At 49.8% G+C, this 57,671-nt stretch carries 51 protein-coding genes, 1 tRNA gene and 2 pseudogenes (1 of these 54 only partly in view); 29 read left to right on the forward strand and 25 right to left on the reverse strand.

Annotation, left to right across the window (positions count from 1 at the left end; all coding sequences use genetic code 11):
- From AC3QL0_RS03005 to AC3QL0_RS03050, 10 genes are all read left to right on the forward strand, one after another.
- On the forward strand, positions 1-1,311 hold the 3' portion of the coding sequence (locus AC3QL0_RS03005) for an FAD-dependent oxidoreductase (RefSeq protein WP_493010018.1). It extends 402 nt beyond the left edge of the window; the window shows 1,311 of its 1,713 coding nt (coding positions 403-1,713); its start codon lies off the left edge, out of view; the stop codon is at positions 1,309-1,311.
- Between the two features lie 15 nt (positions 1,312-1,326).
- Positions 1,327-2,106, forward strand: a complete 780-nt coding sequence (locus AC3QL0_RS03010) for an SDR family NAD(P)-dependent oxidoreductase (RefSeq protein WP_493010019.1) — start codon at positions 1,327-1,329, stop codon at positions 2,104-2,106.
- 45 nt (positions 2,107-2,151) lie between these two features.
- Positions 2,152-3,345 carry an ABC transporter substrate-binding protein gene (locus tag AC3QL0_RS03015; RefSeq protein ID WP_493010020.1) on the forward strand — a complete coding sequence of 398 codons (1,194 nt, stop codon included), beginning with the start codon at positions 2,152-2,154 and terminating at the stop codon, positions 3,343-3,345.
- Positions 3,346-3,421: 76 nt separating this feature from the next.
- Positions 3,422-4,345: a branched-chain amino acid ABC transporter permease gene (locus AC3QL0_RS03020; RefSeq protein ID WP_493010021.1), complete on the forward strand. Its 924-nt coding sequence runs from the start codon at positions 3,422-3,424 to the stop codon at positions 4,343-4,345.
- On the forward strand, positions 4,345-6,135 hold the full coding sequence (locus AC3QL0_RS03025; protein ID WP_493010022.1) for a branched-chain amino acid ABC transporter ATP-binding protein/permease: 1,791 nt from the start codon (positions 4,345-4,347) through the stop codon (positions 6,133-6,135). The genes AC3QL0_RS03020 and AC3QL0_RS03025 overlap by 1 nt, the downstream gene beginning before the upstream one ends.
- Positions 6,136-6,149: 14 nt before the next feature.
- Entirely contained in the window at positions 6,150-6,860 is a 711-nt protein-coding gene (locus AC3QL0_RS03030) for an ABC transporter ATP-binding protein (RefSeq protein ID WP_493010023.1), read from the forward strand.
- Between the two features lie 30 nt (positions 6,861-6,890).
- Positions 6,891-7,859, forward strand: a complete 969-nt coding sequence (locus AC3QL0_RS03035) for an MBL fold metallo-hydrolase (RefSeq protein WP_493010024.1) — start codon at positions 6,891-6,893, stop codon at positions 7,857-7,859.
- Between the two features lie 34 nt (positions 7,860-7,893).
- Positions 7,894-9,096: an MFS transporter gene (locus AC3QL0_RS03040; RefSeq protein WP_493010025.1), complete on the forward strand. Its 1,203-nt coding sequence runs from the start codon at positions 7,894-7,896 to the stop codon at positions 9,094-9,096.
- Positions 9,097-9,170: 74 nt separating this feature from the next.
- Positions 9,171-10,331 (forward strand): NADH:flavin oxidoreductase/NADH oxidase, encoded by a 1,161-nt coding sequence (locus AC3QL0_RS03045; RefSeq protein ID WP_493010026.1) that lies wholly within the window; start codon positions 9,171-9,173, stop codon positions 10,329-10,331.
- Between the two features lie 22 nt (positions 10,332-10,353).
- Positions 10,354-11,037, forward strand: coding sequence for an EthD family reductase (locus AC3QL0_RS03050; RefSeq protein WP_493010027.1), 684 nt, complete (start codon positions 10,354-10,356; stop codon positions 11,035-11,037).
- An 81-nt stretch (positions 11,038-11,118) separates the two neighbouring features.
- Here the strand turns inward: AC3QL0_RS03050 and mgtE are convergent, their stop codons facing one another.
- The 4 genes from mgtE to AC3QL0_RS03070 form a co-directional block, all read right to left on the reverse strand.
- Complete coding sequence (mgtE, locus tag AC3QL0_RS03055; RefSeq protein ID WP_493010028.1) at positions 11,119-12,588, reverse strand: magnesium transporter; 1,470 nt, start codon at positions 12,586-12,588, stop codon at positions 11,119-11,121.
- Positions 12,589-12,599: 11 nt separating this feature from the next.
- Positions 12,600-12,941, reverse strand: a complete 342-nt coding sequence (locus tag AC3QL0_RS03060; RefSeq protein WP_242683718.1) for an acyl-CoA thioesterase — start codon at positions 12,939-12,941, stop codon at positions 12,600-12,602.
- Positions 12,942-13,090: 149 nt separating this feature from the next.
- Positions 13,091-14,284, reverse strand: coding sequence for a M20 aminoacylase family protein (locus AC3QL0_RS03065; RefSeq protein WP_493010029.1), 1,194 nt, complete (start codon positions 14,282-14,284; stop codon positions 13,091-13,093).
- A gap of 68 nt (positions 14,285-14,352) precedes the next feature.
- Positions 14,353-15,213, reverse strand: coding sequence for an inositol monophosphatase family protein (locus tag AC3QL0_RS03070; RefSeq protein ID WP_493010030.1), 861 nt, complete (start codon positions 15,211-15,213; stop codon positions 14,353-14,355).
- A 58-nt stretch (positions 15,214-15,271) separates the two neighbouring features.
- Between AC3QL0_RS03070 and mnmC the strand changes: the two genes are divergently transcribed.
- The 9 genes from mnmC to glnQ all read left to right on the forward strand — a co-directional run bounded on the left by mnmC (position 15,272) and on the right by glnQ (position 25,770).
- Positions 15,272-17,119, forward strand: a complete 1,848-nt coding sequence (gene mnmC, locus AC3QL0_RS03075; RefSeq protein WP_493010031.1) for a bifunctional tRNA (5-methylaminomethyl-2-thiouridine)(34)-methyltransferase MnmC2/FAD-dependent 5-carboxymethylaminomethyl-2-thiouridine(34) oxidoreductase MnmC1 — start codon at positions 15,272-15,274, stop codon at positions 17,117-17,119.
- Between the two features lie 115 nt (positions 17,120-17,234).
- Positions 17,235-19,448, forward strand: coding sequence for a glycoside hydrolase family 31 protein (locus tag AC3QL0_RS03080; RefSeq protein WP_493010032.1), 2,214 nt, complete (start codon positions 17,235-17,237; stop codon positions 19,446-19,448).
- Positions 19,449-19,966: 518 nt separating this feature from the next.
- Positions 19,967-20,042, forward strand: a tRNA-Lys gene (locus AC3QL0_RS03085).
- A gap of 704 nt (positions 20,043-20,746) precedes the next feature.
- The gene (locus AC3QL0_RS03090; RefSeq protein WP_493010033.1) at positions 20,747-21,757 is read left to right on the forward strand and encodes a methionine ABC transporter ATP-binding protein; all 1,011 of its coding nucleotides are present in this window, start codon (positions 20,747-20,749) and stop codon (positions 21,755-21,757) included.
- Complete coding sequence (locus AC3QL0_RS03095; protein ID WP_135865161.1) at positions 21,754-22,419, forward strand: methionine ABC transporter permease; 666 nt, start codon at positions 21,754-21,756, stop codon at positions 22,417-22,419. Before AC3QL0_RS03090 ends, AC3QL0_RS03095 begins: the two co-directional genes overlap by 4 nt.
- Before the next feature lie 29 nt (positions 22,420-22,448).
- On the forward strand, positions 22,449-23,237 hold the full coding sequence (locus AC3QL0_RS03100) for a MetQ/NlpA family ABC transporter substrate-binding protein (RefSeq protein WP_493010034.1): 789 nt from the start codon (positions 22,449-22,451) through the stop codon (positions 23,235-23,237).
- A gap of 239 nt (positions 23,238-23,476) precedes the next feature.
- On the forward strand, positions 23,477-24,223 hold the full coding sequence (gene glnH / locus AC3QL0_RS03105) for a glutamine ABC transporter substrate-binding protein GlnH (protein ID WP_493010035.1): 747 nt from the start codon (positions 23,477-23,479) through the stop codon (positions 24,221-24,223).
- Positions 24,224-24,335: 112 nt separating this feature from the next.
- Entirely contained in the window at positions 24,336-25,022 is a 687-nt protein-coding gene (gene glnP, locus AC3QL0_RS03110; protein ID WP_493010036.1) for a glutamine ABC transporter permease GlnP, read from the forward strand.
- 19 nt (positions 25,023-25,041) lie between these two features.
- Positions 25,042-25,770, forward strand: a complete 729-nt coding sequence (gene glnQ / locus AC3QL0_RS03115; RefSeq protein WP_493010037.1) for a glutamine ABC transporter ATP-binding protein GlnQ — start codon at positions 25,042-25,044, stop codon at positions 25,768-25,770.
- A 111-nt stretch (positions 25,771-25,881) separates the two neighbouring features.
- On the opposite strand, the gene AC3QL0_RS03120 is transcribed toward glnQ, so the two are convergent.
- The 3 genes from AC3QL0_RS03120 to AC3QL0_RS03130 all read right to left on the reverse strand — a co-directional run bounded on the left by AC3QL0_RS03120 (position 25,882) and on the right by AC3QL0_RS03130 (position 28,405).
- A complete protein-coding gene (locus tag AC3QL0_RS03120) occupies positions 25,882-26,580 on the reverse strand; it encodes a hypothetical protein (protein WP_493010038.1) in 699 nt (232 codons plus the stop codon).
- 74 nt (positions 26,581-26,654) lie between these two features.
- Positions 26,655-27,359 (reverse strand): N-acetylmuramate alpha-1-phosphate uridylyltransferase MurU, encoded by a 705-nt coding sequence (gene murU / locus AC3QL0_RS03125; protein ID WP_493010039.1) that lies wholly within the window; start codon positions 27,357-27,359, stop codon positions 26,655-26,657.
- Positions 27,359-28,405: an aminoglycoside phosphotransferase family protein gene (locus AC3QL0_RS03130; RefSeq protein ID WP_493010040.1), complete on the reverse strand. Its 1,047-nt coding sequence runs from the start codon at positions 28,403-28,405 to the stop codon at positions 27,359-27,361. The genes murU and AC3QL0_RS03130 overlap by 1 nt, the downstream gene beginning before the upstream one ends.
- 202 nt (positions 28,406-28,607) lie before the next feature.
- Between AC3QL0_RS03130 and AC3QL0_RS03135 the strand changes: the two genes are divergently transcribed.
- Genes AC3QL0_RS03135 through rsmA form a run of 3 tightly spaced genes read left to right on the forward strand, consistent with a single transcriptional unit; the run spans position 28,608 to position 33,174 of the window.
- Positions 28,608-30,938 carry an LPS-assembly protein LptD gene (locus tag AC3QL0_RS03135; RefSeq protein ID WP_493010041.1) on the forward strand — a complete coding sequence of 777 codons (2,331 nt, stop codon included), beginning with the start codon at positions 28,608-28,610 and terminating at the stop codon, positions 30,936-30,938.
- A 2-nt stretch (positions 30,939-30,940) separates the two neighbouring features.
- Positions 30,941-32,383 carry a peptidylprolyl isomerase gene (locus AC3QL0_RS03140; protein WP_493010042.1) on the forward strand — a complete coding sequence of 481 codons (1,443 nt, stop codon included), beginning with the start codon at positions 30,941-30,943 and terminating at the stop codon, positions 32,381-32,383.
- 5 nt (positions 32,384-32,388) lie between these two features.
- On the forward strand, positions 32,389-33,174 hold the full coding sequence (gene rsmA / locus AC3QL0_RS03145; RefSeq protein WP_493010043.1) for a 16S rRNA (adenine(1518)-N(6)/adenine(1519)-N(6))-dimethyltransferase RsmA: 786 nt from the start codon (positions 32,389-32,391) through the stop codon (positions 33,172-33,174).
- A gap of 27 nt (positions 33,175-33,201) precedes the next feature.
- Here rsmA and AC3QL0_RS03150 read toward each other — a convergent pair whose 3' ends face one another.
- Genes AC3QL0_RS03150 through glyQ form a run of 7 tightly spaced genes read right to left on the reverse strand, consistent with a single transcriptional unit; the run spans position 33,202 to position 40,088 of the window.
- Positions 33,202-34,431 carry a nucleoside recognition domain-containing protein gene (locus AC3QL0_RS03150; RefSeq protein ID WP_493010044.1) on the reverse strand — a complete coding sequence of 410 codons (1,230 nt, stop codon included), beginning with the start codon at positions 34,429-34,431 and terminating at the stop codon, positions 33,202-33,204.
- Positions 34,432-34,487: 56 nt separating this feature from the next.
- Positions 34,488-34,883 (reverse strand): lactoylglutathione lyase, encoded by a 396-nt coding sequence (gloA, locus tag AC3QL0_RS03155; protein WP_493010045.1) that lies wholly within the window; start codon positions 34,881-34,883, stop codon positions 34,488-34,490.
- Positions 34,884-34,902: 19 nt separating this feature from the next.
- Positions 34,903-35,766, reverse strand: coding sequence for a M48 family metallopeptidase (locus tag AC3QL0_RS03160; protein ID WP_493010046.1), 864 nt, complete (start codon positions 35,764-35,766; stop codon positions 34,903-34,905).
- A 4-nt stretch (positions 35,767-35,770) separates the two neighbouring features.
- Positions 35,771-36,493, reverse strand: coding sequence for a lysophospholipid acyltransferase family protein (locus AC3QL0_RS03165; protein WP_493010047.1), 723 nt, complete (start codon positions 36,491-36,493; stop codon positions 35,771-35,773).
- Complete coding sequence (gmhB, locus tag AC3QL0_RS03170; RefSeq protein WP_493010048.1) at positions 36,487-37,032, reverse strand: D-glycero-beta-D-manno-heptose 1,7-bisphosphate 7-phosphatase; 546 nt, start codon at positions 37,030-37,032, stop codon at positions 36,487-36,489. Before gmhB ends, AC3QL0_RS03165 begins: the two co-directional genes overlap by 7 nt.
- Positions 37,032-39,176, reverse strand: coding sequence for a glycine--tRNA ligase subunit beta (gene glyS, locus AC3QL0_RS03175; RefSeq protein ID WP_493010933.1), 2,145 nt, complete (start codon positions 39,174-39,176; stop codon positions 37,032-37,034). The genes gmhB and glyS overlap by 1 nt, the downstream gene beginning before the upstream one ends.
- A gap of 6 nt (positions 39,177-39,182) precedes the next feature.
- Positions 39,183-40,088, reverse strand: coding sequence for a glycine--tRNA ligase subunit alpha (glyQ, locus tag AC3QL0_RS03180; protein ID WP_135861650.1), 906 nt, complete (start codon positions 40,086-40,088; stop codon positions 39,183-39,185).
- A gap of 165 nt (positions 40,089-40,253) precedes the next feature.
- Here glyQ and AC3QL0_RS03185 point away from each other — a divergent pair, with 165 nt between their 5' ends.
- A complete protein-coding gene (locus AC3QL0_RS03185) occupies positions 40,254-41,777 on the forward strand; it encodes a fumarate hydratase (RefSeq protein ID WP_493010049.1) in 1,524 nt (507 codons plus the stop codon).
- A gap of 282 nt (positions 41,778-42,059) precedes the next feature.
- Here the strand turns inward: AC3QL0_RS03185 and folK are convergent, their stop codons facing one another.
- From folK to hda, 4 genes are read right to left on the reverse strand one after another with little or no spacing between them, the layout of a single operon-like run.
- Entirely contained in the window at positions 42,060-42,566 is a 507-nt protein-coding gene (gene folK, locus AC3QL0_RS03190; protein ID WP_493010050.1) for a 2-amino-4-hydroxy-6-hydroxymethyldihydropteridine diphosphokinase, read from the reverse strand.
- Positions 42,559-43,926, reverse strand: coding sequence for a polynucleotide adenylyltransferase PcnB (gene pcnB / locus AC3QL0_RS03195; RefSeq protein WP_493010051.1), 1,368 nt, complete (start codon positions 43,924-43,926; stop codon positions 42,559-42,561). Before pcnB ends, folK begins: the two co-directional genes overlap by 8 nt.
- A 9-nt stretch (positions 43,927-43,935) precedes the next feature.
- Positions 43,936-44,637: an HAD family hydrolase gene (locus AC3QL0_RS03200; protein ID WP_493010052.1), complete on the reverse strand. Its 702-nt coding sequence runs from the start codon at positions 44,635-44,637 to the stop codon at positions 43,936-43,938.
- A gap of 2 nt (positions 44,638-44,639) precedes the next feature.
- Positions 44,640-45,335, reverse strand: coding sequence for a DnaA regulatory inactivator Hda (hda, locus tag AC3QL0_RS03205; RefSeq protein WP_493010053.1), 696 nt, complete (start codon positions 45,333-45,335; stop codon positions 44,640-44,642).
- Positions 45,336-45,389: 54 nt separating this feature from the next.
- Between hda and purM the strand changes: the two genes are divergently transcribed.
- Entirely contained in the window at positions 45,390-46,439 is a 1,050-nt protein-coding gene (purM, locus tag AC3QL0_RS03210) for a phosphoribosylformylglycinamidine cyclo-ligase (RefSeq protein ID WP_493010054.1), read from the forward strand.
- Between the two features lie 3 nt (positions 46,440-46,442).
- Here the strand turns inward: purM and miaA are convergent, their stop codons facing one another.
- Both miaA and mutL read right to left on the reverse strand, forming a co-directional pair.
- Positions 46,443-47,393, reverse strand: coding sequence for a tRNA (adenosine(37)-N6)-dimethylallyltransferase MiaA (miaA, locus tag AC3QL0_RS03215; RefSeq protein WP_493010055.1), 951 nt, complete (start codon positions 47,391-47,393; stop codon positions 46,443-46,445).
- Positions 47,394-47,396: 3 nt separating this feature from the next.
- Positions 47,397-49,271 carry a DNA mismatch repair endonuclease MutL gene (mutL, locus tag AC3QL0_RS03220; protein WP_493010056.1) on the reverse strand — a complete coding sequence of 625 codons (1,875 nt, stop codon included), beginning with the start codon at positions 49,269-49,271 and terminating at the stop codon, positions 47,397-47,399.
- Between the two features lie 92 nt (positions 49,272-49,363).
- On the opposite strand from mutL, the gene AC3QL0_RS03225 reads away from it, so the two are divergent.
- Positions 49,364-50,011 (forward strand): VTT domain-containing protein, encoded by a 648-nt coding sequence (locus tag AC3QL0_RS03225; RefSeq protein ID WP_493010057.1) that lies wholly within the window; start codon positions 49,364-49,366, stop codon positions 50,009-50,011.
- Between the two features lie 105 nt (positions 50,012-50,116).
- Here the strand turns inward: AC3QL0_RS03225 and AC3QL0_RS03230 are convergent, their stop codons facing one another.
- The 5 genes from AC3QL0_RS03230 to AC3QL0_RS03250 form a co-directional block, all read right to left on the reverse strand.
- Positions 50,117-50,701: an HdeD family acid-resistance protein gene (locus AC3QL0_RS03230; protein ID WP_493010058.1), complete on the reverse strand. Its 585-nt coding sequence runs from the start codon at positions 50,699-50,701 to the stop codon at positions 50,117-50,119.
- A gap of 27 nt (positions 50,702-50,728) precedes the next feature.
- Positions 50,729-52,090: an N-acetylmuramoyl-L-alanine amidase gene (locus AC3QL0_RS03235; protein WP_493010059.1), complete on the reverse strand. Its 1,362-nt coding sequence runs from the start codon at positions 52,088-52,090 to the stop codon at positions 50,729-50,731.
- On the reverse strand, positions 52,039-52,560 hold the full coding sequence (gene tsaE, locus AC3QL0_RS03240) for a tRNA (adenosine(37)-N6)-threonylcarbamoyltransferase complex ATPase subunit type 1 TsaE (RefSeq protein WP_493010060.1): 522 nt from the start codon (positions 52,558-52,560) through the stop codon (positions 52,039-52,041). The genes AC3QL0_RS03235 and tsaE overlap by 52 nt, the downstream gene beginning before the upstream one ends.
- A 153-nt stretch (positions 52,561-52,713) precedes the next feature.
- Entirely contained in the window at positions 52,714-53,646 is a 933-nt protein-coding gene (locus tag AC3QL0_RS03245; protein ID WP_493010061.1) for a bile acid:sodium symporter family protein, read from the reverse strand.
- A 183-nt stretch (positions 53,647-53,829) separates the two neighbouring features.
- Positions 53,830-54,729 carry an AEC family transporter gene (locus tag AC3QL0_RS03250; RefSeq protein WP_493010062.1) on the reverse strand — a complete coding sequence of 300 codons (900 nt, stop codon included), beginning with the start codon at positions 54,727-54,729 and terminating at the stop codon, positions 53,830-53,832.
- A gap of 1,071 nt (positions 54,730-55,800) precedes the next feature.
- Here AC3QL0_RS03250 and AC3QL0_RS03255 point away from each other — a divergent pair.
- From AC3QL0_RS03255 to AC3QL0_RS03270, 4 genes and pseudogenes are all read left to right on the forward strand, one after another.
- Positions 55,801-56,304, forward strand: coding sequence for a hypothetical protein (locus tag AC3QL0_RS03255; protein ID WP_493010063.1), 504 nt, complete (start codon positions 55,801-55,803; stop codon positions 56,302-56,304).
- A 61-nt stretch (positions 56,305-56,365) separates the two neighbouring features.
- Complete coding sequence (locus tag AC3QL0_RS03260; protein WP_493010064.1) at positions 56,366-56,740, forward strand: HNH endonuclease; 375 nt, start codon at positions 56,366-56,368, stop codon at positions 56,738-56,740.
- A gap of 114 nt (positions 56,741-56,854) precedes the next feature.
- Positions 56,855-57,325: pseudogene (locus AC3QL0_RS03265) on the forward strand (P27 family phage terminase small subunit); the annotation flags it as partial.
- A pseudogene (locus tag AC3QL0_RS03270) lies at positions 57,253-57,429 on the forward strand (DUF2514 family protein); the annotation flags it as partial. The pseudogenes AC3QL0_RS03265 and AC3QL0_RS03270, both read left to right, overlap by 73 nt.
- Positions 57,430-57,671: the final 242 nt, after the last annotated feature.

A 57,671-nucleotide genomic window follows, 5' to 3' on the forward strand; every position in this document is an offset into this window, starting at 1 on the left:
ATGGTGACCCGTCCGTTTGATGGTAGAGAGCTAGGGCCTCGTGTCAAAAAACTGGCACCAGCGCTGCCGGAACTTACGGTGTTTGGCATGATGCTGGGTTCTGGAGCCGAGATTAAGCACTTTATGCGTGCATTCAAATCACCCACTTCATTTTGCTATGTGACAAAACGCTTGAGTCGGCACTTTTTGGATGTAGTGCGTTATGGCCGTGGCATGACACTCACTAATGGTAATGCGTTAGCAGGGCGTCTAGCGAAAGCAGCACAAGACTTAAAAATACCCGTGTGGTTAGAGGCGAAAGTGACCGCGTTGCTGCATGAGCAGGGGCGTGTGGCCGGTGTACGTGTACAGCATGAGGGTAAAGAACAAGAGATTGCTGCGCGTTTAGGCGTGGTGTTAGCGTGTGGCGGTTTTCCGTATGACATCCAGCGTCGTAAGGCATTATTTCAACATGCCCCTACTGGGCAAGAGCATTTCTCTCCATCGCCTTCCAGCAATACCGGTGATGGTTTGCGTTTGGCTGAAGAGGTGGGGGGATATGTAGATCCTACGATTCCACATGCAGCAGCATGGGTGCCTACATCGGTCACGACTCGCACAGATGGTTCCAAAGGGGTGATGCCTCACTTTATTGATAGAGCGAAGCCCGGCGTGATTGCCGTGAATAAAAAAGGCAAGCGCTTTGCTAATGAAGGCAACTCTTACCATGACTTTGTGCAAAGTATGGTGGCAACGTGTGCAGATGATTCTGAGGTAAGTGTCTGGTTGCTGTGTGATCACAAAGCCTTGCGTAATTATGGTTTGGGCTGTGTTGCACCTTTCCCTATGCCTATAGGCAGACACCTACGTAGTGGGTATTTGAAAAAAGGGAACACTATTGCTGAGTTGGCGACGCAAATAGGCGTGGATGCCGCAACGTTGGAGCAGACCGTTCAGGAGTTCAATCAGCATGCTCGTCAAGGCCAGGATCCACTCTTTGATAAGGGTGGGCAGGCCTATAACCGCTATCAAGGCGATGCCAACGTGAGCCCAAACCCGTGTTTGGCTCCATTGGAAAATGGTCCTTATTACGCTATCAAGTTAGTGGTGGGTGATATAGGTACTTTCGCCGGGCTGGTGACTGATGCACAAACCCATGTGTTGGATAGCAGTGGCCAACGTATTAAGGGGTTGTTTGCTGTGGGGAATGATGCTGCCAGCATTATGGGGGGCAATTATCCAGGTGCTGGTATTACGTTAGGCCCGGCTTTGACGTTTGGTTATGTGGCGGGGATGGAGCTAGCTGCAGAACAACAGCAAGTAGATGCCTAGGCGAAGGGGACGCTAATGACTACAACAAACTCAACCACCGTACCGTTGTTATTGGAAGGTCGCTTAGCCTTTATTACTGGGGCGGGGCAAGGTAATGGTCGAGCTCTAGCTATAGGTTTAGCGCAGGCGGGTGCCCGTGTGATTGCGACGGATGTGCAACTGGCTGCAGCAGAGCAAACTGCCGCATTGATTACAGCGCAAGGAGGTCAGGCATGGGCCTACAGCTTAGATGTTTGTGATGCGCAAGCTTGTGATGCTGTAGCAGAGCGAGTAGCTGCTGAGGTAGGGCAGATCAGTGTACTGATTAATAACGCAGGCATCATTATCCGCTCAGGTATGACAGCGCCACACGCGGCAGAGAACTGGCGAACCACTATGGATGTGAATGTGCAAGGTACGTTCAATGTAACGCATGCATTTTTACCGGCGATACGAGCCACCAAAGGAAGTGTGTTGAATATTGCCTCTATTGCAGCGTATGCCGGGCAAGGCGGCAGTGTGGGCTATTCCCCCTCTAAGGGGGCGATAAAAATGTTTACCCAATCGTTGGCAGCCGAGCTTGCACCAGAGGGGGTGCGCGTTAATGCATTGGCGCCAGGGGTGATTAATACACCGATGACGGCTGCAACTCAAGCGCAGCCAGAACGATTGGCGAGCTTTATGACGCGTATTCCTATGGGACGGTTAGGTGAGCCAGATGAATTGGTCGGCCCTACCGTGTTTCTGGTTTCTGATATGGCCGCGTATGTGACTGGCGTCACGTTGGCGGTGGATGGAGGCTTTCTAGCAGTCTGATGTAGTGACATTAATAATTTTATAGGCAGTACAAAGGAGACATGGATGAGTATTAGAAAATTAGGCATGTCCCTGCTAGCAGGGGCGGTATTGGCAGCAGGTAGTGTCAATGCACAGGAAATTCGGTTTGGTTACAACGGTGATTTATCTGCGTCGCCATCTGCTCAAAGTGGACAGGCGGCAGTGTTAGGCATGCAGGCTGCTATAGAAGATTTGAATGCGGCAGGTGGTGTGCTGGGGCAGACCGTGACGTTGGTAACTCGTGATGATGGCTCTGCGCCACCACGCTCCATACAGAACATGACTGATCTTATCGACAATGAGAAAGTGCAGGCAATTTTTGGGCCGACTAACTCAGGTAATGCAATGGCCTGGAAACACATAGCCAATCAGAAAAAAGTGCCAGTAATGGGCAACGTGGCTTCGGGTACAGACATTACTAAGCCTATGCGAGCGAATGCAGACAACTACATGTTCAGGGTTTCGATGGTAGACCGAGAGCAAGTGGCTGCGTTGATGGCCTATGTCAAAGCCAATTCTGCCGATTCCAAAGTGGTAGGTCTGATGGCAGAAACCACTGGCTATGGTCAGGGGGGGCTGAAAGACATGGAAGAAATTGCCAAGTTGCAAGGTATAGATATTGCGCAGATAGAGCACTTTGGTGTGAACGATACTGATATGACATCGCAGTTAAATAAGATGCGTGCGGCCGGTGTGGACACCATTGTGGTGTGGGCGCAAGGTACACCTATCGCGCAGATTATTCGCAGCATGGAAAAGATTGATTATTTTCCACTCACGTTAACGTCATGGTCGTCAGACAACATTACTTTTTACGATGCGGCAGGCAGGACCTTGTCTGAGAAACCTTTGTTCATGCGCACTGTGAGCGAGGAGCGCACACCAGAACAAGAACAGCTTTTTGCACGCATAGGCAGCAAGTTGCGAGCCCCTAGTTCCTTTTCTTTTGCATTGCATGGTTACGACTCGGTGTTGCTAATGGCTGCAGCGATGGAACAAGCGGGATCCACAGACGGCACAGCAGTGCGTCAAGCGTTAGAGTCCTTGCAAAAACCAGTGCAGGGTTTGCTGAAAGTATATGAAACCCCTTTTAGTGAAACGGATCATGAGGCCTTAAAGGCAGAGGATTTGGTATGGATTCGTTGGAAAGATGGCAGCCTTTTGCCACATACCAATCCCATTATTGAGTCATTAAATAGCCAAAGTTTTATTCAGTAAGCAGTAGTCATTATTACTAAAAAAATAGCATCGGTGTTCGGTCCGCGGAGGGCCGAACACAGTAGGAGACAGATTCATGATTGATGCTCTTTTACAGGCGCTGATTAGCGGCTTGGCAGTGGGTAGTGCGTACGCGCTAGTTGCACTGGGATTCAGTATTACGTTTACCACTACAAAAACCTTGAACTTTGCCCATGGGGATTTTGTGTCTGCGGGTGCCTTTATAGGCATGAGCGCACTATTTTTAATTTTGGGGATGCCTATTAGCTCTACCTCATTTGGCACGGTAGTGCCGGCGGGGGAAACACAGTTCTTAGGTCTGTTTATCGTGCTATTGGTGATGGGGGCATTGGGCTGGTTGCTGTATGTCTTGGGGGTACGGCCTTTTGCGGGACGTCCAGGTTTGGCATGGGTTATGAGTACCTTGGGTTTTGGCGTCATCTTACAAAGTGTGGGGATGGCGATTTGGGGGCCTAGACCAGTGGTTGTGCCTTCTCCAGTAGGCGATTCTGTTATCCGTTTTTTGGGCATAGGCATACGCCCTCAAGAACTATTGATGCTAGGGGTGTCAGTGGTGGTCATGGTGGTGTTTGAACGCATCATGAATCACACCCTGATTGGTAAAGCGTTAAGAGCAGTGGCGGCAAATGGCGCTGTAGCTAGTTTAATGGGCATTAATACGCAGGCTATGATGGTGGCGGCCTTTGTGATTAGTTCTATGCTGGCTGGTTTGTCAGGATTTTTGTTAGCCCCTATTACACAAGCTTCTTTGTTTATGGGATTGGCTATAGGTCTAAAAGGTTTTTCTAGCGCCATGATCGGAGGGCTGAATAATCCGCGTGGGTGTGTGATAGGAGGCTTTGTACTGGGTGTGTTTGAGTCAGGCGTGAATTTATGGGAAGCACAGTGGCGTGAGGTGGCTGTATTCGTGCTTGTCATTCTTGTGCTGTCTTTCCGTCCTACGGGGTTGTTTGGTCGTAATTTGGCGGAGAAAATCTAATGAAATCATTTTCTTCTCTGCATGTGGTAGTGGTCGCGGCTGTATTGATCGCCTTAACTAGTCTGGTTGGCAATGATTATTACCTGCGTATTTTGTTCATGATCTGCGTGTATTACATGTGTGGCATAGGCATGAACGTACTCGTGGGGTTTGCAGGGCAAAAATCACTGGGTCAGGCGGGTTTGTTTGCTGCTGGTGCGTATTCAGCTGCTTTACTGACAGCCAACTGGGAAGTCAACCCATGGTTAGCATTTGCTGCTGCTGCGGTGATCTCGGGGATTTGTGGGGTATTGATTGCAGTGCCCTCGCTGCGTGTGCGAGGCCCATATCTTGCCATGGTGACTTTGGCGTTCGGTATTGTGGTAGAGCGCTTGGTGAGCGAGTGGACGGCGGTATTTGGCGGAGCGCAGGGTATTTATGGTATTGCGCCGTTAACGTGGAATGATGAGCCTTTAAGCACCACTCAGTGGGTGTGGTTTGGTATTGCTCTTTGTGCTGTGACACACATTGTGTTGAGCAATTTGCTGCGGGGGCGGTTTGGGCGCGCCATGCTCTCTATTCAGGCCGATGAAATTGCTTCTTCTTCGGTTGGGGTAAGGGTGCATCGAGCCAAAGTGATTGCTTTTGTGATTGCCGCGATTACTTGCGGTATGGCAGGGGCAATGGTGGCTCAGCAGAATCAATACATTAACTCTGACTTTATCACCTTCCACCTTTCTATTTTTATCTTGCTGTTGGTTCTGTTTGGTGGACCAGGCAAGATGTCTGGCCCATTAGTGGGGGCCATTATTCTGACTATTATCGAGGCTATGTTAGCGCGCTGGCCCTATGTGCAGAATTTTTTGTATGGCTGCTTACTGTTGTTTGCACTGTATTTCATGCCTGGTGGTGTGGTGGGGTTATTTGCCCCATGGTTTGGTAAACGTAAGGCTCCTTCCACGGATGTAGAGCCTCTACCACTGGAAACGTTAGGAAAACAAACTCAAGGTGAATTGCTGAAAGTCTCTAACCTAGATAAAGCCTACGGTGGGGTTAGACCAGCATGCAATATTTCGTTTGAGTTACAGCGAGGCCACATTCATGCCTTGATAGGGCCTAATGGTGCAGGTAAGAGTACGTTGATCAACATGCTAACGGGAGCAGTGGTTCCGGACAAAGGGTCTATTCGTTTCCTTGGGAATGAGATTGCAGGCTTTCCTATGCACAAAATCTGCCAACTAGGGATGGGGCGTACGTTTCAGAACTTACGGTTGTTTGCAGAGCTATCTGTGGTGGACAACGTGATGTTGGGCCAACACAGCCGGATGAGCAATGGTATTTTTCGCTCCCTACTGAATTTGCCTGGTGTTCGAGTTCAAGAAAACATTACTCGTAGAAAAGCACAGCAGTTACTGCAATTGGTGGATTTAGCGGCTTTGGCGGATCAGCCAGCCGGTAGTTTGCCCTACGGTTTGCAGCGGCGGGTAGAGTTAGCGCGAGCGTTGGCAACAGAACCACAGCTACTGCTCCTGGATGAGCCAGCAGCCGGGTTAAACCCTCAAGAAACAGCTGAGCTGGGTGAGTTGTTAAAACGTATATGTCGCTGTGGGGTCACTATTTTCATGGTGGAACATCACATGGATTTGGTGATGTCTGTATCGGATCACGTCATTGTTTTGGATTATGGCGTCAAGATTGCAGAGGGTAGACCGGCGGAGGTGCAGGCCGATCCTAAGGTGATAGCTGCTTATTTAGGAGTGGATGATGAAGAGGATATTGCCATGTCGTTCGCACCAGCTACAGCCATCTAAAGCGAGGAAATACGATGCTTAAATTGGAATCAGTACGTGTTTCTTACGGCGCTATAGAAGCAGTTAAAGGGGTAGACCTACACGTAGGTAAGGGGGAGGTCGTGACTATTATTGGCGCGAATGGCGCGGGTAAAAGCACATTGCTTAAGGCGATTTGTGGACTAGAGCCGCTGTCAGGTGGGCGAGTGCTTTTAGATGGTCAAGATTGCTCCAATTTACCTGCGCATAAACGGGTGCGCCTAGGTTTGGCCATGTCCCCAGAAGGGCGTGGTGTGTTTGCGGACCAAACGGTATTAGAGAATCTATGGCTGGGGGCGTATATGCGCCGAGCAGATAGATCTGGGGTTGAAGCCGATATTGAGCGTGAGTTTGAGCGTTTCCCCCGCTTACGAGAACGTCAACACCAATTGGCGGGTACGTTATCCGGTGGTGAGCAACAGATGTTGGCTATTTCACGAGCCTTAATGAGCGAGCCCAGCATTTTGTTATTAGACGAGCCTTCGCTGGGATTGGCGCCTCTGGTAATACGCGACATTTTTACAGCCATCCGACAGCTACGCAGCAGTGGCCTCACCATCGTGTTAGTGGAACAAATGGCGAAACAAGCATTAGGCGTAGCAGACCGTGCGTATGTATTGGAAATAGGACGTGTGACTATGGAAGGGTCAGGGTTGGAACTGTTGAATGACGACAAAGTTAGAGCCGCCTATTTGGGCACACATTGAGAGTAATTTTTGTACTAAGGAAATCTATCTATGACACAGACTAAGACTTTTGCCAGCCACGCAGACACTGAAGATAAAAAAGTAAGCTTCACGCAGCTATCGGCAAATGCCTGGGCATATACCGCTGAGGGTGATCCCAATACTGGGGTGATCGTGGGCGATGATGCGGTGATGATTATTGATACGCAGGCAACACCAGCGATGGCTCAGGATGTGATCCGCCATATACGCCAGATTACGGATAAACCCATTAAATACGTGGTGCTGTCTCACTACCATGCTGTGCGTGTGTTAGGTGCAGCGGCGTATTTCGAAGAAGGTGCCCAAGAAATTATTGCTAGCCAAGATACCTATGACTTGATTGTAGAGCGTGGTGAGCAAGATAAAGCCAGCGAGATAGGCCGTTTTCCTCGATTGTTCCGTAATGTAGAAACAGTCCCGGAAGGTTTGACATGGCCTACACAAACGTTTGTAGGGGAAATGCGTATTTGGATGGGATCGGTAGAGGTGAAGTTAAGCCAAATCGGTCGCGGTCATACCAAAGGTGACATTATCGTAGAGCTAGAAAGTCAGAATGTATGTTTTGCAGGTGACTTGGTGGAATACCAAAGTGCAGCGTACTCAGGTGATGCGTATTTTCGTGATTGGCCTAGCACTTTGGATCGATTGGCAGAACGTAACTTTGATGCCTTGGTCCCAGGTCGTGGTGCCGCGCTGCAAGGTGCTGCAGAAGTACGTCAAGGTTTAGCTTCTACGCGCGCCTTTGTTAGTGATGTGTATACCAATGTGTTAAATGGTGTATCTGAGGGCAAAGCGCTGAATGCAATCTACCGAGAAACTGTAGAGAAATTGCGTCCGGTGTATGGCCATTGGTTTATTTTTGATCACTGCATGCCGTTTAATGTGAGCCGCGCCTACGATGAGGCCAGAGGCATTGCAGACCCTCGTATTTGGACAGCTGAGCGTGACATAGAAATGTGGAAGGCCCTAGAAGGGTAAGCTTAAGCTTTCTTTATCCTCAGGAGCAGTCAGTATGCAGGCGCCATCACAGTCAGAGGTAATTAGCTCTGACTACGTACAAAAACGTTTGGCTTTATGCGGCTTTACCGCCATGTTTGCAATGCGTATTTGTGATGCGTTATTACCCGCCCTAGCCAGTGAGTTCAGGGTGGATAGTGTAGCGGTGGCGCCGGTGATTTCTGCTTTTGCCGTAGGCTACGGCATTATGCAAATCCTATATGGTCCGTTTGCAGAACGATTTGGCAAATTACCCCTAGTGTTTTTTGCTGCCTTAGGTGGGGCGGGCACATGTTTATGGGCAGCGTTAGCCAGTGGCTTAGAGGTATTGATCTGGGCTCGGTTGTTTTGCGGCGGGTTAGTAGCAGGCATTGTGCCTATGTCTATGGCGTGGATAGGAGATAACAGTAGTGAGCAGCAGCGTCACGTGATGTTGGCACGCTTACTGAGCGCTACTGTGTTGGGCATGATAGTAGGGCAGTTTTTTGGCGGCATAGTGGCGGTCACAATAGGGTGGCGCTGGGGGTTTGCCTTGTTGTGCATGTTGTTTGCTGGGGCAGCGTTCTGGTTGTTGCCTTTGTTACGCACCGCCCAGTACAAAGAGAAAGCCAAAGTGCTGAGCTTTTGGCGCAATTGGTGCAATGTACTGAAACGGCCCATGGCTCGTATGGTATTGCTGCTGGTGGGTATTGAGGGTGCGCTGGTGTATGGCGTTTTAGGTTTTGTCCCTTTGTATTTGCACACACAGGCGCATCTATCATTACCTGTGGCTGGGGCCATTGTGACAAGCTTTGGTATAGGCGGGCTGTGCTATACCCGTACCGTCAAATACTTGTTGCAACGCTGGGGGCGTAATGGACTGATTTTCTACGGTGGTTGTGGCGTGATGGTGGGGTACTTGCTCTTAGCCGTTTGGCCAGTGCCAATGATCGCTACCTTAGGGTGTTTGTTTGCGGGTTTTGGTTTTTACGCTTTACACAATAGTTTCCAATTTTTAGCCAGTCAGATGGCTCCTGCCATGCGGGGTACAGCCATAGGTTTATTTGCTTGCTCATTATTTTTGGGGCAATCCGTAGGGGTGTCAGTGGTGGCCTGGTCTATAAATAGATTGCAGTCCGCGCAATTGGCGCTTGGGGTTAGTGCGATTTGTGTAGTGTTGTTAGGCAGTTGGCTAGTGTATTGGCTGAAATGCTTGGCACCTGTGCGCGTGCGTACTTGATGCGGTAAATAGGCAGCGTATTTCCCTGTGGGTAGAAGTAGTCTGGCGGTGGTTTGAGTATTTGATGAGGTGTTATGTCTGGCTACACAGATCCCTATTTGTTTAGACCCTTGCGTATACGTGAGCTCACACTGCGTAATCGTATTGTGATTTCTCCTATGTGCCAACATGCTGCAGAACAAGGCAATGCTACGCCGTGGCATTGGGTGCATTTGGGTAAGTTTGCCTTGGGTGGTGCGGGGTTAATACTCAGTGAAAGCACGGCAGTAGACCCTCGGGGGCGCATTGGTAGTGCTGATTTGGGTCTCTGGAATGATGAACAGGCTCTGACACTACAACCGCTAGTGCAGTGGTTGCAAGAGCAAGGCTGTGCCTTTGGTTTGCAGCTAGCACATGCCGGCCGTAAAGCGGGTAGCCAGCCTTTATGGGAAGGCGGGCGGGCGATAGACCCCGCGTACATGGCACAGGATATAGATGCGTGGCAGCGCGTTGGACCTAGTGCATTACCGGCAGGGCCAGGTTGGTCTGTGCCTATGGCGTTGGATGAGCAAGGTATTCAAGCCGTTATAGAGGCGTTTGTAGCGGCAGCAGTACGTGCGGATCGTATTGGCGTGGATGTGATTGAGTTGCATTTTGGGCATGGTTACTTGGTTGCTAGCTTTCTGTCTCCGTATGCCAATCAACGTCAAGATCAGTGGGGAGGCAGCAGAGAGGGGCGTATGCGTTTGGCGGTAGAGATCGCGCGTAGAGTGCGGCAGGTATGGCCAGAGTCTAAGCCCTTGTTTGCCAGATTGTCAGTGGTAGATGGCAGCATAGGTGGTTGGAGTGGGGAGGACTCTATCGTTTTGGCGCAAGCCCTAAAAGCCTGTGGCGTGGATGTGATGGATTGCTCATCGGGAGGTTTAACCGAGGAGACGCGAGCATTACCAGTACCACGAGGTTTGGGTTTTCAGGTGCCATTTTCAGAGCAATTACGACAGGGTGCTGATGTGATGACACAGGCAGTAGGCATGATTGTGGATGCCAAGCAGGCAGAAGCCATTCTGGCGCAAGGTAAAGCCGATCTGATTGCTATAGGTAGAGAGGCGTTATATGACCCTTATTGGCCTCATCATGCAGCTCAAACGTTAGGAGCAGATGTGAATTTTGAACAGTGGCCAGTACGGCATGGTATTTGGTTACGTAATAGAGCGCCTGTATTACATCGAGCCAGAATAGAGCAAGCAGAGGCCTAAGAGTCTAGTCAAAGGAGGTGTTATGGCGATACGTATGGGGTTGTTATACAAGAAATCAGAGTGGACAACGCAGCAGTTTCAACAGTATTGGCTACAGGAGCACGGGGCATTAGCGGGCTTGCTTACTGGCATACGCCATTACTGGCAAAACCACATCGTAGAGCATCACCAGCGGGGTATACAGTTTGCTCGCGGCACATGGGAAATAGATGGATTTTCAATCTTAGATGTAGATACAGAAAATGCATTTGTTGCGGGAGAGCTAGCGCAGGCGTTGCAGCAAGATGAGCAATATTTTTTGTCTAGGCTGCATATATTGGAACTGCAACGGCATGAGGTGATTGCTGTGTCTGATGTGGCGCAACGTAGTCAACTGATGAAACGCATGTCGATCCTACGTCGTCGTGATGACATAAGTGAAGAGGCCTTTAGAAAAGAGTGGCGGGTGCATGCAGACTTGGTGCAGAAAATGCCAGGTGTCAAAGGCTATAGACAGAATGTTGTGCTACGCAGAGAAAAAGTGAAAGGGCAGGTTTGTGCTTATGAGCAGCTCCCTATTGATGGCGTGGTAGAGCTATGGTTTGAGGACGCTGCTAGCATAGAGCAGGCTTTTGGCAGTGAGCAAGGGCAGGAAACCATGGCGCATGCGCAAAGTTTCTTGCAAGAAATCACTGTATTTGGCGTGAAGGAATACCAAGTACGGTAATTCGCAGCATACAAAAACGCCTTTCAATCTAAGGTGAGCACTCACCAAAAATTGAAAGGCGTTTGTTGTAGGTCTAGGCGCTTACAGCAGGAACAGCGTTGCCAACCCTAGGAATAGGAAAAAGCCTAGTGAGTCTGTACCAAAAGTCAGCAATACAGAAGAACCCACAGCAGGGTCTTTGCCAAAACGGCTACGCAGGGTAGGGATCAATACGCCTAGAGCGGCACCAATCAGCATGTTGCCGATCATGGCGGCCATCATCACAGCAGCAATGGCGACAGAACCTGAGATAAACCACGCGAATACGGCAGTGACCAAACTACCGCAGGCCCCTACCATGAAGGTCACCATCAGCTCGCGTTTGACCAGTGGCCAGATGTTAGAACCCGTGATACGGCCTGTGGCCATGGCACGAATAATCATGGTCATGGTCTGGTTGCCGGAGTTACCGCCAATACCCGCGACGATAGACATCAGGAACGCCAAAATCACGATATGACTAACGGTATCCTCGAAGCGAGAGGCCACGAACGATGCTGTAGCTGCCGTACACAGGTTGATCAGCAACCAAGGGGCACGGTTACGTAGCGCACTGAGAGCAGGAGCAAAAATATCTTCTTCTTGCAAACCGGCACGTGATAACTCTTGTTCTTGAGAGTCTTCTTGCAGAACGTCAACTACCTCGTCAATGGTCACGCGCCCAATCAGGCGGCCGTAATCGTCTACTACCGGAGCAGACACCAAGTCATAACGTTCAAACGCGTTAGCGGCATCAGCATCAGAGTCTAGCGGGTGCAGACTAAGGTAATCAGCAGCCATAACATCAGACACTAGCGTTTCTGGGTCGGACACCAGCATACGTGTTAGAGACAATGTACCTAACAGACGGTCGTCGCGATTCACCACGAAAATCTGGTCAGTATGGTCAGGCAGCTCTTGCAGACGACGCAAATAGCGCAATACTACTTCTAAGCTCACGTCTTCACGCACGCGCACCATGTCGAAGTCCATGATCGCACCCACGCTGTCTTCGGGGTAGCCCATGGCTTCTAGCAATTGTGCACGCTCAGATTCGGTCAGGCCTTTCTGCACCTCAGCAATAACTTCGGGGGGCAGGTCAGGGGCCAGATCCGCGATCTCGTCGGCATCCATGTTAGCGGCAGCTGCAATCAGGTCAGCTGGCTCCATGGTTTTGATCAGAGATTCACGCGCCCAGTCTTCAATTTCCAGCAGCACGTCAGCGTCGTACTCGTCGCTAACTTGTTGCCACACGACTTGACGCTCGTTTTCTGGCAAGGATTCCAGAATGAACGCAATATCGGCAGGGTGCAGATTATTGATGATGCTGCGTATTTCTTGCTCGTGCCTGCGATGTGTCAGGTTAGCAAGTAGGTCTTCACGGTCTGAGCCTTCGTGTTGACGCTGCGCCAAAGTTTCTACAACTTCTTGGCGTTTTAATACGGATTGTAGTTTTTGTAGAGCAAGTTGCGCGTCCTCCGGCTCAAGTCGGCGGACGGCAGGACTGGTGCGCTCATGAACAGATCCAGTCATAGGCAATACCTTCAGTCTAGAGGGGGAAGTTCGCGGCTGCGGCGGTTTGTATCAGTAGCAACATAAGTCAATGTAGCTTCCGTTACTTTGACGACTTCATGTTGTAGGCGTTGGCGTTCTGCGTACACCTCTACCGACACAGTAATGGAGGTACGGCCAGTTTTGATAATGTCTACGTAAAAGCTAAGTAGGTCGCCCACAAATACCGGTTGTGTAAAGGTAAATGCGTTGACCGCAACGGTCGCCACGCGACCATTGGCGCGTCGAGCAGCCAAGATAGAACCAGCGATATCCACTTGCGACATAATCCAACCACCAAAAACGTCGCCATACATGTTGGCGTCGGATGGCATGGGCACCACACGCAAGATGGCATGCTTGTCATCTGGGGGCAAGCTACAGGGTTGGGAGGCTTTGGGCACGATGATTCTCTCCTGCATACGTAGAGCCTGTATTGTAACGGCTGGGCAATTTATTGCCGTGAAACATTTGTTAATGGGGGTTAGGGTTTAAGGTAATGTTCGGCTAAACGAACCCAGTAGCTAGCACCGACGCTGAGGATTTCATCGTTGAAATCGTAGCTGTCGTTGTGCAGCATACAGGGGCCTAAACCGTGACCAGAAATTCGGTGATCGCCTTGACCATTACCAATCCAGATATAGCTACCAGGACGCTCTTGCAGCATGAATGCAAAGTCTTCTGCACCCATGGATGGGGGAAGATCTTGGTGCAGCGCATTGTCGCCAGCCATCTTACGAATCACGTCGGCAGAAATAGCGCTTTCTTTGGCGTGATTGATGGTGGGGGGATAGCGTCTATCGAACTCAAACGTGCTTTGGCAGCCCATGGCCGCGCAGCTCTGCTCGATGATTTCGCGCATGCGTGTTTCGATGGTATCCAGCGCTTCATTGCTGAGGGTGCGTACCGTACCGCGCAATACAGCTGAGGTAGGGATGACGTTGTCAGCAGAACCTGCATGAATTTGTGTGACGCTGAGTACAGCGGGGTCCAGCGGGTCTATGATGCGGCTGACAATGGTTTGCAGGCTCATCACTAATTGAGCGGCTGCTGTAATAGGGTCTACGCCCAAGTGTGGCATGCCACCGTGAGCGCCTTTACCGTCAATCTGAATACTGAAGGAGTTGCTCGATGCCATCACAGCACCTGGGTGTACAGCAAACTCGCCAGCGGGTAGGCCGGGCCAGTTGTGCATGCCAAATACCGCATCCATAGGGAAACGGGTGAATAAGCCTTCTTCTATCATTTTTCGTGCGCCTGCAAAGCCTTCTTCTGCAGGTTGGAAAATTACATAGACGGTACCGGTGAATTCACGATGCGAGGCTAAGTAGCGTGCAGCGGAGAGCAGCATGGCAGTGTGGCCATCATGACCGCAAGCATGCATTTTGCCGTCATGGCGGCTGGCGTGGGCAAAGTCGTTCTGCTCGAGCACAGGTAGCGCATCCATATCGGCGCGCAGACCAATGCTAGGACCGGGGCCTAGGGTTCCTTTGATGATACCTACTACCCCAGTGCCTGCTAGGCCTCTGTGTATGTCTATTCCCCATTCTGTTAGCCAGTGCGCTACGGTGTCTGCCGTGCGGTGTTCTTCGTAGGCCAGCTCAGGATGAGCATGCAAGTCGCGCCGAATGGCTGTGATGTCGTCTTGCCAGGCAACAATGGGGTCAAGCAGATTCATGACAAAGCCTTTTAAGAGTAAATCTGTGAACCCCATAGGGTAGCATGCCTAGTGGCTTTTCGCCCTGTTTAACGCTGTGGTGTGTACCCTAAACACGGTTGAATCATTTCTTGCAAAGCGTTGTGTAGCGGGGCGTTGCTGGCAACGACATGCCCAGTAGAGGGCCAAGGTTGCTGCTGGAAAATGTCTTGGCAAATGCCACCAGCTTCACGCACGATTAAGGTGCCTGCGGCGACGTCCCAAGGCGCTAAGCCCATTTCCCAGTACCCATCAAAACGACCGCATGCTACCCATGCTAAATCCAGTGCGGCGGCACCGTTGCGGCGAATGCCACGTGTGCGGCGAATGCCAGTTTCTAGCGTAGGTAGATAATGATCGGCAAAGCTGAAATCGCGGAATGGAAAACCGGTAGCCAGCAGCGCGTTATCCAGATTGTCAGTGTCTGTGCAGCGTAGGCGTTGTTGGTTTAACCAGGCGCCTGTGCCGTACATGGCAGTAAAGAGTTCTTCACGGTTGGGGTCGTACACTACAGCGATCACAGGTGTGTCGCAAGTAACTGGGGTGTCGCCAGCAACGATACAACCGGGGTGTGCAATCAACGCGATAGACACCGCATAGTGAGGAATGCCGTGTAAGAAGTTAGTGGTGCCATCTAGTGGGTCTATGTACCATGTGGCAAGCCCTTTGCTGTCACCGCCGCTTTCTTCTGCCACAATGCCAAACTCTGGCGTTTGCTCACGTAGAATTTCCAATGCGGCCATTTCCGCATCTCTATCGGCTTGGGATACCAAGTCGTTCTTGGCTTTGGTATCAATAACCAAACGATCACGGTGTGCAGCGTGGGCCTGTAAAATGCTGGCTGCTGCATGTGCGGCGCTGACCGCTGTAGCAAGCGCGTCGCTGAGGGGAAGGCGTGTAGAAGAGAGCATAGCTAGACGTTAACCTATGTTTGTTTCATGTATTTATTGTGTATTAAAACGTATTAACATGACGGGCGGATTTCAAAAACTACAGCCGGCTACACCTTCTTTCAATCAGAAGGGGATAGCACAGAGCTTGCAATATGGTGATGTGTACCATTCTACGGCAGGCGCACTGGCGCAAACACAGCATGTGTTTTTAGCAGGCAATGGGCTGCCTGAGCGTTGGCAAGGTCGACCACACTTTAGTATTTGTGAGACTGGCTTTGGGCTGGGTAACAACTTTTTAGTGACATGGTTGAGTTGGTTGCAGGATGCTGATCGTAGCCAGCGTTTGCACTTTGTCTCATTTGAGGCGCACCCGTTCCAGCATGATGATTTAGCACGCATGCATGAACACACCAGCCCCGAACTACAGCCACTGGTGCGGCAGCTTTTGGCGCAGTGGCCAGATTTATTACCGGGCATACATAGACTGTATTTTGAAAACGAGCGTGTAACACTGACACTGGTGTTTGGCGATATAGAACAAAAAGCCAAGTTGGTGGATGCGCAAATTGACGCGTTTTTTTTGGACGGCTTTGCACCACGTTTAAATCCCCAGATGTGGTCGCGACGGCTATTTGGTCAACTAGTGCGTTTGTCGGCCAAAGGGGCGACTATGGCGAGTTGGTGTAGTGCAGGTCAGGTACGCCGGGATCTGCAAGATGCTGGTTTCCTGATAGAAAAAGTACCGGGGTTTGCACATAAGCGCGAAATGATACGCGGCGTGTTGCGCGAGAAATTAGGGCGACAGCCTAGTGCTACGCCTAAGCATGTAGTGGTTATAGGGGCAGGGATAGCGGGTGCAGCAACAGCCGCTGCATTGGCGCGCCGAGACATACGCGTCACCGTAGTGGACCCTGTACTGAAAGGTGGCACTGGAGCATCACACTTGGGGCATAAGGCCATCGCTATGACGCCATTGCTTAGTGTGGATGATGCGCCGCGTATGCGATTAAGCCGTGCCGGTATGTTGGTGGCTGAGCGACAGTGGCAACGTGCTGAGGCAACAGATTGTTTGCCCTTAGGAACAGTGCGAGTAGCAGTGGATGCTGAGGAAGATAAGGCAGGCTGCAAAGCGGTAGAGGCGTTGGGCTTTCCAGATACTTGGGTGCAGTATTTAGGTGTGGCGGCTATGTCTCAACGCTTAGGGGGCGACGTCGCGCATGGAGGGCTGTACTTCCCTAGAGCGATGCGAGTGCAGCCTGATAAGTTGATTGAGCGACTGTTTACACACACCAACATTAGTTTGCTACCTACCAAAGTCCTGAGAATAGAGGCATTAGAGACTGCTTGGCGTGCCATATTAGACACAGAGCATGCCGAGACAGAAACTCTTCATGCAGATGCTATTGTGTTGTGTGTGGCGGGCGCTGTATCTGCGTTATTGCCAGAAAGTGTGCGAGCCAATAAAGCCTATCCTTATATAGAAGAGATGGAGCAGTTGCCGGGGCAGGTCAGTTACTTTGTGGCCTCAGAAATGGCTAAGACGCCTACATATATAGTGGCAGGGGAAGGCTATTTATTACCTGAGGTAGAGGGTGTGTGCACGGCAGGTAGTACCTATGGCGCAAATGGCGAGCCAGCACAGGTAACGGAACAAGGTCATCAAGAAATACGAGAAACCTTGCAGCGCTGGGAATCGTGGTTGGCATCCGCTTCTATACAGGGTGGCTGGGCTGGTTATAGGGCGGCGCTCAAAGATCATTTGCCTTTATATGCGGGCAGCGATCAGAATCTCGCGATTATTTCTGGTTTGGGCTCAAACGGCTTTGCATGGAGCGCTATTTTGGCGGAAGATTTGGCCGCAGCGTGGAATAATGAGCCGCGATTGCTAGAGAGGGATTTATCCCGAGCGCTGGGTCTGCGATAATAGAAACTTTATGAACGAAATTTAGGTGTTTTTGCTTTTAGATTTGGTTTTGTAGCAAAAATACGTCAAAATAGACACTTTATTCCCTTGTTGGGCAGTGCCCGAGGATCGTGCTGTGTCGTCCAACACTCACCTTGCTGACGTGACGCAATTGTTTAATCTTCAAAGTAACCTTGCCAATAAACCGTCTGTAGCGGATTTTCAGGCTGAACAGACAGATCAAATCCTGCGTGTGGAAGCGCATTCCCCCGGCGTATTTAGGCTGCGTTTTGGTGGCCTCAAACATATACAGCCAGAAAAGGTCAGCCTGCGTGCGCAGCAGCAGGCCGAAATGCTATTAGTGCGGGAAGATGCCGTAGGTGAATTTTCCCAAGAAACTGTAGCGCAAGAAGGTGGCTGGCGTTTAGAGCAGGGCGAGTACGCGCTGGTGCTGAAGCCTAATCCATTTTCTTTTGCGCTCTACAAGGGCGACGAGCTGTTGCTGCAACTGGCTGCATCGGGTGTGTGGCAAGACGAAAAAGACGAGCAGCAAGGCTGGAATGCCGCATTTGCATTGCAGGCTGATGATGTGTTGTATGGTTTGGGCGATAGCCAAGAAAGCTTGAGCCGTGACGGCCAGCAACTGTTGTCCGATTTGCCAGAGCATCGTGTATTGCCATTGCTGTGGAGCACCAAAGGCTGGGGCGTCTATGTGAACACATTAGAGCGCGTCGAGCATGACGTGGCTGTAGAGCAAGATGGTCGCTATAACGTGCGTGCATCGGCTCCCGTGTTAGATATCTTCTTGTTTGCCGGTGTTCCTACAGAAATTTTGAACCAATATACTGCGCTAACCGGACGTGCTGGTCAGCCCGGTGTATGGCCTATGGGCGTGTGGTTGCAGCAAGCGGCAGGACAGTCCATTGAAGACACTCTGAACTTAGCGACTACGCTGGGCGACACCGGTGTGGGCCTAGATGGTGTGATGGCTGCTGCGCCTGCGCTATATGGTTTTATGCCTGACCGTCCCCTGTTTGTATGGGATGAAACACGCGTACAAGATGGTCGTGATTTAAGCGCGAAGATAGAAAAATCTGGCGTGCAATTGGCAGCGCATACTTTCCCAGGTGTGATTGCCGATACACCGTTGTTTGAAGAGTGGGAAGATCGCGGCTGGTTGTTGATTGATGACGATACAGGTGCGGCGTACCAGTTTGAAGGTGATGAAAACAGTGCAGGCAAACCCTTTGGTTTACTGGACCTGACCCATAAAGATGTATTCAAAATGTGGGTGGAGCGCCAGCGTCAAAACTACGATGAAGGATTGGGGGCGCCGGTATGCACAGTGAGCTACAACATTCCCGATAGCATTACTGCACGTGGTGGTGAGTCAGGTGCTTTGCTGCGTACGGTATATCCGATTCTGGTACGTCAGGCATTGTTTGAGGCTTTTGCTGGCCATAAAACACCACAAGAAGGTGTGATTTGGAGCACTAATCTGTTCCCCGGTGTGCAGCGTTACAGCATGCAGTTGGGCCCAGATGTGAGTAATGATTGGGAAGGTATGGAGCGCTCTTTGCGTTCCGCATTGGCATTGGGTAACAGTGGTGTGACCGCTCAATTGCATAAGTTGGGTAATGCAGAGCAGCCTACCGACTCCATGAGCGCAGAACTGTATGTGCGCTGGTTGGCGATGGGCGTGTTTTCTGCCAACTTCTGTTTCCAAGCAATTCCTGCATTACTGCCTTCAGCATTCGATGAGAAAACCCAAGAGTTGGTTCAGCACTGGCTGCGCTGGCGCTATCGCTTAGTGCCTTATGTATTAGGTATTATCGAAGAATCTGTACGGTGTGGTTTGCCTGTACAGCGCTCTATGGCATTGGAGTTTCCTGACGATCCTATTGCGCAGCAATGGGACACGCAATATATGTTGGGCTCTGCTTTGCTGGTGGCCCCATTCTTGCAACCTGGCGAAGAACTCGAAGTGTATTTGCCTGCTGGCAGCGCATGGTGGGATTTGAGTACTGGTTGGCGTTACGAAGGTGGTACCACCTGGACGGTCACTGCGGGCTTAGATAGATTGCCGGTGTTTGGTCGTGAAGGTCATATGCTGTGCTTAGGGCCTGAGGTAAAAAACACCAGTGAGTTCAACTCGGCTAGATTGCTGGAAGAGGTATGGATGTTTGGTATGCCTGAACACAGCCCTGAAGTGATGCGTAACAAGATTCGTGTCATGCAGATGCAGGGTTCTAGCTATATCAAAGGGCTGGAAGGTTTGAAGATTCTGCCGGCAGAAGGTCTAGAGGTGAAACGTCGTGGTGCAGAAGTACGTATTTCGCGTGCACGATAACTACCTACAATAGATCTCTATAGCACTATAGAAAAAATGCCCCACTGGTTGGTTATCCAATCAGTGGGGCATTTTTTATGGTGTGTGATGAGATAGGGCGGGGGACAGGTTACCTAGTTATTCATCGGTTGTTGTTTCGGCCTGAGCGCCCACTATGGATATTTGCATGCATAAGGCTTGCCTAGGTGACGACAAAAGAGCTGCAAATGCTCCGTCGCATGTGCAACATCCTAAACATTTAGAAGCTAAACGTAAGTTAGGTGACAGCTTACATTGTGGTTACAGTCGGAATATGGTGTCAGATAGTGTTCACGTGAGGTTCGATTTCTAGATTTAGCATGCTTGTGAGTGACGACTGTTTTTTTTCGCGATAACGTGATTATTATATTTTGCTGTATATGCAAACAGTAAAAATGGACTTTTTTCAGTGTTTCGTAAAAAAAAGCATATTTTTAAGAAATATTCGTAGAAAGTGCTTGACGCACTAGTACAGCTGGGGCATAATTTAATTCTTCGGCGGGTCGTTAGCTCAGTTGGTAGAGCAGCGGACTTTTAATCCGTTGGTCGCGCGTTCGAGTCGCGCACGACCCACCAGTCGAATTCATGAAGTAAACCAAATTTGATTTACTTCGCTACGAAAGTAGCTGAAAATAAGCCCCTGAAAAGGGGCTTTTTTTTTGCCTGTTTTTTGAGTTTTGAGAAAAACCTCTAAGTTTGGCTTGTAACAAACAAATAGATGAATCTTTATAGTTATATGTGCTTTAGGGGTTTAGTCTGAATCCTTCGCAGCCCCCCCACTGATTCTTACGGTGAAGCCAGATGGTTTGACATACAGAACAATGGAAAGGGCCCTCCCACTTTGCATTGTGTCGTTCCACATAGCTTTCTCCGTTTTTCATGAAGGCATGGGGATGAGTGCCAGGAACAGCTACCGGCAAATCTAGACAATGGTCGCAAAGTGCGCGTGTAACTATAGCTTGCATATTAATCTCACATAACGGGTTAATGGGCGGTATTACAAGCAAAACGCTAAGCTATCTTAACCTAATTATGCAAAATTGAAATGATTTGCATACTAAGTTGAGATTTGTTTGTATTTTGAAACTAGTGTCAATAATTTCAGTTTAAGTAATTTAACTGTTTATTTACGTCATTTTGGTGCTTATTTACTAGTTTTTTTAGTTATAAGTAAAATGATTTTGAATACAAACACTATGGTAGATTAATACAACACACTGAATGGAATTGCCAAAAGGCTATCTGCATTCAATGTGTTTTTATTTGGTGGCTAGCACGTTGTGATTAGGTTAGAGAAAATAGAGAAACGCTATACCAGCGCCAATAAAGAAGTGATCGCATTGCATGACATTAATCTGCATATTCGACGCGGCGAGGTGTTTGGTATTATCGGACGTAGTGGTGCAGGCAAAAGCACCCTAATTCGTCTATTGAATATGTTAGAGCGCCCTACAAATGGCTCAGTGAGCTTTCAAGGGCAATGTATTTCTTCATTAACTGAGCAACAACTGCGACCCATTCGCCAAAAAATAGGCATGGTGTTTCAGCATTTCAACTTGTTGCAATCACGTTCTATCTTAGAGAATGTGTGCTTCCCATTGAAATTGGCGGGATTAAATAAAGCGCAACAGCATGCCAGAGCAAAGGAAGTGTTGCAGCTGGTTGGGTTGGAGCAGCATGCTCATAAATATCCTAGACAGTTGTCAGGTGGCCAGCAACAGCGAGTAGGGATTGCACGAGCGTTAGCTAATCAACCTGAACTGTTGTTGTGTGATGAGGCGACATCGGCATTGGACCCAGAAACGACGCAATCTATTTTGCGTTTGTTATTAGAAATTAATCAGTCTTTGGGTTTAACTATTGTATTGATTACGCACAGCATGGATGTGATACGGCAGGTGTGCGATAGGGTGGCGGTTATTGAAGCTGGAGAGGTGGTAGAAAGCGGTGATGTGCTGGATGTATTCTTGCACCCACAACATGCCGCTACCCAAAGTCTCTTGGCGGAAAGCGGTAATGATACGGATGGCTGGCGCTCTATGGGCCAAGGTGTAAGCGGTAGAGTTATGCGTTTGAGCTTTAAAGGCGATGCTACCGTGCAGCCTCTTATTAGTAGAGTTAGCCGCGACCTGAGTTTGGATATCAGTATTTTGCAGGGGGCAGTGAGCCGTATTAAAGGCGTGCCGTACGGGCAGTTGGTGGTGGCGGTAGAAGGGCAGGCCGCACAGCAACAGCAATTAGGAAGCATGTTGGATAGTTTGGGTGTGCAATACGAGGAGCTGCGAGCATGAACTGGTCTAATTTAGATTGGCCGTTGCTGGCAGAGGCAACGCTGGATACGCTGTTAATGACAGGGGCATCGTTGGTGTTCACCGTTATTATTGGTTTGCCGCTGGGGGTGCTGCTGTTTCTAACCAGTCCTAAGCAAATGATGCAAAACAATGGGGTGTATCAGGGCTTGTCGTTGGTGGTGAATATTCTGCGCTCAGTGCCATTTTTGATTCTGCTGATTGTGATGATTCCGCTCACGCGGGTGTTGGCAGGTACATCATTAGGGGTAGCGGGCTCTATTCCTCCGCTGGTTGCTAGTGCAGCACCGTTTTTCGCACGACTGGTAGAAAACGTGTTGAAAGAGCTAGACCCTGGTGTGTTGGAAGCGAGTCGTGCTATGGGGGCAAACTCACGTGAGACTGTGGTGATGGCATTGCTTCCAGAGGCAAAAACCGGCGTGGTAGCGGCTATAGTAGTGACCGCCATTATGTTGGTGGGTTACTCCGCTATGTCAGGGGTGATTGGTGGTGGTGGCCTAGGTGACTTGGCGCTACGTTTTGGTTATCAACGTTATCAAACGGATGTGATGGCGGTGACGGTCATTATCTTGGTGGTGTTGGTGCAGTTAATGCAGGTGTGGGGAGATAAGTTGGTAGCGCGTATGAATAAGCGCATCGCTTAACCCTATTGAATTTCTTTCAAGGAGCTTTTATGTTGCTGAAAAAATTGGTGGCAAGTGCATTGGTAACAGCGTTGGGGCTGGGTGCATCGTTGGCAAATGCTGAAAAACTGAGCGTAGCCGCTACGCCAGTTCCTCATGCTGAATTGTTGGAGTTTGTGGCTCCGCAATTAGCAAAAGAGGGTGTGGAATTGGATATCAAAGTATTCACAGACTATGTACAGCCTAACCAACAGGTGTGGGATGGTGCTATTGATGCCAATTTCTTCCAGCACAAGCCTTATTTGGATACCTTTAACAGTGAACACAATATCAACCTGGTTTCTGTAGGTTTGGTACACGTAGAGCCGTTTGGTGCGTATTCCAAAAAAATCAAAACATTGGATGAGTTAAAGGAAGGTGCATTGATTGCATTGCCTAATGACCCGTCTAATGGTGCTCGTGCTTTACTGTTATTGCAGCAGCAAGGGCTGATTACATTAAAAGATCCTAGCAATATTTTGGCTACTTCCAGAGATATTGAGGAAAACCCTAAGAAATTAAAATTCAAAGAAATTGAAGCCGCCACATTACCACGCATATTGCCTGATGTGGATATGGCTCTAATTAATACTAACTATGCATTGGAAGCAGATTTGAATCCATTGGAAGATGCATTGTTTATTGAGGGTGCCGAATCGCCTTACGCAAACTTGGTTGCTGTGAAGGCTGGCAATGAAGAAAAAGAGGCTGTAAAAAAGCTGATTCAAGCATTGAATAGCGAAGAAACTCGTGCCTTTATTCAAGAGCAATATAAAGGTGCCATTGTTCCTGCATTTTAATATGTAGAAACAATTTTGTAAGAAAGCGGTGCAGCGATGCACCGCTTTTTTTATGCCCAAAAGCTAAGTAGTGTGATGCCCATCAAAGATGCGGGTTATTCTCCATACAAAAGAGGGGGCTTTTATTACTATAGTTATACTCTTTGTAGCAGCGATTTATCCAATTGCGCTACGGTGTAGTGAAGTTTGGCGTTATGCATGCCAGATACTTATATCCCCCTAGTAGGAGTCAAGCAATCATGAAGCACACTATCAAAGCATGGCTGGCTGCTGCAGCACTGATGGCATTGCCATTGGGTGCGCAAGCACAAGGCAAAGAGTTGATCATGGCGACAGACACAGCGTTTGTACCATTTGAGTTCAAGCAAGATGGCAAATATACGGGGTTCGATATTGATCTATGGGATGCCGTAGCTAAACAAGCTGGTTTGGAATACAAGCTGCAGCCTATGGATTTCAACGGCATTATTCCAGGCCTGCAAACACGTAACGTAGACGTGGCGCTCGCTGGTATCACCATTAGAGATGATCGCAAGCAGGTAATTGATTTCTCAGACCCTTACTATGAAAGCGGTTTAGCTATCTTGGTACGTGAAGATACCGATGGCATTCAAAGTGCAGCAGACTTAGATGGCAAGCAAGTGGCCGTGAAAATTGGTACAGCGACGGTGGACTATCTGAACCGTGAAGTACCAGGCGCCAAACTGAAGCTGTTCCCAAATATTGATAATGCCTTCTTGGAACTGGCTACTGGTCGTGTAGATGCTGTGGTGCACGATACGCCTAACGTCCAGTACTACGCACAAACAGGCGGCAAAGGCCATGTCAAAGTAACTGGTGCGGTGAAAAGTGGTGACTTTTACGGTATTGCTTTCCCTAAAGGTAGCGAGCTGGTACCGGTCGTGAATGAGGCTTTGGCTGCTATCAAAGCTAATGGCACCTACGATGTCATTTACGAAAAATGGTTTGGCAAACAGCCTGAGTAAATCTTAGGTGACAGCATTGCAACTCCAGAGCGGCCAGCTAGATCAGGGCCGCTCTTTGTTTATCACGTTACGGTTTGTACTGACGGTAACGACACACTAAGTAGGTGTAACGGTGACATTTGAATGGTCTGTAATTTGGAATGCTTTGCCCAGCTTATGGGAAGGCACCAAGATGACACTTTATATTACGGTGCTGGGGCTGGTAGGAGGCTCAGTGCTGGGTTTTTTGACAGGGGTGATTACTACCTATGTAAAAGGGCCTATAAAGCTGTCCACGTTACCTATACAAATACTGGCGATGATCGCTAAGGCGTATGTACTACTCATTCGTGGCACTCCCATCGTAGTGCAAGTGATGTTTATTTATTTCGCCTTGCCATTATTAGCAGGTATGCGCATTGATGGCGAGTCAGCGGCGATTTTCACCTTGATGGTAAATTCTGGTGCTTATATTGCTGAAATTGTGCGTGGTGCCTTGCAGTCTGTGCCTAAAGGATTACAAGAGGCGGGTGAAGCAATGGGTCTGCCTTTCCATAAAATCCTGATTTACATTATTGCGCCAGTAGCATGGCGTCGCATGATTCCTGCTATGGGCAACCAGTGCATCATCAGCCTTAAAGACTCATCACTGTTTATTGTGATTGGTGTGGCAGAGCTTACTCGTCAAGGGCAGGAAATCATCGCAGGAAACTTCAGATCTGTAGAGATTTGGGGGGCGGTGGCTATTATCTACCTGATTTTGACAGGGATTATTGCGTTGATCTTGCGTACGGTTGAACGTCGCTTGCGTGTGGTGTGATGGAGCAGGAGAGCAAAAGATGAAAATCGTAGAGTTCAAGCAGGTCATCAAACGCTTTGGTGATAACACAGTATTAAACGGTGTGGATCTCGAAATAGTGCCTGGCGAAGTGGTGGTGATTGTGGGGCCATCTGGCTCGGGTAAATCTACACTGCTACGCTGCATTAATGCCTTGGAGGGTATTGATGAGGGCGACATCGTTGTAGATGGGTTAAGTGTTCTAGACCGTCCAGCGCAAGTGCGAGCACTGCGCCGAGAAGCTGGTATGGTGTTTCAGCAGTTCAACCTATTCCCACAATTAACAGCGTTAGAGAACGTGATGTTTGGTCCTGTACACACGCGTGGTGCGGCTAAAGCAGAGGCCAAGAAACAAGCAGAGGAGCTTTTGGCTAAGGTGGGGCTGGCTGAGCGTATGAATCATTACCCTAGTGAGTTATCGGGTGGGCAGCAGCAGCGTGTGGCCATTGCTAGGGCCTTGGCTATACGTCCCAAGCTGATGTTGTTTGATGAGCCTACTTCGGCGTTGGATCCTGAGTTGCGTTTTGAGGTGCTGAAAGTGATGCAGGATTTGGCCGAAGAGGGCATGACCATGATCGTGGTGACACACGAAATGGAGTTTGCTCGTAAAGTGGGTAGCCGTTTAATATTTATTGATCAGGGGAAAATCGCTCATGATGGAAACCCTGAGGAGCTATTAAGTAACCCGCCTAGCAAACGCTTGCAAGACTTCTTGCAGCACGTGGCGTAAGGAGAAACATCGCGTTGTGTCATCTTTGTTGTCACAACGCGATGTGGGGTAGGATCTCAACAAAAAAGGGCCTGTAAAAGGCCCTTTTTTATTATGCATGAGAGTGTGCTATCAGCGGATATTGATGATGCGCATAGCCTTGGCGCGTTTGTTGCCAGGCTCAAAAATTTGAATAGTGATTTGGCGTGGGCTTACACCATCAGGCAGGGTAACGTCACCAATAAGGTGAGCGTAACGGCCTACAGAAACTTCGATGGGTTCCAAATCAATGTAGCCAGTGCGACCGTTCGGGTAGCGACCTTGGATGTTGAAATGCATTTCACCCGTAAAGGTTTGGTCGGCTTGATCTTTATCTTGCATCAGCAAAATGTTGTAGTTCAGCTTGCCATCGCTGGTGCTGAACGATGCGGAGCGTATACCTGGGGATGTACCACGTGGGTCGGCAGGCATGGCATCGGCAAACAGATCAATGTCTTTCTTCAGCGCATCTACGATCTGGTCATGGTTATCCAGAGAGCCTTGCTGGGATTTGAGACGCGTTTGGATTTCTTCCAGTTCGCGAGTGGTTTGTCCCAGTTGCGATTGCAAACGCTGATTTTCAGCATTGGCACTATTTAAGTCAAAGTGCAGCTGTTCGGATTGCTCTACTGTCAGGCGAGTAGGGCCATAGCTGGTTTGAATGAATAATAGTCCACCAGCACCGATAATCACGCCGGTTAGCATAAGTACCAACCAACGAGGAATGCGGCGTTTTCTGCGGGAGTAATCGTAGGCGGTAGGTCTGAATACGGGGCGTTTGGAACCGAGCATGGACTGAGAAGTATCTGCGGGTGAGTGGGCACCTGACAAGTCAGGCTTTGATCTGAATACTGATAATAACGTGCCTATTCCAGTGAGCCAAGCTGATGGGATATTTTTTCTAGACGCTCAGGGGTACCTACATCGGTCCATGAGCCTGCTAGTAACTCACCACTCAGTTGTTGTGTAGACATGGCTTGTCGTAGCAAAGGCCCTAGTGGGGCGGGCTGGCCTGCAGGTAGCGAGGAAAATAAGGCAGGCTTATAACACGCTATACCGCTGTAGGTAAGCGTTTTATCCGAAATTGTAAGGGGATGTTCCGAGAGCAATTTACTTGGGCTTTGCAGGTAAAAATCGCCCTTGGTGTGGTGCTCAGGGTTTTCTACCATCCATAGATGGCCCAATAGCTCACTATGCTGCAAGTGGTTTGCAGCGGCAAAAGCTTGTTGGGCATCCCAGTCGGTGAATACATCACCGTTAATAATCAGAAAAGGGGCATCGCCCAGTAATGCCAAGGCCTGCCGGATGCCGCCAGCGGTTTCCAGGGCAGGGTTTTCTGGGCTGTATTGAATATGCACGCCGAATTGGCTGCCATCTTTTAATTGAGCCTCGATTTTGTCGCCTAACCATGCGTGATTAATCACTATGTCAGTAATACCAGCGCGTTGCAGGCGCAAAATATGCCATTCAATTAGCGCATGATCGCCGGCGCGTAATAGTGGTTTAGGGCAATGGTCGGTCAGAGGCCGCATGCGTTCGCCGCGGCCGGCCGCCAAAATCATGGCTTTCATTAAAGGGTGACTCCCAGTACGGTTTGACGGCCCTCAATGCGGTCCAGTACTTTGCGTATAGGGAATAGCTCTTCGTAGCGGCTGCACACTTGGCGTATGTACGCTTGTAGTCTAGGTAGATGGGCCAAATACCAATCTTTGCCGTCGCGAATAGACAAGCGGCAAAATACCCCCAGAATACGCAGGTTACGCTGCACGCTCATCCACTCGTAGGCTTGATGAAACTCAGCGAAATCACGACTTACAGGAAGGTTGGCGTGTATAGCTGCTTGCCAGTAACGAATAGCCCAATCCAATTGCTGCTCTTCATCCCACGTGTGTCTGGCATCCATGACTAACGACGCTAAGTCGTAGGTGATAGGGCCAAGTACAGCATCTTGGTAGTCAATAATGCCAGGACGCATCGTATCGTCTGTGGGCATCATCAGGTTGGGGGTGTGGTAGTCACGGTGTACAAACACTTGCGCCACACTGACGTTATCTTCCACGAGCGCGGCAAAGCAGGTTTGTAGCGCTTTGCTTTCTTGTTCGGTCAAGGTGGTGTCACAATGTTGATTAATGAACCATTCTTCAAACACTTGTAACTCTTCCAGCATGCGAGCTTCGTTATAGTGCGGCAAGCCTGTGCTGTCAGCTTGTTGTAGCTGTACCAAGCTTTGGATTGCTCCGCGGTACAAGGTTTGGATGGTTTGATTGTCTAAACCTTTTTGCAGAGCATGCCAAAAGTTGTCTTGGCCCAGATCGCTCAGCAGTAAAAAGCCTTGTGCGACGTCGCTGGCTAAGATGCGCGGCACATTTAGGTCATGAGCGGCGAGTCTGTGGGTAATATCCACAAAAGCGGCGGTATCTTCTTTAGCCGGAGGCGCGTCCATCACAATTAGGGTGCCATGTTGGCTGTCCAGACGGAAATAACGTCTGAAACTTGCATCGCCAGAGGCAGGGCGCAGCGTATCAAGGCGCAGGTCGTTAACGCAGTCCAATGATTGCAGCCAGCTTAACAAGAGCTGATAACGGGTGTCATTGGTGAGGTTTGAAGTGGCATCCATGGGCTAAGAACAAAGATTTGCAAGAAAAAAGGCGAATTGCGCTGCCGTATCGGGCGAGCTTATCTATAATAACGGGTCACGGCCAGCAAAAGTGTGGCCGGCCATTACTTTAGTGTAATTCTATTTTCCTGGGGATACGGATCCGGTGCGAGCGGTCAGACGTTTTCATTTATTGTTGTTAGGCTCTCTGACGTGCGCCGTAATGCCTGTCAAAGTGGGGGCGAAACAGCCCTCCTTGCAAGCCTCCCCTGCGTTGCAGGTTCGCCATGTCGCCGATGATGACATGACCTCCTTCTTGGTTGGTGACAAGCTAGAAAACCAAGAAAACGGCGAAGTGGTGTTAACGGGCGATGCGCAAGTGCGTCGTATAGATTCCGTTAGTAAGGGCGATCAGATCCGTTACGACCGGAATACCGGTGATGTAAAAGTGCGCGGTAATGGCGTACTGATGCGCGGAGGCAGCATTGTGCGCAGCCCCAGCATCGACTACAACATGAAATCAGAAGAGGGCGAATTAGATGCCATGCACTTCTGGTTGGCTGGTGGTTCTTCGGGTACAGCGGAAGCCGGTACGATTTACAACAGCGACCACATGAAGTTGGACGATGTGCTGTATAGCGGTTGCCCGTGTCCTGAGCCCGCCTGGTACATCAAAGCCCCTACCGTCGATTTGTACATAGACGAAAACCGAGGTGTAGCGCGTAACAGCGTGCTGTATTTCAAAGATGTGCCTATTTTCTACTCGCCATATTTCTCATTCCCACTGCGCGAAGAGCGAAAATCAGGTTTCTTGACTCCTATATATGGCTACACCAGTAACAGCGGCTTGGAATTGGCCTTACCGTATTACTTCAATCTAGCCCCGAACTACGATGCTACGCTGACACCGCGCAATTACTCTAAGCGTGGTTTGCAGCTGGATGGTGAGTTCAGGTATTTAGGCCGTAGCTATGAAGGCCAAATCAATGGTTCGTATTTGAATCATGACAATAAAACCCGTGAAGCGCGCTGGATGTTATCTACGCAGCACCGTCAGCGTTTAGGCTACGGTTTTGGGTTTAGTGCACGGTATAACCGCGTATCGGACGATAACTATTTCCGCGATCTGACGTCTATTGACTTGGGTAATGCCAATATTAATAACTTGGCGAGTTCAGCGGCGTTTACCTGGTCTGGTGCCAAGTATTTCAATGCCTCGCTGTCGGTGACTCAGTATCAGACACTGCAGGATGAGACGGCTGGTTACAGAACTCCTGAATACAATCAATTGCCTAGTTTGAAAGTGCGGGGGGCTCGTTACAACTGGGGTGGTTTTGATGTAGTGAGCGAAAATGCTGTTACGCGATTTGAAATGCCATATTACTCGGGCACGTTGTCGCAGTTTAATAAGTTTCGCACCTTAAGAAGAGAGCCTAACGGTACGCGAATGTCTTCTTTGACGTCTGTAAGCTACCCTATGGTACGTCCATATGGGTACATTACGCCGAAAGCATCTTTGCATGTAAGTCAGTATGATACCGACTGGAGCGCTCTACCAGATACAGATAATAATCGTGTAAGACGCCAGAACCCCCATAGTAAAGGGCGAGCACTGCCACTACTTTCGATTGATTCAGGTTTGTATTTTGAGCGTGACACTAGTTTATTTGGTAATGCAGCAATACAAACTCTAGAACCGCGCATGTATTACCTGTATGTACCTTACAGAGATCAGAGCATGTTGCCGGTCTTTGATACCAGTGTGGCGTCCTTTAACTTTTCCCAGGCTTTCAGTGAAAACATCTACAGTGGTGGTTGGGACCGCATTGCCAATGCAAACCAGTTAACGCTGGGGTTGACTACGCGTTGGCTGGATGCTGACACAGGTGAAGAGCGCATGATGCTGCAAGTAGCGCAACGCCTGTATTTTGAAGATCAAAAAGTGTTTTTGCGTAATACTGCCAACAATGAGTATCCTGAAACTCGACGTCGTTCAGATTACTTGTTTGGTGCCGGTGCAGCATTGACGGATACGTTGAGCTTACGTGCAGATGCGCAGTTTAATCCACAGTCTAGACGTACGAACCGATTGAGTGCAGGTTTTAGATGGCAGCCACAGCGCTTGGCGACTTTGTCTGCATCATATCGTTACGAGCGTGACCCTAGAGCCTTTGATAATCCTAACTATTTCAGAGAAAATCCTAATCAGGTAGATAATGGTAGAGAGCGTGTGTCAGTAACCACGCAATGGCCTTTGTCTAATAAAGTGTTTGCATTAGGACGTGTGGATTATTCCTTACAGGAAAAACGCAGTACACAAACCATTTTTGGTATGGAATACAAAGGCGAATGTTGCTGGGCGGCGCGTGTCGTCGTACAACGTTATGCGGTATCTGCTGAGAAAAGTAATTCGGCAGTATTCCTGCAGTTAGAACTGTCTGGGCTAGGCGCTGTAGGCCCTGACCCGATGAAGATGTTGCGTGAGCGTATTGTTGGGTATGAACCCATTACGCCAACTAGCACAGAAACAACCACCTTCGAGAGGTATGAATAAAGATGCGGTTACGCTGTTCTAAATTTGTGTTGTCAGGAAGTCTGGCGCTGGTGTCTACGCTGTTCGCTGTGACAGCGGGAGCCCAGCAGACCGCTCAACCCGCAGAACGTTCTGCCCGCTTCGTCGATGGTATTGCCGCGATTGTTGATTCTCAGGTGATTACACTGCGCCAGGTAGATAACGAGTCAGCCATAATTGCTAAGCAGTTGCAGGCGCAGAATATTCCTTTGCCCGATCAAGAAACGCTGCGTTTGCAGGTGTTGAATAGACTGATTGATCAGACTATTCAAGAGCAAGAGGGTAAGCGTTTGGGCATCGTGATTACGCCTGAGTTTTTGGAAAATGCCGTGAAAATGGTGGCTGAGCGCAATAAGATCACCCCTGAGAAACTGCGCCAAGAAATCACTAAAACAGGTATGACGTGGGATGAGTACCTCAAAACGTTACGCCACGACTTACTGTTAGATCAGTTGCGTCAACGTATGGTGGATGAGCGTATCTACATCAGTGATGCTGAGGTGGATGCCTACCTGAAAAGCCAAGGCGTACAAGTACGTAGCAATGCTGGTGTGAGTCAGCCCTCTGCTGCGGCGAGCCCTATATATATAGAGTTGGCACAGATTCTGGTACGAGTCCCCGAAGGTGCTGACAGCAACACAGAACGCAATCAGCGTTTGAAGGCAGAGGCATTGCTGGCACGTGTGAAAGCGGGTGAGGATTTTGCGGGTGTGGCTGCGGCGGCCTCTGAGGGGCCTGAAGCGCTAACTGGTGGTGTGCTGGGTATTCGTCCTTTGACGGGTTGGCCTGATCTGTTCATTGAGAACATCAAAGACCTGTCTTCTGGCCAAGTAAGCGGTCTGGTACGCAGTGGTCAGGGTTACCATATTCTGAAAGTTACCCACCACGGTGGTCAGGACAATAACGTAGATCCTTCCTTAGGGCATGGCCAAGCATCTGGAGCACCTGCAGAGCAAGGACCTATGATGGTTACGCAAACTAAAGCACGCCATATCCTAATCAAGTTGTCGCAGGTACGTGATGACGAGCAGGCTAAAGAGCGTATTGAGCAACTGAAACAGCGTATTAATCAGGGTGAGTCTTTTGAGGTACTGGCTCGCAGTAACTCTGAAGATAGCACTGCACCACAAGGTGGTGACTTGGGTTGGTTAACGCCCGGTGAAACTGTGCCGGCATTTGAGCAAGCCATGGATTCATTGCAACCAGGTCAGGTGAGTGAGCCTGTACGTTCGCAGTTTGGTTGGCACTTGATCCGTGTGGACGATAGACGCACCAAAAACATGGAAAATGAGTACCGTCGCATGCAGGCGCGTCAGCACTTGTTCGAGCAGCGCGTAGAGCCTGCGTTGGATGACTGGCTGAGCCAGTTGCGCGGTAGTGTATATATAGATAATCGCCTAGAAAAAGCATTGTCGTCGGAGCAGTAAACAGCATGGCTAAACATGAAGCCCGCAAGCGATTCGGACAGAATTTTTTGCATGATCTTTCCGTAATCGATGATATTGTGCGGGCGATAGATTTGCGTCACGACGATAAAGTGATTGAGATTGGCCCCGGTTTGGCTGCGTTAACGCGGCCATTATCGGAGCGCTTAGACCATTTGAACGTGATTGAGCTGGATAGAGATCTGGCTCATCGCTTGCGCAACAGCTTTAGCCCCAAGAAACTGACGATTACAGAAGCCGACGTATTGACGGTGGACTTTTCCGACTGGGGCGACGATATACGCATTGTGGGTAACTTGCCCTATAACATTTCCAGCCCGTTGTTGTTTCATCTGATGTCGTTTGCGCACTTGGTGCGTGATCAACATTTCATGTTGCAGCGTGAAGTGGTGGATCGTATGGTGGCGAAACCTGGCAGCAGCGATTACAGCCGCTTGTCGGTGATGCTGCAATCACGTTATCGCATGGTTAAGTTGTTCGATGTGTCGCCAGAGGCATTTGATCCTGCGCCTAAAGTGGTGTCATCCATTGTGCGCATGCGACCTTTGCCTGAAGATAGACCTCAAGCCAAAGATACGTCGTTGTTCGAGCAATTGGTGGCTGCAGGCTTTGCGCAGCGTCGAAAAATGCTTCGCGGTAGCTGGGCTAAATGGGCTGATAGTATTCCTTGGGAAGAGGTAGGTATCGCTCCTACCGCACGCCCAGGCGAAGTGAGCGTGCAGCAATTTATTGCTGTGGCTGATGCGCTGACTGAGCGCGGTATTACCGGCTAATCTAGTACAGGCTAGGCTGTAAAAAGCCTAGCCAAAAAACCAATAGCAGACACTAATGGCCGCAATCACGCCGGCCACGTCTGCAAACAGTGCGCACCCAACAGCGTGGCGACTGCGAACTACCCCTACAGAACCAAAATATACCGCTAGCACGTAGAAGGTGGTTTCTGTGCTGCCTTGAATGGTGGCTGAGAGCAATGCAGCAAAGCTGTCTACGCCATGATGGTTCATTGTTTCCAACATCAAGGCACGTGCCGCGCTGCCCGAGAAGGGTTTAACTAGAGCGGTGGGTAGGGCTTCTACAAAGCGGCTATCCATGCCTAAGCTGGTGACACCCCAGCGTATGCCATCTAGGAGCATATCTAGGGCTCCAGAACTGCGTAATACGCCTATGGCACACAGCATGGCTACCAAGTAAGGAAGCAAGTCGCGTGCTACGGCAAAACCGCCCTTAGCGCCTTCTATAAAGCTGTCGTAGACAGGGATGCGTTTCCACGCACCTACGCCTAGGAATAGCAAGATAATCACAAAGAGGCTGAGATTACCGAGTAGTGAAGACAAGCTACTGATGGCTGCGGTGCTGAGCGTCGCCAAAAAAGCCATAAATACAGACATACCGGCGAGTAATCCAACTAGCGTTAACAGCACCACAGGATCTGTTAAGCGTAAGCGCTGCATGATGGCAACGCTAATCAGGCCAGCTAAGGAGGATACTGATGTGGCCAGCAGAATGGGTAGAAACACCAGAGTAGGGTCCGGCGCACCTTGCTGTGCTCGGTACATGAAGATGGTGACCGGCAGCAACGTCAGCGATGACGCATTGAGCACCAGAAAGAGTATCTGGGCATTGGTGGCAGTTTGTGGTGTGGGGTTAAGGCTTTGTAAGGCCTGCATCGCCCGCAAGCCTATAGGCGTAGCAGCGTTGTCTAAGCCTAAGCCATTCGCCGCAAAATTCAGTGTAATTAACCCTAAAGCAGGGTGCCCGGCGGGGACTTCTGGCATGAGACGTTTAAAGACAGGGGCCAACCATTGGCCTAATTTCTCAACGATGCCGGCGCGCTCAGCCACACTCAGAAACCCCATCCACAGGGTCAGTGTGCCAAACAATATCAGCATGATGCTGACCGATAATTCGGCCATCTGGAACAAGCTGCTCACCATGCGGTTGAACACATCGGCGTCACCCATCCACAACCATTGAAACAGGGCGGCAATGGAAGCGATCAGAAAGAAACTGAACCAGAGTATGTTAAGCATCTATAGCGTGCGAGAAGAAAACGAAAAAACAGGCCAATAAAGGCCTGTGTAGGAGCTTAGTCGTTACGACCCGATTTTTGAATCAGCTCAATTTTGTAGCCGTCAGGATCTTCCACAAAGGCAATCACGGTATTGCCGTGTTTCATAGGACCCGCTTCACGTACTACGTTACCGCCTTTGGCTTTGATGGCAGCACAGGTGGCGTAAGCGTCTTCTACTTCAATGGCGATGTGGCCATAGGCATTACCCAAATCGTAGCTGTTTGTGTCCCAGTTATGAGTCAGTTCCAGTACGGCTGCTTCGCTTTCATCTTGATAACCTACAAAAGCCAATGTGAACTTGCCATCTGGATAGTCTTTTTGACGCAGCAGTTTCATGCCTAACACATCCGTATAGAAGGCTAGGGACTTTTCAAGATTGCCAACACGCAGCATGGTATGTAACAAGCGCATAGTGAATGACTCCATAGAGTTAAAGTAAAGGAAGCGTGTCAGGATGGTGCTTTTTGAGCAGGTTCCTGGCCGCCACATAATCTGGCATGAGTTGTTCTACTACCCGCCAAAAAGCGGGGCTGTGATTCATCTCTTTAAGATGAGCGACCTCATGGGCTATCACATAGTCTACCGCAGCAATAGGAAAGTGCATGAGTCGCCAATTAAGCATAATCATACCGTCACTGCTGCATGAGCCCCAGCGTTTAGCTGGGCTGGCTAAGCGCAAACCGCTATAGGAAATCCCCAATTTGTTGGTGTAGTAATCCAGTCTTTCTATAAAGTACTGGCGAGCTTGTTCTTGCAACCAAATTTGGGCGAAATCTTGTACTCGTGAGCGTTGTGCGTCTTGGCTCAAAGGCAGGGTGAGTGTATCGCCAGAGCAAGGTGCATGAGCTTGCCCACTAAACGTGCTTTTCAAGGCGCTGGGGTTTAACTGCAAAGCGATGGCCACGCCCAAATAGGGAATGTTGCCATTATGGCACCATTGGCTTTGGCCTAAGGCCAATTGCTGTAGGCGTTCTTCCCAGTCTAAGAGCTTGCGCACAATCCATGGGAATTTTTGTTCCAGCGCATCGTGTACTTGTGCGGAGGAAACCCAAGTGGGAGCAGTGATGACTAGCCCTTGCTCGTTAACGCGTAAGCCTATGGATTGGCGTTTAGAGCGCTTGAGTAAATACCCTAGCTCTTGCCCTTGTACTGTATACAGATGCCAACTGGTGCCCACCGGTAACCGGTCTGGCTTGCTAAGGATGGGAAGAGTAGGTGTAGTGTCTGTGGTGCGTGGCGCTACCGCTTTAGTAGGGGTAGTCGACGCATCATTGAATAAGGGTAACTGGGCCATGGCGCTACGAGTAGCGTTCAGGGTTCAGTACACGCATTTCGCCTTCAATCCAGTCCTCTACGGCTTGGTTTAGGGCTGCTTGCGACATGCCTTCAGGGTTAATAGCTGGGCCAAACGATACAGTGATTAAACCGGGTGTTTTGATGAACGCATTACGAGGCCAGCACTCACCCGCATTGTGAGCAATAGGTATCACCATGCTATTGGTACGGCAGGCCAGCATGGCACCGCCTTGCTTGTAGCGGCCCGTTTCACCTGGAGGGATGCGTGTACCTTCTGGAAACAGCAACGGCCAACGACCTTCGTTTAAGCGCTCTTGCCCTGTTTTTACGATTTGCTTCATGGCATCGCGGCCATTGCTGCGATTGATAGGGATCATACGCAGCAGTGCTAAGCCCCAGCCAAAAAACGGAACACGGTGTAGTTCACGTTTGTAGACGAAACAAACGTCTTTAGGCAGGTAGCCGCAAAAGAACATGGTTTCCCATGCTGATTGGTGCTTAGACAGCAATACAGCAGGGCCATCCGGCAGATTTTCCCAGCCTTTGACTTGCCAGCGTATACCTAGAATGTATTTGGCTCCCCATACGGCCAGATGTGGCCAGCCAGCGGTGAGCTTGTAGCGCCAGCGTAGTGGCAGCGGCGACCACAACAAACACAAAATGGAGTAGGGGATTACGGTAATCAGCAAAAAGAGCTGATAAAGTACGGCGCGTAAAATCAGCATGTAGACGTTCCTAACCAGTCATCCACCACGGCGGCCAGATTGGGCCGCACAATGCAGCTTTCTGGTAAACCGCCATTTTTTTGGGTTTTTAGTCCGTTTCCGGTTTCTACCAGCCACGTTTTGCAGCCTGCTTCAGATGCCGCTTGCAGATCACGTAGCGAATCGCCCACTGTCACGATATTTTGCAGCGACGGGTGTTCGTAGCGTCTGGCGATATCCAGAAACATACCGGGGGATGGCTTCCTACAGGTACAGCCATCATCTGGACCATGAGGGCACACAAAAATGGCATCAATTACACCACCGAATTTGGCCAGCTCGCGGCGCATCTTCAGGTGTATGGCATTTAGGGTTTGCATGGAAAACAGCCCTCGTGCCAAGCCAGACTGGTTAGTCGCAACAACGACTTTCCAGCCCGCTTGAGAGAGCCTTCCTATGGCTTCCAGACTACCAGGCAGGGCTTGCCATTCGTCAGGGCTTTTCACAAAAGCGCTGGAGTCATAGTTAATGACTCCATCGCGATCCAGTATGGCGAGCATTAGGCAGCCAGCCTAGAAATGTCAGCAACCTGATTCATCAACTGGTGCAGTTTTTGCAGCAGGGCCAAGCGGTTGTTACGTACCGCAGGATCTTCAGCCATCACCATGACATCAGCAAAGAAGTTGTCCACAGGTTCTTTGGCTTGTGCCAACGTAGCAAGGCTTGCGCTGAACTCACCGGCCAAGAATTGGCTTTCTGCCACAGGAGCCAATTGCTCAATGCACGCCGCCAGCGCTTGTTCTGCAGGTTCTGCCAGCAACGATGTTTGTACAGCACTGAGTTCGGTCTCTGCTTTGCGCAGCAAGTTGCCAATACGCTTGTTAGCACTGGCTAAGCTTTGAGACTCGGGCAGGGCAGCGAATTCAGAACATGCTTGAATACGGGCCTGCACTTGTTGCAGTGGTGGCTGTTGTGCCAACACGGCTTCAACGACGTTACGATCGTGGCCGTTAGCAACCAACTGGTTTCTATAACGTTCGTAGATGAAGTCTTGTACTTCAGCCAACGTGCTAGCAGCCAGTTCGCCTTCTTCAAAGCTTTGTGCAGCGATTTGCAGCAGCTCGTTTAAGTTCAAACGGCTATGGGCGATATCACCCAAGTAACCACCGGCTTCTAGCTGTTCAAAGGCACTAATCAGGCCCAATGCAGCACGACGCAACGCGTAAGGGTCACGCTCGCCTGTAGGAGCCAAGCCAATACCCCAAATACCCATCAAGGTTTCGGCGCGTTCGGTCAAGAACAATAGTGCAGACACTAAGCTAGCATCAGTGACAGCGTTGTTTAGACGGTGCTGGTATTGGTTGCGCAGGGCATCAATGACGCTAGCATCTTCGCCATCAGCGGCCGCGTAGTAGGCACCCATCACACCTTGTAGCTCAGGGAATTCGCCCACCATGTTGGTGTTCAAGTCAGCTTTGGCCAGCAGTGCAGCACGATCAGCTAAGGTCACATTTGCACCCAAGCGTTCGGCCAAGGCACGAATGATGGTACGCATACGTTCTACACGTTTGCGTTGTGAACCCAGTTTGTTGTGGTAAACACTGTTTTCCAAGCTGGAAACGCGCTCTTCCAACGGTTGTTTACGGTCGGTTTCAAAGAAGAATCTAGCATCTGCCAAGCGTGGCAGAATCACTTTTTCGTTACCTTGAATGATGTTGGAAGGATCATCCAACTGCATGTTGCTGACAATCAGGAATTGGTTGGTCAGCGTACCTTGTTTAGGGTCAAACAGAGGGAAGTAGCGCTGGTTCAGACGCATGGTCAGAATCAAGCACTCAGGTGGTACTTCCAAGAAAATAGGGTCGAATTGGCCTACGTAGACGCTAGGGTGCTCAACCAGTGCAGTTACTTCATCTAGCAGCTCTACCACTTCAGGATCGGTGCCTAGGCTAGCATCTAGACGTGTGCAAGCCTCTTGCAGTAGTGCTTCAATGCGAGCACGGCGATCAGCGTAAGACGCAATCACTTTACCTTCGGTTTCCAATTGGCCTACGTAGCTTTCTGGGCTTTGGATTGTAATCAGGCTTTCGCACATGAAGCGGTGGCCTTTAGTGGTGCGGCCAGCTTGCAGACCCAACGTGTTAACAGCAACGACATCATCGCCCCACAGTGCGATCAAGCTGTGTGCTGGACGCACAAAGCGCACGCTAGTCTGGCCATCCGACAATTGGTAGCGCATGACTTTAGGGATAGGCAGGTGCGTAATGCTGTAGTCCAACGCGGCTTGCAGGCCTTCTGCCAATGCAGCGCCTTTGGCCATGCCTTTAGCGAACAAGCAATCTTGTTTGCCATCGGACTCTACGTGCAGATCTTGCGCAGTTAGGTGGCCCAAACCTTTGCTTTCCAGACGTTTGCTCAGTGCAGGTGTCAGGTTGCCATCGGCATCCAGACCGATTTTAACTGGCATCAGTTTTTCGGAAAACGGCTGGTCATCGGCTTGGCCTTTGACGCTGCTGATTACAGCGGCCAGACGGCGCGGTGTGGCGTAGGCAGTCGCTGTTGCATCAGCATCTACCAAATGCTGTTCGCGCAGTGTTTTGAGCAGACCTTCAGCAAAGGCCTGGCCCATGTTGTTCAGTGCTTTTGGTGGCAGTTCTTCTGTTTGCAGTTCAACCAGCAATGAGCGGGATTCGTTTGGCGTCATGGTCATTTATTTGGCCTCCGCAGCGCTGCTTGGCAGCATAGGGAAACCAAGGCGTTCACGTGAATCATAGTAGGCTTGTGCCACACCGCGAGACAGGTTGCGGATACGGCCAATGTAAGCAGCGCGCTCGGTCACACTGATGGCGCCACGGGCATCCAGCAAGTTAAAGGTGTGTGCAGCTTTAAGCGTTTGTTCGTAAGCAGGCAAGGCTAGATCAATTTCGATCAGGCGTTTGGCTTCACTTTCGTAATCTTGGAAGTGCTGGAACAAAATCGCCGCGTTAGAGTGCTCGAAGTTGTAAGTAGACTGCTCTACCTCGTTTTGATGGTAGATGTCGCGGTAGTACACCGTGCGGCCATGCGCATCACGTGTCCACACCAAGTCGTACACACTTTCCACACCTTGGATATACATCGCCAGACGTTCTAGACCATAGGTAATCTCGCCGGTAGCGGGCACGCAGTCCAAACCGCCTACTTGTTGGAAATAGGTGAATTGGGTGACTTCCATACCGTTTAGCCATACTTCCCAGCCCAAGCCCCATGCGCCTAACGTTGGGTTTTCCCAGTCGTCTTCCACAAAGCGTATATCGTGCTGTTTAGGATCGATGCCTAAGGCTTTCAACGAACCTATGTACAGATCCACAATATTTTCTGGCGCAGGTTTTAGCACTACCTGATATTGGTAGTAGTGTTGCAGCCTATTGGGGTTCTCGCCGTAACGTCCATCGCCGGGGCGGCGTGAGGGCTGCACGTATGCAGCGCTCCATGGCTCTGGGCCAATAGCACGTAAGAAGGTTGCTGTATGGGAAGTGCCGGCGCCGACCTCAAGGTCAATGGGTTGTAGCAAAGCGCAGCCTTGTTTATCCCAATACTGTTGAAGCGTAAGGATCAGTTGCTGGAAAGTAAGCATAGGGTATAGAGACTATGGTTCGATGTACTGCCAAAATTCTTCCATTTTAGCTGGTTTTGAGCGCTGACGGGGCAGAGACTGTGTTTGTTCTACGCGAGATGAGGCAGGACAAGTACAATAACCGGATAAGACGTTTTGGCTTTTATTTGAACAGAAGACAAGCATATGACCACGATTATCAAAGAACAGGACTTAATCCAGTCCATTGCTGATGCCGTACAGTTCATCAGCTACTACCACCCCGCCGATTACATTCAGCACTTGGCTCGCGCATATGAACGTGAAGAAAGCCCTGCCGCCAAAGATGCCATCGCTCAGATTCTGACCAACTCACGCATGTGTGCAGAAGGTCATCGCCCTATTTGTCAGGACACCGGCATTGTGAACGTGTTCCTGAAAGTCGGTATGGATGTGCGTTTTGACATCAAAGGTAGCTTGCAAGAAGCCTGTGATGAAGGTGTGCGCCAAGGTTACTTGAATCCGGATAATCGTCTGCGTGCATCGGTACTGTCCGATCCGTTGTTTGCCCGTAAAAACACCCGCGACAATACGCCCTGTATTGTCTCTGTAGAGCTGGTGCCTGGCTCTACAGTGGATGTACAAGTGGCAGCCAAAGGCGGTGGTTCCGAGAATAAAACTAAATTTGCCATGTTGAACCCTAGCGAATCCTTGGTGGATTGGGTGTTGCGCATGGTGCCAGAAATGGGCGCAGGCTGGTGTCCTCCTGGTATGTTGGGGATTGGGGTTGGTGGTACGGCTGAAAAAGCCATGCTGATGGCCAAGCAGTCCCTGATGGAAGACATTGATATGTATGAGCTGCTGCAGCGCGGTCCGCAGAACAAGTTGGAAGAGCTGCGTATTGAGCTGTACGAAAAAGTGAACGCCTTGGGTATTGGTGCGCAAGGTCTGGGTGGCTTGACTACCGTGTTGGACGTGAAGATCAACACCTACCCAACGCATGCTGCTTCTAAACCTGTGGCCATGATTCCTAACTGTGCAGCTACACGTCACGCACACTTTGTGCTGGATGGTTCTGGCCCAGCACACTTGCAAGCTCCTTCGTTAGACTTGTGGCCTGATGTGCATTGGGCACCTGACTACAACAAGTCCAAGCAAGTGAATCTGGATACGCTGACTAAAGAAGAAGTTGCCAGTTGGAAACCCGGTGAAACGTTGCTGCTATCTGGCAAAATGTTGACGGGCCGTGATGCGGCTCATAAACGCATTCAAGACATGTTGGCCAAAGGCGAGAAATTGCCAGTGGACTTCACGAACCGCGTGATTTACTACGTTGGTCCTGTGGACCCAGTACGTGACGAAGCTGTTGGCCCAGCAGGCCCAACTACAGCTACTCGTATGGATAGCTTTACCGACATGATGTTGGAAAAAACAGGCTTGTTGTCCATGATTGGTAAAGCAGAGCGTGGCCCAGTGGCGATTGAAGCGATTCGCAAACACGGCTCGGCTTACTTGATGGCTGTGGGTGGCGCGGCTTACTTGGTGTCCAAAGCCATTCGTGAAGCACGCGTAGTAGGCTTTGAAGACTTAGGCATGGAAGCCATTTACGAGTTTGAAGTCAAAGACATGCCGGTGACTGTGGCCGTGGATTCCGAAGGTACATCGGTACACAAAACAGGCCCAGCGGTATGGCGCAAACGTATTGCAGAGATCCCTGTGGTTCCTGTGTAAGTACGTACGGTTGCTATTAAGGACGAATGTGGAAACACATCGTCCTTATGAGAACACCCTATGCGTAATGCTGGGGTGTTTTTTTATGTGCCGTTCGTGTGTAAAGGTGGGGGGAAGCCTCTTAGTGGCGGCTGCCTGCAGTTCCCACAGCGCGTGCGATGGATGCCGTCTCCCAATTTGGATAATCACCGTACTCATCCTCAAACAACAAAGCCCCAGCAACACACTAGGGCTTCATTAGCAGTCTAAGACTAGCAAATGGGAACAGCGTAGACGTATGAATCAATCGTCGTCTTCGTCATCAAACCCCATATCTAAAGCCTCAATACCTTGATCCGCCACGCTAGGCAGTAAGTCCTGCACTGAACCTTGAGCCAACTTCAGCGTAGGAGCCAAATCAGCCAAGGGGTACAGCACAAACGCACGTTGGTGCATTCTAGGGTGCGGCAGGGTGAGTTCAGGTGTATCCATCTGGGTATCACCAAACACCAACAAGTCTAAATCTAGTGTGCGCGGGCCATTGTGCTCAGTGCGTACACGGCCATGTTTGTTTTCCAAGGCTTGCAATGCATGCAACAGCTCTAGTGGATTAAGCGTAGTGTGTAGGCTGACTACTGCATTAATGAAGTCAGGGCCTGATGCTTCAAAGGGCTTAGTGCTATAAAAACCAGAGCTTTCCAAGTTGGAGCAGCCTGGCAGTTCACGCAGTTCATCAATCACATCCAGCAGCATACCAATGGGGTCGCCCAAGTTAGCGCCCAAGGCAATGTAGGCAAGTGTTTTACTCATTTGAAGTGGTGTCCTGCGTGGCGGTGCTTTTTGGACGTCTACGCGGTGCGCGACGACGACGGGTACTAGTGCTGGTGCTGCGTGGTGCAGTAGGGCGGGCCTCTATCATGGCGGCGCGTGTTTCTGTATTTTGGCTATCGGCCAAATCCATCCACCATTGAGCCATGATGCTATCTACCTCTTTGGCTTCGGCACGTAACTGTAAGAAGTCAACCGCAGCACGGAAACGAGGGAGTTCTATCATGCGCCAGATAGCACGGTTATTGACCCGTTCAAAACGAGGCTGCATAAACCAGATTTCACGAATATCGCCTTGATAACGACGCTGAATAGGCAGTACGTGACTTTGTTCTTCGATCACGATGTCGCTGGCTTCAGACAGTGCTTGCGCTGGTGGCGAACCCGCTTTGATGCGCTTTTCCCATTGCTCTTGCACGGTTTTCCACAACAGGGCAGCAAACACAAAGCTAGGGCTGGTGTTGCGACCACTACGTACACGGCTATCGGTACGCGCTAGTGCAATTTCCAAGAACAAACGTTGTTCAGGGTCTGCTAGGCTGTGCTCCAAAAACGGCAACAGGTATGGCACTAATGCCTCTTGCTGCAGTTGTTCTAAGCATCGCAACGCATGACCGCATTCTAGTAGCTTTAACAGCTCATCAAAGAGTCTGGACTCTGGAACATTAGTAATAAGCGAGGCCAGTTTTTGAATGGGTTGATGCGTTTGTGGCTCGATGCTGGCGTTTAACTTGGCAGCAAAGCGCAATGCACGCAGCATACGTACAGGGTCTTCACGGTACCGCGTTTCGGGGTCGCCAATCATACGCACCACACGGTTTTTCAGATCTTCTACACCGTTGTGGTAGTCAATCACTTCTTCCGTGATGGGGTCGTAGTACAGCGCATTTAAGGTGAAGTCACGGCGGTTTACATCATCCAGCAGTTCGCCGTACTCGTTATCACGCAGAATGCGGCCATGAGCGTCAGTTTGTTGCTTTTGGGTGTCTCCAGCCCTGAAGGTAGAGGTCTCGATTATTTCTCTACCAAAGACTACGTGCACCAGCTTAAAGCGTTTGCCAATGATACGAGCGCGTCTAAATAGCGGGCGTATTTGCTCTGGCGTGGCATTGGTGGCCACGTCAAAGTCTTTGGGCTCCAAGCCGGCGATCAGGTCGCGCACAGCGCCGCCTACTACATAGGCTTCGTAGCCATGTTGTTGCAGCACTTCGCACACTTTAAAAGCGTGGCGAGACACGAGGTCAGGATCAATCCCGTGCTGGGATTGACCCAATCGTTTGGGGCCTTTAGCTGGTGCGGCGAAAAGTCGCGCGACGAAAGTTTTTATTGTTCGTTTCAGCATGTGAGTTGATTAGGATTTTTCATCCATTAACTGTACGAACAGGTCTAGCACGGCCCAATTGCGATCTTGGGCTGTGCGACGCAGACTTTCGCCAGGGTTGGTGGCCACAGGATCAGAGACCAGTTCCATTAAAGGCAGGTCATTGCTGGAGTCGCTGTAGAACCAAATGCGGTCGAAGTTGTTGCGTTGTAGGCCTAGTTCGTGCAGCCACTGGTCTACACGAGTAATTTTGCCTTCTCTAAAGCTAGGCACGCCGGTTAGTTTACCAGTGTAAATACCATCACGTTCTTCGGCTAAGGTGGCAATCAGGTGCTCAATACCCAAGGCTTTAGCGATGGGGGTGGTAACGAATTCGTTGGTGGCAGTAACGATGGCGCACAAGTGGCCTTGCTGTTGGTGGTAACGCACCAAATCCAAAGCGGCTGGTGTAATGGAAGGCAAAATCACTTCTTCCATAAACTCAGCTTGCCATGTCAGCAGTTCTTGACGTGGTGTGTTGCTTAACAGCCCCAGCATGAATTCGGCGGACTCTTCTGCCGTCAGGTTGCCTTGGTTGTAGCGATCCATCAGATCTTCGTTTTTACGTCTAGCTTCTTCTGGATCACCGGCACGACCTGTGCGAGCCAGAAACTCGGCCCATTGATAGTCACTGTCCAAAGGGAGCAGGGTGTGGTCCAGATCAAAAAGTGCCAGATTGGTTGGGGTATTCATAGCTACTCAACAGAAAGAAGGCCTTCGGCCAGTAAATCTCGGAGCAACGGCAACGTAATGTGCCGTTTGCGCGTTAGGGAATAACGGTCCAGTGCATCAATCAGGTTGATGAGCTGGCCCATGTCGCGTTCATAGCGGGTTAAAACCCAGTGCATGACCTCTGGGGTCAGGTGCAAACTTTTTTCTAATGCACGGGTGCGCAGCGCTTCTTCGCGTTCCGCATCCGATAAGTGTTGTAATCGGAATACCAAATCCCAGCCTAACCGTGTGCGTAAGTCTTCACGTACCTTGGTGGCCAATGGTGCAAACTCACCAGAAACTAGGATAATAAAGGCTTGGCTGGATGCTGCGCACTCGCGCCAGCGATTGTACAGAGCAAATATTGCAGCTTGTCCTGCCGCGCTGAATTGTTCGATGTTGTCAATAGCGACAAGTGGTTGGGTGAAGGATTCAGCCGAGATTAGCTTCTTTAGCTGCGCAATAGAGTCAGAAGCACTAAAATAGACTCCGTGATGACGCGCAGCCATGGCTTGCAGCAAATGCGTACGACCAACCCCAGGCGCGCCATATAGATAAATGGCGCGACCAGACTGACACTGCATCAGGGCGTTTAACACTTCCTGATTGGAACCGATAACAAAGTTATCCAGTGTTGGTGTAGGGGTTGGAGAAATATCCAGAATCAGTTGTTGGTTCATGTGTCGTACAATCTCATCCAACCTGTAATTCTTACATATCCCACGGCTTTTCTCATGACAAACAATCAATCCGTATCATTAACCTACCGCGATGCTGGGGTAGACATTGACGCAGGGGATGCCCTTGTTGATCGCATCAAACCTTTAGCCGCTAGAACCATGCGCCCTGGCGTCATGGCAGGTATTGGCGGCTTTGGTGCCCTGTTCGAGGTACCTAAACATCTCAAAGAGCCCGTATTGGTCTCTGGCACTGACGGTGTCGGTACCAAACTACGCTTGGCTTTTGACTGGCAACGCCACGATACCGTTGGTATTGACCTGGTTGCCATGAGTGTTAATGATATTCTGGTTCAGGGTGCTGAGCCATTGTACTTTCTGGATTACTTTGCGTGTGGAACTTTGTCAGTGGATACCGCTGCACAAGTTGTCGCAGGTATTGCCAAAGGCTGTGAGCTGTCCGGTTGTGCGTTGATTGGTGGTGAAACAGCAGAAATGCCTGGTATGTACCCAGAAGGCGAGTACGACTTGGCTGGTTTTGCAGTAGGTGCTGTAGAAAAGTCACACATCATTTCTGGCCAAAACATTGAAGCTGGTGATGTGGTGTTGGGTTTGGCATCTAGTGGTGCACACTCCAACGGTTTCTCGTTGATCCGTAAGATCATCAGCCACGCTAATGCGAAGCCTACAGACCTGTTAGATGGCCGCCCATTGTCTGACGTCGTAATGGAGCCAACACGCTTGTACGTGAAGTCCATGCTGTCCGCGTTGGCTGCTCACCGTGAAGCCATCAAAGGTATGGCACACATCACTGGTGGTGGTTTGTTGGAAAACATTCCTCGCGTTCTGCCTAAAAACACCGCAGCACGTATTCAGCGCGATGCATGGGAAATGCCAGCATTGTTCAAATGGCTGCAAGAAAACGGCGGCGTAGCCGACGAAGAAATGTGGCGCGTTTTCAACTGCGGTATCGGCATGGTGGTTGTTGTGCCTGCAGCTCAAGCTGACGCGGTTGCGGCACACCTAAGCGAGCAAGGCGAAACGGTTTACCGTCTGGGCGAGATCGTAGAAAGGGTTGCAGATCAGCCACAAGTGCTGATGGTGTAAACCTTAGGCGGTGGGCCAGACCTTAGCGGCAGCGTCCACCACCAATTCCGCTTTGTGCGGATTTAAGCAGTCCATCATAAGCCGCTGCGGGTCACTACGTAGCCAAGTCAATTGACGTTTGGCTAGCTGTCTGGTGGCAGCAATGGCTTTTTCAATGGCGTCCTCTTGTGAGCACTCGCCATCCAAATGTGACCACAGTTGTCTGTAACCCACGCAACGAATAGACGGTAGCGTAGGGTTTAGGTCTGGTCGAGCGTACAGGGCTTGTACTTCTGCAAGTAGTCCCGCATCAATCATGTGTCGGTAGCGTAAGGCAATCTGCGCATGCAGCCATGCACGATCAGAAGGCTCTAGGCTTAGCGTGTGAAAGGGGATGCTGGGTTTTTGCCGCTCTTGTTCCTGCAACCATGCACTCATGGGTTTACCGCTGATCTCGTAGATTTCCATAGCACGCTGTATGCGTTGGCTATCGTTAGGGGCCAAGCGTGCAGCGGTGATGGGGTCGTATTCTGCCAGCAATTGTTGCATAGCAGGCCAACCTAATTGTGCCGCTTGTTCGTCTAAGCGTGCGCGCACCTCAGGGTTGGAGGATGGCAGATTGTTCAGTCCTTCGCGCAGCGCCTTGTAATACAGCATAGTGCCACCACAGAGCAGCGGATAATGACCACGTTGCCAAATTTCATGTATGAGCTGTGTCGCGTCCGTTGCAAAGTCAGCGGCGGAGTAACTTTGTGCTGGATCACGAATATCCAGTAAGTGATGAGGAACTAACGCTTGTTCTTCGGCGTTAGGTTTGGCCGTGCCTATATCCATACCTTGGTAAATAGTGGCCGAATCCATCACGATGATTTCTATGGGCCATCGTTTGGCCAAAGCCAAGGTAGAGGCACTTTTGCCCGCAGCGGTAGGGCCGGTCAGGCAAATGACTGGCAGGCGTGAGGTGTCTGTACTCATGTTTTATTGTCCACGCAGGAAAAGTTTGTCCAAATCAGCGATGGACCAGTAAAACCAAGTTGGGCGGCCGTGGTTACACAGATCAGCTCTGTCGGTGTGTTCCATGCGGCGTAGTAAAGCGTTCATTTCGTCCAGTGTTAGGCGGCGGTTTGCGCGTATAGCACCGTGGCAGGCCATCGTCGCGAGCAGTTCGTTACGTTGTTGAGTCAACTGTGCTGAACTGCCTATATTGTTCAGGTCTTGCAAAACGTGGCGGGCTAGGGCTTCAATATCACCTCGTGCTAGTAAGGCAGGTACTGCGCGCACGGCTAAGGCAGTAGGGCCAGCAGGGCTGATTTTTAGTCCTAGTTCTTGCAAGGCTTCTTGATGATTTTCCACCAAAGCCATATCAGTTTCAGAGGCTTGGAATACGATGGGTACCAGTAATTCTTGGCAGGGCAGATCGCGCGCATCCATCGCTTGTTTAAGCTGCTCGTACACCACGCGCTCATGAGCGGCGTGCATATCCACCAGAATCATGCCGTGCTGAGTCTGCGACAAAATATAAATGCCGTGCAACTGGGCGATTGCTATACCCAGGGGTAGTTCCTCTGCAGCAGAGCCTGGTTCAGAGGCTGGTAAGGTTGCGCCAACGGTAGATACTGGCTCAGACAACGCGGGTGGGGGCGTGTGCTCAGGTAACGGAGCATAAAGCTTTTGCCACTGTTCGCCTTGTTGGGTGCTCTGTTGCAGATCAAAGCGGCCTTGATGTCTATAGCTAGGCTGCAAGGGTGCGGTAGGTGTAGAGCTTGCAGATGCGCCACCGGCTACGTACGTAGGTGACGTGGCGGCAGGGAATGACATGACCGACGGAGCGGCCTCATCCATAGAATGTGTTTGATGTTCCGCTTGGCTTTGTGCCAGAGCGGCCCCCAATGTTTGCACAATAAACTTATACACAGCCCCTGATTCGCGGAAACGTACTTCATGTTTTGCGGGGTGTACGTTCACATCCACAGTATTGGGGTCTACGTTCAAATACAACGCATACGAGGGCTGTCTATCGCCATGTAATACGTCGGAATAGGCTTGTCGTATTGCGCTGCTGACTAATCTGTCGCGTATAAAGCGACCATTCACGTATAGAAACTGCTGATCTGTACGGCTGCGTGCATGTGCAGGGCGAATGATTAGGCCGTGCAGCGAGATCAAACCTTGGGTTTGGCCAATGTTAATGCTTTGGCTGACGAATTCTTCGCCTAATACATCCAGAATGCGTTGTTCGATAGAGCCGCTGCGCCAGTGACGCGTGGCTTTGTCGTTATGAAACAGTCTAAAGCTAATGTCAGGTCGTGCCAGAGCAATACGCTCTAAGGCTGTGACGCAGTGGCCGTATTCGGTGTTTTCAGTACGTAAGAATTTGCGGCGGGCTGGGATGTGGTCAAACAATTGGCGTACATCTACCGTGGTACCCAAATTACCGCTGGCGGCTTCGGGATGCTGCTGGTTTTGACCCTCTAGTTCCCATGCATGAGCAGCATCTGCCGTACGTGAGCGCAGTGCCGTGCGCGCAACTGAGGCGATAGAGGCCAGTGCCTCCCCCCTGAACCCCATAGAGGCTACAGCCTCTAGTTCGGACAGGCTACGGATTTTGCTGGTGGCATGGCGTGTGAATGCCAAGGCTAATTCTTCGGGGGGAATACCATGCCCATCGTCGGTAACTGCTATGCGGCGTATACCGCCTCCTTCTAAACGTACTTCGATGTTGCTGGAGCCTGCGTCTAGGGCATTTTCCAGCAACTCTTTGAGTACGGATGCAGGGCGCTCAATAACTTCACCTGCGGCAATCTGGCTTACCAACAGATCAGGCAGGGCGGCGATAGAGTGACGAACTTGCATATTCTGTAATTTGTAGTGAGAGGGTACGTATTTTGGCGTTAACGTGTTGTATAGTCTGGTGTTCCCAAAATATAGTACGACGTTGGATAACGATGCCTGAAATACTGACGATGATTTTGCAGATAGATCAAACGCTAGGGCTCTGGGTAGAGCAATATGGTGCGTGGATTTATCTAATCCTGTTCCTTATTATATTTGCTGAAACTGGTTTGGTGGTTTTCCCTTTCCTTCCTGGGGATTCGCTGCTGTTTATTGCGGGTGCGTTTGGCGCTTCAGGCATGTTGGATCCGGTCATGCTGGGTGGCTTGCTAGTAGTGGCTGCGTGGTTGGGTAATACGGTGAACTTTTACATAGGACGCTACATAGGGCCTAAAGTATTCACGACGGAGTCCCGTTTCTTAGACCGTAAAGCCTTGGTAAAAACACAAGCCTTCTATGCCAAGCACGGTGGCAAAACCTTGGTGTTGTCTAGATTCTTGCCCGTGTTCCGTACCTTTGCTCCGTTTGTGGCTGGTGTGGGTAGCATGAACCAAGCACTATTCCAGTTGTATAACAGTTTGGGCGCCTTCTTGTGGATTGTGGGCTTGATCGCGGCAGGTTACTTCTTCGGTAACGTTCCGTTCATTAAAGATCATTTAAATACCATTGTGCTGATTGGTATTAGTGCGGCAGCAGTACCCGTAGCAGGCGGTTTGGTTTGGAAGCTTGTGCGACGTGGCACAGAGAAACAGCAGAAATAAAACAGGCTATTGGCCTAAGGCATAGCTAGAGTTAAAAAGACTTTGCCCCCATTTCTTGCCGCGTTGCGGTACAGAAATGGGGGCAAGTTGTATGAGACTACGTGCTTATTGGCGTTTCAGAGCCATACCCAACAGCAGCATGCTCCAGCCTTGGAACAGTAAGTCTACGGATAGAATTAAACCTAGTACCCATAAGCTGTTGGTAGGCCAACCAGCAGCAATAATCAGGCCTACAACCAGGGTTAGCAAACCTGACCATGCAATCCAGCCACCGCCTGCTTGTGTGCGGTTTTGTAGCCATACCCACAGGCGGAAGAAACCAGAAGCGATTAGCGAAGCACCAAAAACTAGGGTCAGAACTTCTGCACCTACTAATGGATTTAGGATAGCAATCACACCGGCTACCAAATACAGCAAGCCACTTAATGACCAGAACAAGAAAGAGCGCCAGTTTTTGCAGCTCCATGCATGCACGATTTGCAATGAACCACCAATGGCCATAAGCACGCCAATAAACAGCACGCTAGCCAAGGTAGCACCTACCACGTAGATAAACGCAATTAGACCCAACACCACAAATGCGGCACCCAAACCCATCAACCAACCTGGGCGCAATTGTGACTTCCATGCCTTGATCAGGTCATTAGGGTTAGGAGGTGTGTGCTGCGGCTGAACAGGTTCAGTGCTCATATAAATCTCCGATGGTATGCAAAAAGGTTAGCCGTGGTTTGCCAAGGCGACGCCAGATGAAAAATAGTCGTTGATGCCAGACAGCATCGCTTGAGCTAATTTGTCTTGGTGACCAGCACTGCGCAGCAAACGCTCTTCGTTAGGGTTACTAATGAAGGCGGTTTCAATGAGGATAGATGGAATATCCGGTGCTTTCAGCACAGCGAAACCAGCGCGCTCTACCTGACGTTTGTGCAGTTGGTTGATTTTACCAATCTCGGAGAGAATGCCAGAACCCACACGTACAGAGTCGTTAATCTGTGCAGAGGTGGACAAATCTAGCAGCACCTCAGCCACCTGACGGCTTTGGCCACCGATATTGACCCCGCCCACTAAGTCGGCTTGGTTTTCTTTATCGGCCAGCCAACGGGCAGCAGTACTGGTTGCCCCGTTTTGGGACAATGCATAGATGGACGAACCCCGAGCAGAGGGCTTGATCCACGCATCAGCGTGAATAGAGATAAAGAGGTCGGCCTTCACACGACGAGCTTTTTGTACCCGTACACCTAGCGGTACGAAAAAGTCTCTGTCGCGAGTGAGGTAGGCACGCATATTGGGCTGCGCATCAATCAAACGCTTCAAGCGCTGGGCAATTTGCAGCACTACGTCTTTTTCGCGTGTGCCACCTGGCCCAATCGCACCCGGATCTTCGCCACCATGACCAGGATCTAGAGCAATCAGTACAGGGCGGTTGCGGCCAGGTGCCTGATTGACGCGAGGTACCGTTGTAGTGGGCGGTGGCGTTGTGGGTTGAGCAATACGAGGTACTTCTTGGCCTTGCACGGACGGTGGCGGAACCACTGGTTGGTTTTGTGCCAAGCTTTCTAGTACACCGGCCAATGGGTCGTTATCGTCAAACTGTTGCAATGCCAACAGAGGATCGGCCGCTACACGTGGGTACAGGTCTACCACTAAGCGGTATTTGTACTCACCTACCGGTTTAAGTGTAAACAGCTGTGGGGCAATGGGTTGTTTAAGATCCATTACCAGACGCACCACGTTATCGCGGTTTTGGGCGATACGAATGGTGGAGATGTAGGGGTCGTTAGGGCGAACTTTGGACACCAGTTCTTGCAGCGTGCTATTCATGGTGAGACCTTCAATGTCTATCACCATACGATGCGGGTTTTCTAGTGTGAAGTGTTCAGCCTTTAATTCGGTATCCATTTCCAGCGTGACGCGTGTGTAGTCGTCAGCAGGCCAAGTACGCACCGCAACAATGGCACTGGCGTGGGCTACGCGTGGAATGATGGGTAAGAGAATTAATGAGGACGCGGACGCCAGCAAGCGTCGGCGGTTTATGCTCTGGGTGGTAAATTCTGAATTTTTGTTTTGATCAGTTCTAGCCATGATTGCCCCTTCTTGCTGTAGGCCGAGAGATTGATCTGCCTGCCCGGTTCGCAATAGTCAAACGTGATCGTTAGGTCGGGAGTGGGTAACAACGCACCTGCTTGATCAGGCCATTCAATGAGCACAACAGCATTTTCTTCAAGCATATCACGAAAACCCGCATCTAACCATTCTCGGCTATCGCTAAAACGATAAAAATCAAGATGATACGCCTTTAAGCTAGAAAGATTATAGCTTTCTACTAGACCATAACTTGGGCTTTTGATACGTCCAGTTACACCTTCATGTCGCAAAAATGCACGCGTGAAACTGGTTTTTCCTGCGCCTAAGTCACCAATAAGGTGTATGTGGCCACCATTATCGTTAGCGGAGCACACCAACGGCGACAGCCATTCGGCCACTTGCTGGGTGACGGATTCGTCAGCAGCATAGAGGCTAAGACTAAGCAAAGGGGCAGAGTGTGTAGTCATGACAATAAAGAAAGAGAAAACAGGGTCCAGAAAGGCAATGGTAGCGCAGCCAAGAGTGTACCTAATGACAATGAGGTTGCCATGAGATTACTCGTACTGGTCTGCGCTGTGTTCAGGACTAGCTATGTATAGAGCACAGTAGCGTGATGTGATCTATTTTTTATCCGACATTTTCGCGAAGAAGTTAGCCAGAATCGCACCACTTATGTTGTGCCAAACGCTGAACAACGCGCTAGGAACGGCCACAATAGGATCAAAGTGTTTGCTTGCCAAGGCGGCGCCTAAGCCACTATTTTGCATACCAACTTCAATAGCGATAGCTTTACGCTGTGCTAAGCCCAGCCCCATGATGCGCGCAACGATGTATCCAAAGAGATAGCCAAAGGTGTTATGCAAAATGACAATACCGATGATTAGCAGGCCAGTTTCTTGCAAACGAGCGTTGTTCAGGGCCACAACGATTGCCACGATCATCACAATGCCAGCTACCGATACTATAGGCAAAACAGGTGTGATAGCAGAGACGCGAGCCCCTAACAGCAAACGCACCACTAACCCCAGAGCAATAGGCACAATCACAAAGTTAATGATGGACATCATCATGGCGTAGAAAGATACGTCAATGCTTTCAGCGGCCAACAGTTTCAGCAATAGTGGTGTCATGAACGGGGCCAGCAATGTCGTAATGCTGGTAATGGTTACGCTCAATGCCACATCACCACGAGACAGGTAGGTGATCACGTTGCTAGAGGTACCGCCAGGGCAAGAGCCTACCAGTACCACACCCAGCGCTAACAGCGGGTCAATATTAAACAGCTTAACCAGTGCCAGAGCCAGCAGCGGCATGATAATAAATTGAGCGCATACACCTAGCAGAACTTGCAGAGGTTTTTTTACTACCTCCGAAAAGTCTTTTACCGTCAGTGTCAGGCCCATGCCGAACATGATGATCCCTAGAAAATAGACGATTAAGTCTTTCAACGGGACGAATAGTTGGGGGGAGAAGAACCCCAACAAGGCAAATAATAAGGTCCAGATGGCAAAGGTTTTGCCAATGAACTCTGAAAATAGATTGAGGAAACGCATGGGAATCGTAAACAGTTAAGTAAGCAGAAGAGTGCTTTTAAAAAGCCACATGATGATTGCTATAAAAACAGCTTTTGACTGTGAGTGACGACTGGCGCATCAGTGTCAAAGGTGGAAACAGTCGTTGCCAGCGTCACGGTGTAGCAGATTCCATGTGATGATGAATCTGTGTGGTAGCAACCATCATGATAAAGAAAATTGAATCCAAAGAGGAAGTGTCAGTGCCGCCAACAGTGTGCCTAACGACATGGTGGTGGCAACCAAGTCGCCTTTACCGCCCATGCGAGCGGCTAGAACGTGAGCTGATGAGGCCGTAGGCAAGGCTGCAAAAAGAATCAGCATTTGTGTTTCTAGTGGGGATAGCGCCAGCAACTTGCTAATGAATACCGCAGAAATGGGCACAATCAGCAGTTTGACAGCAATAATCCAACCCACCAAACGTTGGGCACCGTGCAGTGCCTTAATGGAAATCGTCGCCCCCACACACAGCAAACCAATGGCCAATGCGCATGCTCCTAAACGGCTTAACGCGGTGTTAATGGGTTTGGGCATGGAAATATCCAGCAAGCTAAAGGCCAAGCCTAAGACGGTCGCAATAATGAGTGGGTTAGCCAGAATTTCTTTGTACGGGTTGCGATTACTATTGCGGGCCAGTGCATGCACGGCCAAGACATTCACTATAGGTACAGACAAACCTACAAACACGGCCATAATCGCTACACCGTTGGGGCCAGCCAAAGCAGAGGCTAAGGACAAGGCCAAATAGGTATTAAAGCGAAAGGCGCACTGTTGTAGCGAGGCATGTTGTAAGCCATCGCATTTCAAAATGGGTTTAGCTAACCACGCGGCTCCAGCACCTACAGCGGTTAAGCACAGTACGGCGGCTAGCAGTAAGAGGGTTTCGTCGCCTTGCAGTGAGGTCTGACTAATAGAGTAGAACAGCAGCGCGGGGAACAGCACGTAGTACACCAGCTTTTCAGCGTAACTGAAAAACTCACCTTGAAAGCCTAGACGGTGCCGCAATAGGGCGCCAAGTGCGATCAATAGGAAGTCAGGCAGTATCAGTAGAAAAGTATCGAACATGGTGGAAAGTCTAGGCTGGTCGCGCAATCTGTTAGATTACGCTATTTTCATTTGCCCGTACCAGCCTATTGTCTTTATAATTTTGGGCTGTGGCTCCATAGTTAAATGGATATAACTTTCCCCTCCTAAACAAAATTGGGCACGCATAGGCGAAAGTCTTGCAGTGAATGCGCTTAAATTCGGTGAACCCCCTGTGTAAACGCGGCAATACCGAGCGAAGCCTCTAAAGAGGAACGTGTAGAGACTCGACAGGCGCAGCCTACGGCATTTTTGCTATGGCTAAGATAGAGTCCAGACTACAAACCTGCGCAATGCAGGGCAGTGAAAACTGTAGTGGTACGAAGGGAAGATTACAGGTTCGATTCCTGTTGGGGCCGCCATCTATTGCGGGGTCTAAGTGTTAATGGAGAGCCTTAGTGGCTGTTTTTGATAAACATATCGGTTCGGTTGTGATTGATCCGCTTCTGTTCCAGCGATGGGGAAGTGTGGCTAGTGCTGCACGTAACCCGAAAAGGGCAGTAGTGGGCTCTTGCTGCGGCCGCCGTCTAACCTATACGTTAGGTTGGACGCGACAGGTTAGACGGGTAAATCCCTTATGAAACATATACTTGTCTAACCTCCTAACCTGTCTCATGTGCGCGCCCGCAGGCGCGTGCGCATACGTGCGCGTAGACGTAGCGTTTTATCTCTATTAACTATTTTGTTTAATTTTAATGATTAAGGTTAGACGGTTAGACAGAAGTAATAAAATCAATAACTTATACACGTCTAACCTATACGTCTAACCATAAATAGAGGTTAGACGGTTGGACGGATTTTCTTTTTTAGAATCAAAGACCTGCACCACAATAAAAACAATTTCGTTACTTATACCGGATAGGCTAATATGTGCTAACCTGTCGCGGTTTTAGTGTCTACAGACATTACCAATGAGCCCAGTCGCATTGCGCACTGGGCTTTTTTGTTCCTTTGTTCCCGCTTCCTCCTACTCGGTGTGCTCCCCCGATGTGCTGGGCTCATTAGTGATGTTTGTGGTTGCTGGCATATACTGCATTTTTCAATGGAGTGGATATGTCAAAGTTAAAGTTTCTAGCGGCAGTCGCGCTTGTTGGAGGAATGACACCAGCTGTAGCATCTGCGATGTTGTTAAAGGTCGATGGATTGGGCGAAAGCCTGAGAGCGCATTTAAATGAAGTTCCGCAGTGTAGTGGCTTGAGGTTTGAGGTTGATCAGCCTATAGGTGATAGAGGGTGGTTCTTTACGATTAAGAATAAAACCTCTATTGACGTTGTGGTCAGGCGAGATGGTGATCAGGTAGAGTCGATAGAGGCTGTAAGTGCAGATAGGAATCAGCAGGCGCTTGAGGACATGATGTGTTTGACCATAGCTATGATGCGCACTATCCAGCCGGATTTAATTGAAACATCAGAGGCGATTGAGGAAGCATCGAATTTATGGACTGGGGCAAAAGATAAGCCGTTTAGAAAAGCATTTTTCTTTGATACGTCTACAGCGAAGCTACCCCCTTTAGTGTTTACAGCGAAGCTAACCCCTTTAATGTTTACTGTTGAGTAGTTCGTTGTATTGGATAGGTAAGCCCTGATTTTATCGGGGCTTTTTTTATGGGTGTAAAGGTATGGCAACAGCAGCTCCTAAGCCTTGTCGTAGCACAGGCTGCTCTGCTCTTGTGTATGGCGGCAATGGGTATTGCGCCAAGCATCAGGACAAGGTGGTGACGTGGCAATCAGAGAGAACAGGTAAAGGGCGAGGTGGTAGGCCGTGGCGCAGAGTTAGATTGTTCGTATTAAATCGTGATGGCTGGTTGTGTCAGTGTGAGGATTGCGGGCAAAGATTAGTGCCTTTACCTGCAAATGAAGTGGATCACATTAGTAATAAACGAGATAAGCGTGGTCGTTTGGACGATTCACCGCAGAATTTGCGGGCTATTAACAGTGAATGCCACAAAAAGAAAACACAAAAAGAGGCTCAAGAGGCTAGATCAGGGCGTTAGGCGGGGGGAGGGTAAATCTCTACAGGGCTTATGCCGGACACCAGACGCCTAGTGTTCTTTTATACGAGACAGTTTTTTTAGATAGGGGGGGTCAAAAGGCCCTCCCTTTTTTATATGAGTAAGCATCTTCAAGTTGTTCCTGGTTTAAAGGATCAGGCAACTGGGCAAGTTGCGTCTATTCAAAACGTAGCATCGGAGATCCCATCTACAGTAGCGCGACTTTCTGCAAAGGAAAAAAAACTATGGGATCACGTTACGCAATCCCTGCATGAGTGTGGGTTGATTCATCGGACTGATGCAATGTTGCTAACGGTCATCTGTAAAACGTTTGTCCGGTGGGTGGAGGCTGAGGAGCACTTATCCAAGCTCATGAAAGAAAACGATGGAGCGTATTTTGTAAAAACGCCTAATGGCTATGAGCAGCCACACCAGATTTTTTATGTTGCTAGAAACTTAAAACGAGACTTGTTGCAGTGGTTGCCGATGCAAAGCGCCAGTATCCCTCCCTTGCCGAAGGAGGCCCGTCAGCCGGAGCCTCTCTCGATATGCTCGCCCACATGCTCGGCAGGATTGGCGAAGTTGCTGGAGAGCTGGCAGCATATGGGGATGCAGCGAGAGTCGCTGGATTAACTTGTGAGGCTTCTTATGATGGGTTGAGAGCTGAAAGGAGTGGTTCTTTGCCTCCTTAATTTTGTAGGTATCATTGTAGGTATCTATTCATTATATGGCGTGTAGGTATTGTTTTTAAATGGTGTGTGTATCCTGTTGGGGCCGCCATTTATACCGCATACTTTAGATAGTAGAGCGCTATCAAAGCGTAGAGCATAGCGTTTACTATTCATCATCTAAATTCTGTCATGTTGGCCTTTTATGATGCAGTAACGGCATCGGAGTGGCGTGCGCTGCGCTGAGCCTTGTGTTCCTGTTTTGT

Source organism: Paenalcaligenes sp. GW821-LYS-B07-1 (assembly GCF_058803365.1).

Bases quoted from the DNA above. Each gene is read 5' to 3' on its own strand.
- AC3QL0_RS03010 (WP_493010019.1), top strand. From the start codon at position 1,327: ATGACTACAACAAACTCAACCACCGTACCGTTGTTATTGGAAGGTCGC.
- AC3QL0_RS03015 (WP_493010020.1), top strand. From the start codon at position 2,152: ATGAGTATTAGAAAATTAGGCATGTCCCTGCTAGCAGGGGCGGTATTG.
- AC3QL0_RS03020 (WP_493010021.1), top strand. From the start codon at position 3,422: ATGATTGATGCTCTTTTACAGGCGCTGATTAGCGGCTTGGCAGTGGGT.
- AC3QL0_RS03025 (WP_493010022.1), top strand. From the start codon at position 4,345: ATGAAATCATTTTCTTCTCTGCATGTGGTAGTGGTCGCGGCTGTATTG.
- AC3QL0_RS03030 (WP_493010023.1), top strand. From the start codon at position 6,150: ATGCTTAAATTGGAATCAGTACGTGTTTCTTACGGCGCTATAGAAGCA.
- AC3QL0_RS03035 (WP_493010024.1), top strand. From the start codon at position 6,891: ATGACACAGACTAAGACTTTTGCCAGCCACGCAGACACTGAAGATAAA.
- AC3QL0_RS03040 (WP_493010025.1), top strand. From the start codon at position 7,894: ATGCAGGCGCCATCACAGTCAGAGGTAATTAGCTCTGACTACGTACAA.
- AC3QL0_RS03045 (WP_493010026.1), top strand. From the start codon at position 9,171: ATGTCTGGCTACACAGATCCCTATTTGTTTAGACCCTTGCGTATACGT.
- AC3QL0_RS03050 (WP_493010027.1), top strand. From the start codon at position 10,354: ATGGCGATACGTATGGGGTTGTTATACAAGAAATCAGAGTGGACAACG.
- mgtE (WP_493010028.1), bottom strand. From the start codon at position 12,588: ATGACTGGATCTGTTCATGAGCGCACCAGTCCTGCCGTCCGCCGACTT.
- AC3QL0_RS03060 (WP_242683718.1), bottom strand. From the start codon at position 12,941: ATGCCATCCGACGCCAACATGTATGGCGACGTTTTTGGTGGTTGGATT.
- AC3QL0_RS03065 (WP_493010029.1), bottom strand. From the start codon at position 14,284: ATGAATCTGCTTGACCCCATTGTTGCCTGGCAAGACGACATCACAGCC.
- AC3QL0_RS03070 (WP_493010030.1), bottom strand. From the start codon at position 15,213: ATGCTCTCTTCTACACGCCTTCCCCTCAGCGACGCGCTTGCTACAGCG.
- mnmC (WP_493010031.1), top strand. From the start codon at position 15,272: ATGACGGGCGGATTTCAAAAACTACAGCCGGCTACACCTTCTTTCAAT.
- AC3QL0_RS03095 (WP_135865161.1), top strand. From the start codon at position 21,754: ATGAACTGGTCTAATTTAGATTGGCCGTTGCTGGCAGAGGCAACGCTG.
- AC3QL0_RS03100 (WP_493010034.1), top strand. From the start codon at position 22,449: ATGTTGCTGAAAAAATTGGTGGCAAGTGCATTGGTAACAGCGTTGGGG.
- glnH (WP_493010035.1), top strand. From the start codon at position 23,477: ATGAAGCACACTATCAAAGCATGGCTGGCTGCTGCAGCACTGATGGCA.
- glnQ (WP_493010037.1), top strand. From the start codon at position 25,042: ATGAAAATCGTAGAGTTCAAGCAGGTCATCAAACGCTTTGGTGATAAC.
- AC3QL0_RS03120 (WP_493010038.1), bottom strand. From the start codon at position 26,580: ATGCTCGGTTCCAAACGCCCCGTATTCAGACCTACCGCCTACGATTAC.
- murU (WP_493010039.1), bottom strand. From the start codon at position 27,359: ATGAAAGCCATGATTTTGGCGGCCGGCCGCGGCGAACGCATGCGGCCT.
- AC3QL0_RS03130 (WP_493010040.1), bottom strand. From the start codon at position 28,405: ATGGATGCCACTTCAAACCTCACCAATGACACCCGTTATCAGCTCTTG.
- AC3QL0_RS03135 (WP_493010041.1), top strand. From the start codon at position 28,608: ATGCCTGTCAAAGTGGGGGCGAAACAGCCCTCCTTGCAAGCCTCCCCT.
- AC3QL0_RS03140 (WP_493010042.1), top strand. From the start codon at position 30,941: ATGCGGTTACGCTGTTCTAAATTTGTGTTGTCAGGAAGTCTGGCGCTG.
- rsmA (WP_493010043.1), top strand. From the start codon at position 32,389: ATGGCTAAACATGAAGCCCGCAAGCGATTCGGACAGAATTTTTTGCAT.
- AC3QL0_RS03150 (WP_493010044.1), bottom strand. From the start codon at position 34,431: ATGCTTAACATACTCTGGTTCAGTTTCTTTCTGATCGCTTCCATTGCC.
- gloA (WP_493010045.1), bottom strand. From the start codon at position 34,883: ATGCGCTTGTTACATACCATGCTGCGTGTTGGCAATCTTGAAAAGTCC.
- AC3QL0_RS03160 (WP_493010046.1), bottom strand. From the start codon at position 35,766: ATGGCCCAGTTACCCTTATTCAATGATGCGTCGACTACCCCTACTAAA.
- AC3QL0_RS03165 (WP_493010047.1), bottom strand. From the start codon at position 36,493: ATGCTGATTTTACGCGCCGTACTTTATCAGCTCTTTTTGCTGATTACC.
- gmhB (WP_493010048.1), bottom strand. From the start codon at position 37,032: ATGCTCGCCATACTGGATCGCGATGGAGTCATTAACTATGACTCCAGC.
- glyS (WP_493010933.1), bottom strand. From the start codon at position 39,176: ATGACGCCAAACGAATCCCGCTCATTGCTGGTTGAACTGCAAACAGAA.
- glyQ (WP_135861650.1), bottom strand. From the start codon at position 40,088: ATGCTTACTTTCCAGCAACTGATCCTTACGCTTCAACAGTATTGGGAT.
- AC3QL0_RS03185 (WP_493010049.1), top strand. From the start codon at position 40,254: ATGACCACGATTATCAAAGAACAGGACTTAATCCAGTCCATTGCTGAT.
- folK (WP_493010050.1), bottom strand. From the start codon at position 42,566: ATGAGTAAAACACTTGCCTACATTGCCTTGGGCGCTAACTTGGGCGAC.
- pcnB (WP_493010051.1), bottom strand. From the start codon at position 43,926: ATGCTGAAACGAACAATAAAAACTTTCGTCGCGCGACTTTTCGCCGCA.
- AC3QL0_RS03200 (WP_493010052.1), bottom strand. From the start codon at position 44,637: ATGAATACCCCAACCAATCTGGCACTTTTTGATCTGGACCACACCCTG.
- hda (WP_493010053.1), bottom strand. From the start codon at position 45,335: ATGAACCAACAACTGATTCTGGATATTTCTCCAACCCCTACACCAACA.
- purM (WP_493010054.1), top strand. From the start codon at position 45,390: ATGACAAACAATCAATCCGTATCATTAACCTACCGCGATGCTGGGGTA.
- miaA (WP_493010055.1), bottom strand. From the start codon at position 47,393: ATGAGTACAGACACCTCACGCCTGCCAGTCATTTGCCTGACCGGCCCT.
- mutL (WP_493010056.1), bottom strand. From the start codon at position 49,271: ATGCAAGTTCGTCACTCTATCGCCGCCCTGCCTGATCTGTTGGTAAGC.
- AC3QL0_RS03225 (WP_493010057.1), top strand. From the start codon at position 49,364: ATGCCTGAAATACTGACGATGATTTTGCAGATAGATCAAACGCTAGGG.
- AC3QL0_RS03230 (WP_493010058.1), bottom strand. From the start codon at position 50,701: ATGAGCACTGAACCTGTTCAGCCGCAGCACACACCTCCTAACCCTAAT.
- AC3QL0_RS03235 (WP_493010059.1), bottom strand. From the start codon at position 52,090: ATGGCTAGAACTGATCAAAACAAAAATTCAGAATTTACCACCCAGAGC.
- tsaE (WP_493010060.1), bottom strand. From the start codon at position 52,560: ATGACTACACACTCTGCCCCTTTGCTTAGTCTTAGCCTCTATGCTGCT.
- AC3QL0_RS03245 (WP_493010061.1), bottom strand. From the start codon at position 53,646: ATGCGTTTCCTCAATCTATTTTCAGAGTTCATTGGCAAAACCTTTGCC.
- AC3QL0_RS03250 (WP_493010062.1), bottom strand. From the start codon at position 54,729: ATGTTCGATACTTTTCTACTGATACTGCCTGACTTCCTATTGATCGCA.
- AC3QL0_RS03255 (WP_493010063.1), top strand. From the start codon at position 55,801: ATGTCAAAGTTAAAGTTTCTAGCGGCAGTCGCGCTTGTTGGAGGAATG.
- AC3QL0_RS03260 (WP_493010064.1), top strand. From the start codon at position 56,366: ATGGCAACAGCAGCTCCTAAGCCTTGTCGTAGCACAGGCTGCTCTGCT.